Origin of the sequence: Thiocapsa bogorovii (assembly GCF_021228795.1) — a bacterium.
GTDB lineage: Bacteria > Pseudomonadota > Gammaproteobacteria > Chromatiales > Chromatiaceae > Thiocapsa > Thiocapsa bogorovii.
The window spans coordinates 3,467,672-3,522,991 of the sequence record NZ_CP089309.1; the positions used below are offsets into that span (position 1 = coordinate 3,467,672).

Genomic DNA, 55,320 nt, shown 5'->3' on the forward strand with positions numbered 1-55,320 from the left:
GATCGAGCTCGCTATCCAAGACAGTCCGAGTCTGCGCTCCTACCCGACCCTCGTGCTCGCCCAAAGCTATCAGCGCGCGAGACGCAGCGCGGCGATGCAGACCGGTCGGCCGCTCGCGACCTTCCCCGAGACCTGTCCCTACGGGCTGGATCAGGTGCTCGACGATGCTTTTCTGCCCGAGTCCTCGATGTCTTGAAGATGCAAGGCCGGTAGGGTGGACGAGCGAGAGCGAAGTCCACCGAACCGGGTGCCGGCGCTGGTAGACTGCGCTCGGCTTGTCCACCCGACGCCACTCATTTTCGGGTGAGTTCGAGGTTTGGTGTATCCACAGCCCTTAGCGGGGCGCGGTTCAAAATGATCTTTTTTCTCTTAAACCGCGCCGACGCCAACGCTCATCACGTCTGCCGACGCCGATCCCATCCAAAAACACCGCATGCTGCGCTGGGCGCGGTTTAATCCGAGACGACCCCGAAAAGATCCGGTATGGCCGCACGCTCGACGACGCTCCGCGGCGCTTTCAGCCCAAGATGAAGATAGGCTGCCTGCGTGGCGACCCGCCCCCGCGGGGTGCGCATCAGATAGCCTTGCTGAATCAGGAAGGGCTCGAGGACGTCCTCGATGGTGCCGCGCTCCTCGCCGATCGCCGCGGCGAGGCTTTCCACGCCCACCGGCCCGCCGTCGAACTTGTTGATGACGGCATCGAGCAGCCGGCGGTCCATGTGGTCGAAACCCAGCGCGTCGACCTTGAGCATCCCGAGCGCCTGGTCGGCGACCTCGGCGGTGATGCGCCCGTCGGCCCGCACCTGGGCGAAATCGCGCACCCGGCGCAGGAGCCGGTTGGCGATGCGCGGCGTGCCGCGCGAGCGTCGCGCGATCTCGGCGGCGCCCTCGGCCTCGGTCTCGATGGCGAGGATGCGCGCCGAGCGGCGAACGATCCAGGCCAGGTCTTCGGCGTTGTAAAACTCCAAACGCTGCACGATCCCGAAGCGGTCGCGCAGAGGCGAGGTCAGGAGCCCGGCCCGCGTGGTCGCGCCGACCAGGGTGAAGAACGGCAGATCCAGCTTGATCGAGCGCGCGGCCGGGCCGTCGCCGATCATGATGTCGAGCTGATAGTCCTCCATCGCCGGATAGAGCACCTCCTCGACCACCGGGCTGAGGCGATGGATCTCGTCGACGAAGAGCACATCCCCCGCATCGAGATTGGTCAGGATGGCCGCGAGATCGCCCGGCTTCTCGAGTACGGGCCCGGAGGTCTGACGCAGATTGACCTGCATCTCGTGCGCGATGATGTGCGCGAGTGTGGTCTTGCCGAGCCCCGGCGGGCCGAAGATGAGCACATGGTCCAGCGCCTCGCCGCGTCCGCGCGCGGCGCCGATGAAGATCTCCATCTGCTCGCGCACGACCGCTTGGCCGACATAGTCCTCGAGCTTGCGCGGGCGGATGGCCCGATCGAGCGCCAGCTCGTCGCTGGCCGGGTCGGCGTCGATCAGACGTTCGGGCTTCGCCATCAGTGCGGGTGCCGATGCGTGTGATCCGGAAGCTGCCGATACTCCGAGCAGCGTCTCGGCGTCGGTACACCCTTGCCAGGGTTCAGCAACCCAGTCGGATCGAACGCGGCCTTGACCGCGTGGAACTGTCGCAGCTCTTCGGGACTGAACTGGACGCACATCTGATTGATCTTCTCGATCCCCACCCCGTGCTCGCCGGTGATGGTCCCGCCGACCTCGACGCACAGTTCCAGGATCCGCCCGCCCAGCTCCTCGGTCCGCTCCAGCTCGCCCGGAGTGTTGGCATCGAAGAGGATCAGCGGGTGCATGTTGCCGTCCCCGGCATGAAAGACATTCGCGACCCGCAGCCCGTACTCGCGCGACATCTCGGCCGTACGTCGCAGCACCTCGGGCAGGGCGCGGCGCGGGATGGTGCCGTCCATGCAGTAATAGTCCGGCGAGATCCGACCCACCGCCGGGAAGGCGGCCTTGCGCCCTTTCCAGAACATCAGGCGCTCGGTGTCGTCGCGCGAGGTCCGGACCTCGGTCGCACCGCTGGTCAAGAGCAGATCGCGCACCCGCATGATCTCCTCGGAGACCTCCTGGCTCGTTCCGTCGATCTCGCAGATGAGGATCGCCGCCGCATCGGTCGGATAACCGGCATGCACGAAGTCCTCCGCCGCCTGGATCGCCGGCCCGTCCATCATCTCCAGCCCCGCCGGGATGATCCCGGCCGCGATGATGTCGCCGACAGCTTGGCCGGCCTTCTCCACGTCGTCGTAGGCCGCGAGGATGGCCTGGGCGCGTTCCGGCACGGGCAGCAGCTTGACCGTCACCTCGACCGTCACGCCGAGCATCCCTTCGGAGCCGATGAAGAGTGCCAAGAGGTCGTAGCCCGGCGCGTCGAGCCCGTTCGATCCCAGCTCGATCAACTCGCCCTCGATCGTCACCAGTTTGACCGCGAGGACGTTGTGCACCGTAAGCCCGTACTTCAGGCAATGCACCCCACCCGAATTCTCCGCGACATTGCCCCCGATGGTGCAGGCGATCTGGCTCGACGGATCCGGTGCATAGTAGAGCCCGTGAGGCGCCGCGGCCTCGCTGATCGCCAGGTTGCGCACCCCCGGCTCCACCCGCGCGGTGCGCGCGACCGGGTCCAAATCGAGGATCCGGGTGAAGCGCGCCAGACTCAGCAGCACACCGTCGCCGCGCGGCAAGGCGCCGCCCGAAAGCCCCGTGCCCGCCCCCCGCGCCACCACCGGCACGTCGCGCGCGTGACAGATTCGCAGGACCCGCTGCACCTCCTCGACGGTGCGCGGCAGCACCACCAGCAGTGGCAACTGCCGATAGGCCGACAGCCCGTCGCACTCGTAGGGTTGCACCTCCTCCTGCCGCTCGAGCACCGCATCCGGCGGCAGAAAGGCCCGCAACTCAGACACGAGTCCAGCACGTGTCCAGGCGAGTTGTGGATCATCGAAGTCGATCCGGGTCGGTTGAATCAGGCTCATGATGTCGGCGCCGGGAGTTTTGAGCATGCTTGGATCCACCGAGCGTAGGGCCTGACGGCTCCCGAGTAAACACCCGCCGGACAGGGCGGTTGAGTCTAACGACGTGCCCCGGTCAACCATCTTCAGGTCCCGCGCTCCCGCCGCCATGACCAACCGGAACGCGTGGTTGTCCGACCGACATTGAGCGGTTGTCTCGCTTGGCTGTAGAATGATCGTCTCTGGACGCATTTCGCGCCTCACTTCTTATATCCCTCTTTGCTGGCGTAGCTCAGTTGGTAGAGCAGCTGATTTGTAATCAGCAGGTCGTCGGTTCGAATCCGTCCGCCAGCTCCATGTTTCAGGTGTTCCGCGGCTTTCGCCTGATCGGCAAAGTCCACCGTGACGAAAACGTGACTCTCCTTGTCGGGCAAAGCGAAAGCCCGCCTTGCGTTGTCAGGCGATAGGTGGGCATGTTTTCAGTCATCGTGATCGTGCTGTGACCCAGAAGATCCCTCACCTCGGGAGTGCCACTCCGGCGCTCGCCACCTGGGCCGTCATCGTCCACGGCCGCGGAGCTGGATTCGCGTGTGTTGACGGTGACCAGCACCGGCCCTCTGCAGCGGTATGGGCGGCGATCAGCAGATCCTTGTTGCCGATGGGTGTGCGCGCCGGTTGCACATGGATGCGAATGCTTGCATTGGCACGGTCGTCCGCCGGGGTCGAAGGCAGTGCCCGGTACCCGCAGCCTGTGCCGAATTCCGCTTAAGCGTGGTAATTTGCACCCGGCGTCCCGGCAGTCGGCAAGGCAGTCGTCGCGGCCGATCGAAGGCGCCACATCCGCGAAGGCAAAAACAACACGGGGGCAAGCACACCATGTATCCGAACCGTTCATCCAGGCACATGTTGCTCGTCGCGTGCTCCTTGGCGCTGCTGTTCATGCCGATCGCGGGCTCGGTCGCGGCTTCGACGCAGGCGCAGGTATCGCAGAAGGTCGAGGCGGCAGCGGATGACGTTGCCCATGATCTCGAGAACGCGGTCGCGAAGATGCGTCCTGTGATCGAACGCTACGGTTATGCGGGCGTCGTCGGCGCGGTGTCGGCGGAAGGCTTCGGCATTCCGGCACCCGGACAAACCATGCTGATGGCCGGTGCGCTCGAGGCCGCCGGGGGGCATCCGCACATCGTCCTGTTGCTCTTTCTGGCTGTTGCCGCCGCGGTGGCTGGCAATAGCCTGGGTTATCTGATCGGGAGAAAAGGCGGCCGGCCCCTGTTGCGCAAGCTCAGGGTGAACGAAGAGCGGGAGCAGAAGCTGAGCGCGCTGTTCGAGCGTTTCGGCGGCGGATTCATCCTGCTTGCGCGCTTCGTCGACGGACCACGCCAACTCAATGGCATCCTTGCCGGCATGCTTGAGATGCGGTGGTGGGTGTTCACGCTCTTCAATGTCCTTGGCGCCCTACTCTGGGTCGGTATCTGGGGTCTTGGCACCTTCTATCTGAGCGAGCACGTCCACGCCATCGACGCATTCCTACGCCGGATCAATCCATGGGCTATCGGGATCGTCTTGACGGCTTTGCTCGCACTGGGCGTTTATCTCTTCCGCGGGCGCCGCGCGAATTGATTCCGGACGCGCGATCGTCCGACGTATGCAGCCCGATTCAAACTGCGACGAGTGATGTGTAATGCCCGTAATGCGCGGCCGAACAGTCTGACGACAACGTCGTCTGTGACCGATGCGGCATCGTCTTCGAGAAGTACTGGAAATATCAACTTCGGCTGGGCGAGTCCTCGAAGGATCGGCAGATCGCAAAACCGGCACGCATGCAGCTTTTGGCGGACTCAGGTCTGCGCCGCCTGGTTTTGCCGCCGCCGACAGACAGCGACCCGCTGACGCCTTGGCTCAAGGCTTCATTAATCGTCGTGCCGGCGATCTGGGGTCTGCGCTGTCGGGGAGCGGGGTGACCTTACGGTCACCCCGCCCCCTAAGAACCGTGTGTGCGACTTTCACCGCACACGGCTCAAGCCTTGAAAAGGCACCGTGAAGCACCCGGCGATCAACGGGGTTGTGGCTGAGACGCGTCACGTCACGAGCCATGCAGGAGCCGCTACGGGTCGCCGTCCCCGCTGACGCCCGCGACGCTCGACGAAATAGTCGACCTGTTGCGGGTCTTAGGGGTTGGCGTCGCCGCGGATCTTCACATGGCGTCGAATCGGGATACTCGCCATCCGAAAGAGCGTGACCGATCCGTCCGTGAACACTCAGTCGCCGCCGTCCCTGTGGGCATAATAGCGATCCTTGAGCCACTTACGGCCTTATTGGGGATGCGGTGACTTGTTCTCCGCGCCCCGAGCTGTGGATTCGGCGCGGGGCTGACGTTCCTTTCTAATCAGGTGGTGTTTTGCGCCGGTTGACGACGGTGGTTCGGGTCTACGAAACTCAACGGCGGAGTCTACGAAGCCACCATAAGCCATTTGCAGCAACGGAGCATCCATGCCGACAACCCAGGAGAATCTCGATCATTGGTCCAACTACGATTGGCAAAATATGGGTGAGGAGTGGTCGGCGCTTTGGGGTGGGTCCGACAACCTTTGGTTCGGCGCTGTTCTCCCTCGCGTTCGCGACCTCTTGCCGGTCGATGCCCTGGTCGAGATTGCTCCCGGCTATGGTCGGATCACGCAATACTTGAACCTAAAAAGAGCAGTTAGCGCCCGTCGCGGAGCGTTTTCGGCCCGCGGGCGAGTACACATACCGGCGGTTCGGCGGCTACGCCGGCGCCGGTAACACCGCCGGCGGCTGCAATTGGCGGCCGTTGAGATACTTCACCAGCGCCCGCGAGAGGAGCCGGTACCAGCGTTGCAGGGGACTCAACTGCTCCGCAGTTCGGCGCAGCGTGTTGAAGAAGGCCGTGATCTCGCGGCAGGTCGCCTCCACCCACCCGGCTTCGGCATGGGGATGGCTGATGGTCAGGCGCGTCTGCCCGCCGTGACGGGTCAGTCGTGCCGGTGCGCTGAGCAGCAGCGGGCGGCTGGTGATCGCCTCGGTGTGCCGAGTCGGGTCGGCCAGGCGCACGAACAGGCTCCACCAGTTGTAGGTCAAGGCGGTGATGCGCGCCATGAAGCGGCAGCGCTTGATGTCGCGGGTGGTGAAGCCGCCCCAGCCCCAATGGTTCTTGAGCTCGTCGAAGGGATTCTCCGCGTCGGCGCGATCGCGATAGAGTTGCGCCACGCTCAGGATCTCATGGGGCAGCGAGGTCACCAGCACGGCGTACTCGTAGACGATCGTCTCGTCGGTGAGCTCGGCGAAGCTCAGGCGCAGCTGCTCGGGATCACCCTGCTCGACGACGGCCAGGTCGGCCTTGATGCGCCGGCGCAGCACGACGGCGCGCCGGGCACGGCTCCAGCCCGACAGACGCAGGGTCGTCTCGGCCCCCTGCCAGCCTTGACCGGCATCGCACCACTCGGCATCGCGCATCAGGCGCTCGACGGTCTGCTTGACCTTGGAGGTCATGCGCAGCTTGAACAGATACGGGATCCCCTCCTGCTCGGCCCGTGCCATGTTGGCTTGGGTGCCCCAATCGCGGTCGCCGCGAATGCACAGCGGCCAGTGCGCCCGCGGCAGGCGCGCGAGCAACTCCCACAGGCCCGGCGCGCTGTACTTGGACGCGGTTTGGTTGCCGTCCAGCACCTCCACGTCCAGGATCAGACGCAGACCGGCGACGAAATAGGTATGGTAGGTGTGCGAGGGCCGACCCGGCTTGTGCGGATTGTAGCCTTTGACCGCACCCTCTTGATGCCCGTAGAGCGGCTTGACCGTCACGTCGGCATCGAGAATCCAGGGCACGCCCAGCACCGGCGCCACGCAGGCGTCCAGGTGGTTCTGCAACCAGGCCACCCCGTCGGCTTCATCGAGCTTGCCGAGGTTGCGGCGCACCGAGTCCTCGCTCACCACCGCCTCCATGCCCAGCAGGGCGGCGTTGATGGTGTCGCCGCGCAGGGCACTGATGTGGGCATAGCGCTGATGCCCGGACAGCACCGCCAGGATGGCGGTACCCAGAACGTCGCGCGTGCTCGGGGCGTTCGGGCTGGTCAGCTTCAGCGGGCAGCTCTCGACCCAGGCATCGAAGCGCCCGCCCAGGCGCAAAAACTCGGTGAAGAACGGCAGCTGCCCCAGCGGGGTGACCGCCGCCTGCGCATCCCACTCGACGTGGACGCGCCCGCCAAACGTGTCCACCGCAACCGGGCCGGCATGCGGTACCAATGCGGTGGTTTCGGGTTCACCCTGCGGGTGAGGGATCGGGTTGCTCATGGGGACCTCCTTGCGCCGATATTTCAGCGGCTTGGATCACTCGAGGCAAGGTTTAACTGCTCTTTTTAGGTTGAAAGATGAGTGCAGGTCAATGACCCTTGTTGACCTGACCGAGCGTTGTATCGACGCATGTCGTCAACGATTCGTAGGCGACCGGCACATCAGCTACTCCGTCAACGACGGTAAATCGTTGCCGACGGTCGCCGACAGCTCCGCCGACTTGGTGTTTTCTTTCGATTCATTGGTCCATGTCGAAATCGACGTAATGTCGGGGTACATCGAGGAGATCGCGCGCGTTCTCCGACCCGAGGGCGTTGCCTTTATTCACCATTCCAATATGGCCGCGTTCAAACGTCCGGATGGCGAAGGCTTCAGGATCGAGAACAAGCATTGGCGAGGCCGTTCGGTTTCTGCCGACATTATCGCCGCATTCTGCGCAGCATCCGGGTTGTGCTGCTACCGCCAAGAGCTCGTGAACTGGGGCTGCCCCGACTTGATTGACAGCTTCAGCTACATCGCCCGTCGCGGTTCGTCTCGGGATCGCCGTCGAGAGGTGATCGAGAATCCCCGCTTTATGCAGGAGAGGATTCGTCTCTCGAAAGAGGGTTGGAAAGCCCCGTTCGCTTGATCCTCGCCAAGCGTGGGCCGATATGCTCGTCGTCGCGATACACCGCGGCCGGCGAAAGGTGTCGCGATTCCTTCTCGTCCGCCGAGCGGGCGGTGCGGGCATCCAGTCTGGCGACGTCGATTGCGTCGACCGAGATTGTGCGACACGGTCGCCAATGATCCGGATGCCGACCGTTGACAGGTCAGCGGTATCGACTACAGTCTGAGTATGGCAGCATGAGCGTGAGGCGCGATGCCGCGAACGCGCTAAAGGGCTCGAAGTCCACTATCGGCGACTGCGCTTGGTTCGTGTCCGCCGGGGTTCGTGTTTGGCCAGTGATCGTGGTTATATGGAACATCAATCGGGGGCTGATATGCGCAAACATTGGTGGTTGTTGACGGCTTCTTGGCTTGCGGTGGCAGCCGGATCCGCAGTGCTTTGGCAGGGTACGCGTGAAGCCATGGCCGCCCCGGTCGGGGAAACACCGGCGGTTGCCTGTAGGGCTGCTTCCCTTGCGCTCGCGCAGAATCTGCGATGGGATCATGTCCGCGTTTGGAATCAAGCCGCGTTCCCTGTGTGGGTGGTCTGCCCCGTCACCAATAATACTGAGGTGTGGTACAACAGTGCTGACGATACGCTCGAATGGTATGGTCCGGGCAGCGCGTCATTGAGTGTCTGGTTCGATTCAACCGCGGCACCGGGGGCGAGTGTCCTCTGCACGTATTTGGACATCGAACCCGATATCGTCGACACGTCGGTCACTAATTTCGTGAGTCATACGATCAACGCGCCGGCCTCGCTTCCGGGGGTGACGTCGCAAACCTTCGATCTCAGCCTGTTCAACGGGTTTGACGCGAGCACGATCACCTGCAGGCTGGATCCCTCAACAGGCCTCAATACCTATCGCGTGTTTTACAGCAAGCCTGTCATCTGAAGGCAAGCAAAACATCTAATGGTGTCTTGAGTCTACGCTCCGCCCATCGGAGCGGGCTCAGGCATTCATCCCGACATCTCGGCATATCCATGAATCTCAAGCGTCAAGGTTTCTGGGATGGGCGTCGCTTTATCGCCCTGCTGGCGATGCTGCTGGCTGTGGCGGCGATCGTCTTCGTCGTGCGCGATCTCTTGGGCCCATCATCGATATCCGGCGGTAACCTCGCCGGAGCCGGAAGTGAAAGAGCGACCGGATCGCCGAGCGAGGCGACCTACAGCGCGCAGCTGCAGGCCATCGACGATCGCCTGAATAAATTAACGAGACAGCTGTCTCAGGCCCCACCTGCCGAGACCGACCAGCCAGCTTCCGAGAAAATCAAGTTCCTCGAAGACCAGATTGCCGAACTCATGGCCAGATCGGATCGAGAAGATGCCGAAAGGCAAGTGTCGCGGGCGAACGCCGCCGAACTTCAGGAAGCGGCCAACGATCCACACCTTCGCCAGCAGTTTGCGCGGGCGATCCAACAGCAAGAGGAGCGACAGGCGGAGATCGTCGAGGAGTCGTTCGGACAGGAATCAGTGGACACGGGCTGGGCGGTGGAGGCAGCGGAAAGAATCGAGGGAAGCCTCGCTGCGAGTGACGCATTCTATTTCGCAAAGGTTCTCGATCTGCAATGTCGGACGACGATGTGTCGGGTCGACTTGTCCGTTCCACAAAGCGGGGTTGTGCAGAGGCAAGGCGATGGTCAGACTGTTTCCGGGGCGGAAGCGCTCGAAGTTGATCTCGCCGTTTTGGCTGCTGTCTCGAGCGAAATGCCTATGGGCTCCATGCGCCGAGAGCCGGACGGTTCGGGTGGCTATACCTACCGCTTCTATCTGCATCGCGAGGGCTATCTTCCACCGAAGGCGCCAAACCCGATGAAATCGATGACCGTCGCGGAGATGCGCGCCTATCTTGAGAATCTCTAGCCGTCGACGGCGTTCAATGCCCCTCATATATCCTGCGGAAAAGGCCAGGCAGAACGCTCGATGGTCGCCATATGGCCGCGTTCTGGAGTGACTGGGAGTCGAAATACAGCAGTCACTTGGCTCATGCCAATCGGCGCCGCAGTATCAAGTGCGCTTCTTTATCGGCTTGCTTTTGTCCTCGATACGCCCTGTTGCCTCCTCTGGGTTGCCTTCGTTCCGCTCATCCTCGTTGCCGCGAATTATACGCCCACACCGGCCTTCCTATTTGGATGGCTCAGCAGTTTTATCTTGAACTTCGGTACGGCCGGTTGGGTTCTTGAGATTCCCGGCTTTAGTCTTTCTCATGGTCTGTTGCTCGGCGTTTATGCGGGCATCTTTCCGGCGCTCTGGTGTGCGATCATCGCGCTCGCCCGGAGAAGGCGTCTGACTTTGTTATTGCTCGCGCCGGCGGCGTGGGTCGTTCTCGACTACCTGCGTGCCCATGCGGGACCGCTCGCCCTATCGTGGGGAACGCCGGCATATTGGCAGCACGCCAATCTTCCCATTCTGCAACTTGCGTCTTATGCAGGCGAGTATGGAGTTACCTATCTTGTGTTATTCGTCAATTCCGCCATCGCCCTTGGGTTGATGGAACGGAAATGGCGATTTCTTGCCGTCGCTGGTATCCCGTTGGCGGTCGTCTTCTCGGCAGGAGCAATGGTTCTGCGGCATGACAGCTTGCCGACGGCATCTGTCCGGGTTGCCTTGGTTCAGCCTGCATTCTCGGTTGCCGATTTGAAGTCCTTCAGCGGTCCCGAGAAACTCGACGTGCTGGAGCGGTTGTCCGTGGAAGCCGGCAGATCGCGTCCGGATCTGATCGTTTGGCCGGAGGCGGTCGTGCACGACTGGAGGCGTTCCCCAGGTTTATTGCTTCGCATCGGAAGGATCGCGCAAGAAGTCAACGCCCCGATCGTTCTGGGGATGTCGGAGAGTGGGAAATCGTTTAACGCCCGAGGGTCAGTCGGGGCTTTGCCGCATGGGCCCGAGGCCCGCTCTCGTAACAGTGCGGTCTTGGTCAGCGCAAAGGGGGATTTCTCCGGCGTCTACAACAAGAATCGGTTGGTTCCCTTTTCGGAATTCATCCCTTTCGAGGGGTTCGTGAATTGGCCCGATTGGATACCCCCTCCGGGTCAGCCCATGGCGCCGGGAACGCATCAGGTTGAATTCGAGATTGCCGAGGGTGTGACGGCTGCTCCGATCATCTGTTGGGAGAATCTGTTCGCCGACTATGTGAGAGGGGCGGTTCGACAGGACACCGACATGGTGCTGCAGCTGGTCAATGATAACTGGGCTGGCCGAACATTGGCGCCCTATCAGCATGAGGCGGCATCCGTCGTCCGGGCGGTGGAGAATCGTGTGCCGGTCGTGATTGCATCGAATACCGGGCCGTCGCGGATCATCGATGCCTATGGTCGAATTCTCGCGGAATTGCCGGATCTGTTCACACCGGGCGTTGCCGTCGCGAATGTCCGATCCTCGGGCACCCGGTCGTTTTACTATCGGAACGGGGATTGGATGGTGCTGCTGTGCGGGCTTATCGTCACGGTAGTGATCATGTTGGATTTCGTGTTCGGGCGTCGATGAACCTATCTGTTCGATGGGTTCCCGCCGCTGGGGGAGACGGGAGCGCTCAAGCAGTGGCGCCCCGATACAGATGTTCAGGACTCCTCGTCCTCGACCTCCGCCCACGGCGGAATACGAGGAACTCTGCGGGCGCGGGCGACGACATCCTCGAGACCTGGACTGTCGATCGAAATCGGGACCGGAAACCCGCGTGCCTCCAGGGCTACTTCCCGTGCTTTTTCCCAATCGACGATGTCGGGGCCGTCGGCGGTCTTGGTCTCGACCGCCTTCTCCATCGGCTTCAGGCTGCCTTTCCAGCGCTTTTGGTCCTCGGCGAGGGGGGTGTGGGCCTCCAGGTAGACCTCGCCGGCGCGTGTCCCCACGAGATAAGGCTGATTGACGACCGTGACCTTGGTCCCGATCGGGACCTCCTCGAACAGACGAGCGATGTCTTCAGGGTACAGCTGGATGCATCCGTGGCTTACGCGCATCCCGATGCCGAACGGTTTGTTCGTGCCGTGGAGCAGGTATTGGGGCCGGCTCAGGCGCATCGCGTAGTCGCCGAGCGGATTGTCGGGGCCTGCCGCGACGACGGCCGGGAGCTGCTCGCCCCGCTTCGCGCGCTCCCGGCGGATGGATGCAGGTGGTGTCCAGGTGGGGTTCTCGGTCTTCTGGATGATCCGCATCTGCCCCAACGGCGTTCGCCAACCCTCGCGACCGATCCCGATGGGGTGGGTGACGACCACCTGTGGTTCGCCTTCCTCGCGCTTCGGGAAATAGAACAGGCGCAGCGTCGCGAGGTTGACGACCACGCCCTCGCGCGGGGCGTTCGGCAAGACGTATTGGGTCGGAAGGACCACGCGCGTTCCGTCTCCGGGGAGCCAGGGGTCGACGCCGGGGTTTGCCGCGACGATCTCGTCGTGTCCCAACCCATAGCGCCGCGCGAAATCCGGGAGCGTGTCTTCGTATCGTGCAACCACGACCCGGACGTCCCCGACGACTTCGGTTTCGTCGTCCGGCAGGACGAAACGATCGGCACGCTCCGGTTCCTCGACGATGTGATGCGAGTCATAGAGGGTCGCACAGCCGCTCAGTGCGAGGCCGGCAAGAAGTGCCGTGCAGCACCGTAGGGGAGCGAGGGCCCTCGCGGGAGGTGTCGTGCTCGCTCCGCCGGGGTCTGCGCTGTACGCCCAGTTTCCTTGGGCAAAATCCCGGTCCTGCGTGTATTTGGTTTGTGTAAACACCGAATGACCTCGCTCAGGCAGAGACAGACGATTAGGTTGGCTGCTCGCGCGCCTGGTGGCAAGCGATCTGCCTTTTCACGTACTACACTCAAACGAACGTAAATACCAGGCGGAACGCTAGGATGATTGGCCCCGTGCGATCCGAGATCGTTCGGGCAAACGCCTTGCCGCGATCGGCATGGATCCGGCCCGACGCGATTGGACGGCCGGGTCATCGGCCTGGAAAAAAAGCGACGACAAGGATGTGCAGACGACACACCACCACCGGAGGCGAGCGTCGACAGATGAACAGTGGCTATATCCTTTCCATCGATCAGGGCACCACGGGCACGACGGTGTTGATCTTCGATCACGCCGGCGCGGTCCATGCGCGTGCCTACTCCGAGTTCACCCAACATTATCCCAAGCCCGGCTGGGTTGAGCACGACGCCGAAGAGATCGTGCTGATCACGATGAAGGTCATCGCGGAGGCCTTGCGTGCCGGCAGCGTTTCGCCCGACGCGGTCCAAGCCATCGGCATCACCAACCAGCGCGAGACGACGGTCGTGTGGGAGCGCGCCTCGGGTCGTCCGATCGGGCGAGCCATCGTCTGGCAGGATCGGCGCACCGCACGCTACTGCGACGAGCTCAAGTCCCGCGGTCTCGAGGAGATGGTCCGTGCCAAGACCGGCTTGGTTATCGATCCGTATTTTTCCGGCACCAAGTTGAAGTGGATACTGGACAACCACTCCGGTCTGCGCGAGAGGGCGGAACGCGGCGAGATCTGTTTCGGCACCATCGACTCCTGGCTGGTGTTCCGGCTGACGGGCTGCCGGGTGCATATCACCGACTATTCCAACGCCTCCCGCACCATGCTCTACAACATCCGCGACCTGCAGTGGGATGCGGAGCTGTTGGACCTGCTCCAGATCCCGGCCGCCATGCTGCCCGAGGTGCGCCCCTCCTCGCAGATCTACGGCGAGACCGATCCGCAGATGTTCTTCGGTACCCGCGGCATCCCGGTCGCCGGTATCGCCGGGGATCAACAGGCGGCCTTGTTCGGTCAAGCCTGCCATAGCCCGGGGATGGCGAAGAACACCTACGGAACCGGATCGTTCGTGCTGATGCATACCGGAACCGAAGCGGTGACGAGCGATGAGCGTCTGCTCACGACCATCGCCTGGGGTGTAGGAGACGAGCCGGTGGAGTATGCGCTCGAGGGTGCGATCTTCGTGACCGGTTCCGCGGTGCAGTGGTTGCGCGACGGCCTCGGCATCATTCGTCATGCCTCCGAGACACGTGAGCTTGCGCGATCGGTACCGGAGAACGAGGGGGTCTATTTCGTGCCGGCCCTGGTGGGCCTCGGCGCCCCGCACTGGGATCCTTATGCCCGCGGCTTGTTGATCGGGATTACGCGGGGCACGACCCGCGGTCATGTCGTGCGCGCGGTGCTCGAGAGCATGGCGTATCAGACGCGCGACGTGATCGAGGCCATGGAGCGCGACTCCGGGATTGCGCTCAAGGAACTGCGCTGCGACGGCGGTGCATCGGTGAACAGTGTTCTGATGCAGTTTCAGGCCGACATTCTCGGCGTCAATGTCGAGGTTCCGAGCATCATCGAGACCACGGCGCTCGGCTCGGCCTATCTCGCCGGGCTCGCCGTCGGCTTTTGGGAAAGCCGCGACGAGATCGCCGAGAAGTGGGCGCTGGATGTGCGCTATCACCCGCGTTTCGACCCGGCCAAGCGCGAACGTCTGTTCAATCGCTGGCACAAGGCCGTCGAGCTCTCCAAGGGTTGGGCACTCGACGACGATTGACCCGGCCGCGGACGGCCACTGCGACCATCGGCGGCTGAGGGTGGCCACCCGGAGGCCTGCATTGGTCCTCGAGTGGACAGTCGCTGCCGGGGCCCACTCCCGGATCGCGGATGCGATCCGGCGCGATTTATCCAGAGGAGCAGCGCTATGACTCTGCGCGAAAGCAACATCGCCAAGCTGCGTGAAGGCGTCGTCTACGACGCGCTGATTATCGGCGGCGGTATCAACGGGGCCGTGTCTGCCGCGGCGCTCTCCGGCAAGGGCGCACACGTCGCCCTGATCGACAAGCGTGATTTCGCAGGCTTTACCAGTCAGCAATCGTCCAACCTGGCGTGGGGCGGCATCAAATATCTCGAAAGCGGCGATTACGTGCTCGTGCGCAAGCTGTGCCTGAGCCGCAACGAGCTGATCCGCAGCTATCCGAGCCGGGTCAAGGAGATCCGCTTCTTCGCGACGATCGACCGCGGGTTCCGATTCTCGCCCTTCTTTTTGTGGCTCGGGACTTGGGTCTACTGGCTCTTCGGCAACGGCTTCACTCGGATCCCGCGCTTCCTCACCAAGGATCGGATCCGACGCGAGGAGCCGGTGGTGAAGACCGACAAGGCGGCCGGCGGGTTCGAATACTCCGACGCCTATCTGCACGACAACGACTCGCGCTTCGTCTTCCAGTTCGTACGCTCCGCAATGGATCGCGGCTGCATCGCGGCCAACTATGTCGAGTCGCTCGGTGCACGGCGCGACGGTGATCTCTGGATCACGCGGGCGCGCGATACCGAAACCGGCGAGACCTTTGAGATCCGCTCCAAGATACTGATCAACGCCGCCGGTCCCTTCGTGGACGACCACAATCAGCTCACGGGGGAGCAGACCGAGCACCGGCATCTGTTCTCCAAAGGCATCCATCTGATCGTGCCGCAGATCACGCCCCATCAGCGGATCCTGACCTTCTTTGCGGACGACGGGCGGCTGTTCTTCGTCATCCCGATGGGCGTGCGCACCTGCATCGGCACCACCGACAATCGAGTCGACACACCCCAGACCGAGGTCACCGACGCGGATCGCGACTTCGTGCTGGAGAACATCAACAAGCGGCTCGCATTGGCCGCGCCCCTGACGCGCGAGGACATCATCGCCGAACGCTGTGGCGTGCGGCCGCTGGTCGTGAAGAGCCGAAGCGGCGACGGGAGCGGGCGTGATTGGATGCAGCTCTCGCGCAAGCACGAGATCGATGTCGATCGCGCGCGGGCGCATCTGTCCATCTTCGGCGGCAAGCTCACCGACTGCGTGAACGTCGGCAACGAGGTCTCGCGGATCGTCGCGGGGCTCGGCATCGATCTGCCGCATGCCGGGTATCGCTGGTACGGCGAGCCGCACCGCTCGGTCTACGAGGAGTACATGCACCAGGCACGCCTGATGAATCTGGACAGCTACACCTCGCCCGAGTCTATCGAGCCGCTCTCCAGCCGGCTGTGGCGGCGCTACGATCAGCAGGCCTTCGAGCTGCTCGCCCAGATCCGCGAGGATCCCCGCCGGGCCGATGTGCTGATCAAGGGAACGGATTATCTGCGCTGCGAGATTCAGCTCGCCAAGCGCCAGGAGATGATCGTTACGCTCGAGGATTTCCTGCGCCGTCGCTCCAAGATCGCCCTCGTGGTGCAGCGCCGAAAGATCCAGGAGGCCGAGGGCCTGATGGAGGCCTGCGAGATCCTCTTCGGCGAGGCCGCGACGGCGCGTTACGAGGAGTATTTCGGCGAGTCTCGATCCGTGACGCGCGCGCAATCCCGACACCTGCAGTCGAATGCCGCCTGACCTCGAGCCTGAAGGCGTGCCCCGACTCCGAGCCAGCGCTCCGAGCCGGATTCGCGACCACAACAACAACTGAGGAGAACGGCCATGACCCCATTCTTCGGCGAGCTGATCGGTACCGCCCTGCTTGTCCTGCTCGGCAACGGTGTCGTGGCCAATGTCCTGCTGAGCGAAACAAAGGGCGAAGGTGCCGGTTGGATCGTGATCACCTGGGGGTGGGGTATGGCGGTGTTCGTGGCGGTGTTCACGGTCGCTGCGTTCAGCGGCGCACACCTGAATCCGGCTGTATCGGTCGGCCTCGCGGTGGCCGGGAAGTTCGAATGGGGTCAGGTTCCCGCGTACGTGTTGGCGCAGTTCATCGGTGCCATGATCGGCGCGGTGCTGGTCTGGCTGACCTACTGGCCGCACTTTGCGCGCACCGAGGATCCCGACCTCAAGCTCGGCTGTTTCTGCACGGCGCCGGCCGTGCGCAATGCGCCTTCAAACCTCTTCTCCGAGGCCATCGGCTCCTTCGTGCTGGTGCTCGCGGTGCTCTTTCTCGCCGTGTCGGTCTTCGGCCTGGGTGCTCTGGATGCCTTGCCGGTCGGACTCCTCGTCCTGGCCATCGGTCTGAGTCTCGGCGGTACGACCGGCTATGCGATCAACCCTGCGCGCGATCTCGGGCCTCGGATCGTCCATGCCCTCCTGCCCATGCCGGGCGGGAAGCGCGACAGCGATTGGAGCTATGCCTGGATCCCGGTGGTCGGCCCGCTCGTCGGCGCCGGGCTGGCCGGTCTCTTGTATCTGGCGCTGCAGGACCCGACCAGCGTGCAGTTTCGGTGACGCCCGCGCCAGCCCGCACGAGCGAAGCACATGGGGGATATCCGATGAGTCGACGCACGCGAGATCAACCCATCCGAACGAGCCGGCGCGGATTCCTCGGGGTTGCCGCCGCGCTGCTCGGCAGCTCGGCACTGCCTGGGCTTTGCCGGGCCGAGACGTCGGCCGAAGAGGCGGCCCGAGGATCGGTCGGGCCGACGGTCGGCAGCGATCCGGCGCAATCGGCTGCGGCTCGCCGCTGGCTGAAGAGCGAATTCAGGCCCTCGACCCTGGATCCGGTTGCGCAGATGGCCGAGATGCAATTCTTCATCCGTGCGGCGGCACCGTTCCGGGGGCAGCGCATCCATGTCGTCTCCGAGACCATCCCGACCCATGTCTACGAGCAACGGTTCTTGGCCCGGGCCTTCTACGAGATCACGGGCATCCGCGTCCAGCACGACCTGATCCACGAGGGCGAGCTCGTCGAGCGCATCCAGCGTCAGACGCGGACCGGGCGCAACCTCTACGACGCCTATGTCAACGACTCGGATTTCATCGGCACGCATTTTCGCGGCGACGCCATCGTTCCGCTATCGGACTGGATGGCCGGCGACGGTGCCGATGTGACGCTGCCGACGCTGGATCTGGGTGACTTCATCGGTCTGTCCTTCACCACCGGTCCCGACGGCGTCCTGTACCAACTGCCCGACCAGCAGTTCGCGAACCTCTACTGGTTCCGCTACGACTGGTTCCGGCGCGATGACCTGAGGCGCGGTTTCGAGACCCGATACGGCTATCCGCTCGGCGTTCCGCTCAATTGGAAGGCCTACGAGGACATCGCGGACTACTTCACGAATCAGGTCCGCGAGATCGACGGGCGACGCGTCTACGGACACATGGACTACGGCAAGGCCGACCCGTCTCTCGGTTGGCGCTTCACGGACGCCTGGCTCGCGATGGCCGGGGTCGGCGATCCGGGCCTGCCCAACGGCACGCCGGTGGACGAGTGGGGCATCCGGGTCGAGGACTGCAAGCCGGTCGGGTCAACGGTCTCGCGTGGCGGTGCGACCAACAGCCCGGCCGCAGTCTACGCCCTGCGCAAGTATCTGGAGTGGTTGCGCGCCTTCGCGCCGCCCGAGGCCCTGGAGATGACCTTCACCGACGCCGGTCCGGTGCCCGCTCGCGGCGACATCGCCCAACAGGTCTTCTGGTACAGCGCCTTCACGCCCGATCTGGTCAAGCCCGGCTCGGCCGTGATGGACAGCGGCGGTCTGCCCAAATGGCGGGTCGCGCCCTCGCCACACGGGGCCTATTGGGAACCCGGCATGAAGCTCGGCTACCAGGATTGCGGCGCCTGGACCCTGCCCGCGACGACACCCCTCGAGCGCCGTCGGGCCGCTTGGCTGTACGCGCAATTCTGTGTCTGTAAAACGGTGTCGCTCAAGAAGACCTTGGTCGGGCTGACCCCGATCCGCCGCAGCGACCTCGCCTCCGAGGCCATGACCGCGGAGGCCCCGCGCCTCGGCGGTCTGGTCGAGTTTTATCGCAGTCCGGCGCATATGGCCTGGACCCCGACCGGGCTGAACGTCCCGGACTATCCGAAGTTGGCGCAGCTGTGGTGGACCCGCATCGCAGACGCGGTCGCGGGAAAGACCGACCCGCAACAGACCCTGGACAACCTGGCCGAGGCGCAGGATCAGACCTTGGCGCGCATCGCGGCCTTGGGCCTCTCCAAGCGCTGTGCACCGCAGTTGTCGGAACCGAAGGCCCCGGCGACCTGGCTTGCCGATCCGGGGGCACCGAAGCCGCGTCTGAGCGACGAGGAAGGGGTCGGCAAGACCGTCGACTACGAAACCCTCATGGAGGCTTGGCGGACGGGCAGGTTCGGCCTCTGATTCAGGGGGCTTTCGAGATATGGCGGGTAGGGTGGACGAGCGACAGCGAAGTCCACCGGAACCTGCACCGGCGATGGTGGACTGCGCTGCGCGTGTCCATCCCGACATGCGCGTCGTCTGGGCGGTCGGGTAGCGCAGCATCCCCCGACACGCTGTTTCCGACCTCTCGCACGGCCGTGGACTACCGGCGACCACGGACCCGGTCGCGCTCCAGGATGACCAAGGCGATCCCGCCCAGCACCGCTGCCGAGGCCAACACGAGACGCAGCGTGATGGGCTCGCCGAGCAGGGCGACGCCGCCGATCGCGACGATCACGGGCACGCTGAGCTGGACCGTGGCCGCGCTCGTTGACCGCAACAACGGCAGCACGCGGTACCAGAGGGCATAGCCGAGTGCCGAGGTCAGCGCACCCGAGGCGACGGCATACCCCGCGCCGAGCGCATCGACCGAGACGGCTGCGAGCGTCAGCAGGCTCAACAGCGCCGTGATGGGCACGGTCAGCAGAAAGTTGCCGGCCGTGACGCGAATCGGGTCGCCTGCGCCCTTGCCGCGAACCGAGTAGACTCCCCAGGCCATGCCGGCGCCGATCATCATGAGCGCGCCCCCCAGCGGCGGTGCGGACAGACCGGGCATCAGCAGGCCGACGAGTCCGCCGAAGGCCAAGGCGACGCCGATGATCTGAACACCGTCGAGCCGTTCGCCGCTGCGCAGGCCGAGTCCGATCATGGTCACCTGCACGGCACCGAACAAGAGCAGCGCGCCGGTCGCCGCGGTCAAGCTCAAATAGGCGAACGAGAAGAGTGCCGCGTAGCCGAACAGGGCGAAGGCCGAAGGCCAATTTCCCACACCCGCACGTGTCTTGCCGGTCAGCCAGACGAGCAGCCAGAGCATCAGCGCGCCCGAGATCAATCGGATCGAGGTGAAACTGGCTGCATCGATCGCCGTGTCGCGCAGTGCTGCCCGGCACAGCCACGAGTTCGCAGCGAGAGGGATCATCGCGAACGCGGTCAGCAGGATCAGGCGTGGGTTGGTCATGGCTGTGTGGGCACCTTGGTCTTAGGCAAATGTCGGGAAAGATGATGCCAAGCTGCGCGTGGCACATCCAGGCGTTGGCGCAGACTGTGCCGCCGATCGTCAGCTCAAACCACGGGTACTGACTCTATCGGAAATCGGCTTGTTCTTGATCCCCCGGATCGGGAGCCGATAAACTCGTCATCGATCTGGTCATTTGTCGCCGTAGGAGGCTCTCGACCCATGTCTGGCCTGTTCTGGACGCTAACGCCCGCTTCAGCGAGCTTCTGGATGCCCGTGTGACGGATGGCCCCCAACTGGTCACGCGACGGGGTACCGAAACCGCCGTGCTGGTTCCAATCGATGAATGGCGCCGCCTTCAAGCGGCGGCCCGACCATCGCAGAAGCAGCTCTTGCTGACCGATGCTGCACGGACCGACATGCTGGTGCCGGGACAAGGCAAGGCTCGCCGCCGCCAAGCCTCGGCGCTGCGGTGATCCGCAATGTACCTGCCGGACGCCAACGTTGTCTCGGGGCTCCGCGAACCCAAGCCGCACGCCGCCATTGTTTCCTGGCTCAATTCAGTCGAGAACGGAATCCTGCATCTCGCCACCGTCACGCGTGGTGAAATCCAGGCCAGCGTTGAATTGACCCGTGATCAGGATCCCGAGAAAGCCACGGAGATTGAGTCCTTGCTTGATCTCGTGATGGACGTTACAACCTATTGAGGATGTGCGGCCCGGCGTTCCGCTGCTGGGCCAAGCCCATGCATCGGACAGCGGATACCCGCTACGAAGACGCGATGATTGCAGCGATTGCCAAGGTAAGGGGGCTGACCGTCGTCACGCGCAACGTTACCGACGTCTCCTCCTTCGATATTGGACTTCCCAATCCATTCGAATTCGGCTCGAAGCCCGGTGATGCGGACTGAAAAGGGGCTGTGCACGCGGGTTCGACGGCCCAGGTCGGATGATTGTCGCGGGACGCCATCAGCCGCTGCGCACCTGGGTGCCGCGTTTGTATGTCGTGGTCTCGAACCTATCCGAAAGGTGTCGGTTCCGATCGACCTCGCGGAGCCGCGTCCTTGTCCAGCCGCCATCTGACCGTCCGCGCCCTTGTGACCGGCGTGCTGCTCGGGATCCTGCTGACGCCCTGCAACATCTACTCCGGGCTGAAGATCGGTTGGTCGTTCAACGTCTCGATCATCGCTCTCTTGATTGCTTCGGGATTCTGGGCCCTGCTGGCCCGACTCGGTCTCGCTCGGGCGTTGGGTGCCGGCGAGGGCAACATCGCCCAGACGACGACCTCCTCGTCGGCGAACATCATCTCCGGCGGACTGGTTGCACCGATCCCCGCGCTGGCGATGCTCTCCGGGTCGAACCTTCCCCCCGTGCAACTGGTCGCGTGGGTGTTTGCGGTCAGCTTTCTGGGGATCTGGGTCGCTTGGTATCTTCGCGCCTCCTTAATACTTCGCTCCGGCTTGGCCTTTCCGACCGGCCGGGCGACGGCGGAGACCCTGATGGAGATCTTCAATCAGGGGCGCGAGGCCGCGCTGAAACTGCGTCTTTTGCTCGCGACGACCTGCGTTGCGGGCACGGTGAAATGGCTCGACGGGGGCTGGTTCAGCCTGCCGCGCCCGAGCCTCGGGTTCACCTTGCCGGTGGGCGGCGCGCTTTCCGGCTATTCCGGGATCAGCGCGAAGAACCTCACCTTTACGCTCGATCCTTCGCTCATGCTGGCCGGGTTCGGGGCCATCATCGGATTCCGCGCCGGGGTCTCGTTGCTGATGGGTGCGCTCCTCTCCTGGGGCGTACTGGGACCCTTGGGCTTGCACGCGGGATTCGTGACACCGGGCGAGTTGGACCCGGACGCGAGTTGGTTCCCAACCATGGTCGAGTGGCTTCTGTGGCCGGGCGTCGCCCTGATGGTTGCCTCGGCGCTGACGCGGTTTCTCTTGGACGGCATCGCCTCGAGGCGCCGTGCGGCCGCCGTCGCCGCCACGGGCGAGGGCGATGGTTACCGCACGGCGCGCCTCATCGGTCTCGCGGTGGCGAGCGCGCTGGTGGTGATCGCGCAAACGACGCTCTTCGATATCCGCTTGGGCATCGCCGTGCTGGCTGTCCCGATCGCCTTCCTGCTGGCGATGGTCGCCTCGCGGGTCGTCGGAGAGACCGGGATTCCACCCATCGGCGCGATCGGCAAGGTCTCGCAACTGGGCACCGGGATGATCGCGCCGGGCGAGATGACGGCCAACCTGATCGGCGCCAACGTTGCGGGCGGCGCGGCCGGGCAGAGCGCCGATCTGCTCAATGACTTCAAGGCGGGACAGGCCATCGGCGCCCCGCCGCAGCTGCAGGTCGTGGCCCAGTTCTTCGGGATCCTGACCGGAAGCCTCGTCGGCAGTCTGGTCTACCTGCGGTTGGTCCCGGATCCGGCGGGAATGCTCATCACCGAAGAATGGCCGGCCCCGGCCGTCGCGACCTGGAAGGTCGTGGCCGAGACCCTGAGTCACGGGCTCGGCTCCGTCCCCGCGAGCGCGCTTTGGGCGGTCGCGGTCGCCGGGGCCGTCGGGGTCGCCGCGTCGGTGGTGGAGCATCGACGCGGCCCGGCGTTGCTGCCGAGCATGCCCGCGCTGGGGCTCGCGATGGTGATTCCTGCATCCTTGTCGATCACGATGTTCTTCGGCAGTCTGGTCGCCTTGGCCGTGCAGCGCTGGAATCCGTCCCTGGCGCAGCGCTTCGTGATCGCGGCCGCCTCCGGGCTGATCGCGGGCGAGAGCCTGGCCGGCGTCGGGCGGGCGTTGTTGGGAGTCTTGGGTTGAGGATCCGCGTGTCGCACGCGCCGCGTCGCGCACAGGAGGGTTTCGAACATGCTGCATGAGGTCGTTGCCGTTTGGGCTGGAATATTGCGGCGTCTGAGATCGGCTTGGCGGCCGATGCTGGCCGTGAATCTGGCCTATACCGCCCTCGGCGTCGTCCTGCTCGCGCCTTTGCCCGGGATCCTGGCGCAACTGCTGATTCGCCTGTCCGGGGCCGAGGTGCTCGCCGATCAGGACATCGCCTACTTTCTGGTCACACCGTTCGGATTGGTCTCTCTGCTCCTGGTGGCGTCTGTCCTGGTCGCGATCGGAGCGCTCGCGCAGGCCTCGCTAATGTTCGTCGTCGCCGGGGTTGAATCCGGTGTCCGGCGCGAAAAACCGGCATTCGACGCGCTCCGGTTTGCGGCGTGGCGCATGGTACGCATTCTGGATTTCGCGCTGCGATTGGTCGTGCGCGTGCTTGTGCTGATGGCGCCTTTTCTGGCCATCGCAGCGGCGACGGCCTGGCTGTTGATCACGGAGCACGACATCAATTACTACCTCTCGACGCGTCCCTCGGCGTTTTGGATCGCGAGCACGATCGTCGGGATCGTCCTGCTGCTGATGTCGGCGCTCATCGTGCGCCGTCTCTTGGCCTGGTCGCTCGCACTGCCGCTGGTGCTCTTCGCCGGCACGTCTCCGGCGCGCTCGTTCGCCGAGAGCGAGCGGTTGACGCGGAGCAGGCGGTCGTTGGTGCTCGGCGTGATGGCGGTCTGGGGGGTGATCGTCGTGTTGCTCGGCGCCGCCGTGGTCGCCGTGATCCAGTGGCTCGGTGTCTTGATCGTGCCCCGATTCTTCGACGCACTGACGCTTCTGGTCATCGTGCTCGGTGGTCTCGTCGCGCTCTGGGCGGTGCTGAGCCTGCTGGCCGGAGCATTCAACGGGGCGACGTTTGCGCTGGCACAGGTCGAGCTGGCCAAACATCTGGACGCGCCGATCCGCTTGAGCGCTGTTTCGGCGGACCTGCCGGTCAAGATGCATTCACGCCGGGCGCTGGGTGTCGGGCGGGTCACGGCCCTCTTGGTCACGGTGGTGCTCGCCGCCGTGCTGACCGGCGTCTGGCTGGTGCGCGGCATCGAGGTCCGCGACTCGGTGACCATCGCCGCACATCGCGGTGCCGCCGGGAAGGCGCCCGAGAACACGCTGGCCGCGATGCGTCAGGCGATCGAGGACGGTACGGACTGGATCGAGATCGACGTGCAGGAGAGCGCCGACGGCGAGGTCGTCGTCTTTCACGACAGCGACTTCATGAAGCTGGCCGGGGTCCCGCTCAAGGTCTGGGATGGGACGCTGGAGCAGATCCGCGCCATCGACATCGGCAGTTGGTTCGGCCCGCAGTTCGCCGGCGAGCGGGTCCCGACGCTGCGCGAGGTCCTGGAGCTGGCACGCGGCAAGGTGCGGGTGGTGATCGAGCTCAAATATTACGGGCACGACCAGCGGCTCGAGGAGCGTGTCGCGGAGATCGTCGAGTCCACGGGCATGGTCGCGGACGTCGCGATCATGTCGCTGAACTACGAGGCCGTCCAAAGGATGCGCGCCCTCCGGCCCGATTGGCCCATCGGCCTGCTGTCGGCGACGGCCATCGGCGACCTGACCCGGCTCGACGCCGACTTCCTCGCGGTGAACATGGAGATGGCGAGCGCGGCCTTTGTCCGGCGCGCCCGTGCCGCCGGGAAGCAGGTCTTCGTCTGGACACCCAACGAACCGGTTGCCATGTCGCGGATGGTGTCGGTCGGTGTCGACGGTCTCATCACCGACGAACCGGAAATGGCACGCAACGTTGTCGAGGAGCGGGCGCGCATGACTCCGGCCGAACGCTTGTTGGTGCACGCCGCGGAGTTGTTCGGCCAACCACTACCCGAGCGGATCTATCGCGATGACTCGCCCTGATCGACGTCGATCCACCAGCGCACGCGTGTGGCCTGTCCCTCTGGTGGTCCATTGGCTCGTCGCCGGCGCCTTGTTCGCGGAAGAGTCTGTGCCCTTGGATCCCGCCGGAGACGCCCCTGCCATCGAAGCGCTGGAGCGGCAATTGGAGCTTGGTCGCCACGCGCGACCGGTAAGTGTCAAGGTAGTTGTCGCATCAATCATGTCATGTTCGTGTCGGCCTTCTCCTGTTCACGAGGGGGTTTTCCCGGGTTGAGCAAGACCGAAGCGGGCGGCGTCCAATTGCGGGTGGGTCCGGACCAGCGCGTCGGGTTGTCGTCTCTGGCGGCTTGATAGAGCGCGTCGCGCCGTGCCAGCAGGTCGACATCCTCGCCGCGATGGCGCTGTGCCGGGGTGACGAACTTCAGCGCGCTGTGCAGGTGGATGGTGTTGTACCAGGCGGTGAATGTCGTCATCCAGCGGCGTGCCGCCTCGACGCCGTCGAAGGGATCGGAGGGGAAGTCCGGGCGACCCTTGACGGTGTTGAACAGCGACTCCGAGTAGGGGTTGTCGTTGCTCACGGCCGGGCGACTGAAGGACGGCACGACCCCGAGGCGCTGGAGCATCACCAGCATGGTGGCGCCTTTCATCGGCGAGCCGTTGTCCGAGTGCAGGACCAGTGTGCCCGGGTGCACGCCTTCGCGCAGGTAGGCCTTGTGCAGGACGCTGGCGGCGTGCGCGGCGGACTCCTGCGGGTAGACCTCCCAGCCGACGATCTTGCGGCTGTAGACATCCATGATCAGGTACAGATAGAAGAACATCCCCTGCACGGTACTGGCCAGGTAGGTGATGTCCCAGCTCCAAACCCGATTCGGCCCGGTCGCCTCCAGCGGCTGCGGGCGCACCCGTGTCGGCGCCTTGGCGCGACCGCGGCGGGCGAGCTGCCCGGCGTCGCGCAGCACGCGGTAGAAGGTCGACTCGGATCCCAGGTAGCAGCCCTCGTCGGCCAGCGCCGGGACGATCTGATGCGGACTCAAGCTCGCGAACCTGGGCGCGTTGGCGGCTGTGAGGACGGCTTGTCGCTCGTGGGGCGAGAGCCGATTGGCCGGGGTGCGTACCGCGCCTTCGGTCCGGTGCTCGCGCGTGCGCCCGTCGCCGCCGATCGCCCCGTCGCGACGCCAGCGCTGCAGGGTGCGCTCGGACAGCCCCACGGCGGCGCAGGCGCGACTCAGGCGGGCGCCCTCGGCACAGGCTTGGGCGATGTACTCGCTCACTTGTACGCGCCGCTCATAGGCGAGCGAGCGTCCTCTGGCTCCTCCCAGATCGCCCGGACTTTTTTTTGGAGCACCAGCAACGTGGCGGCTTCGGCCAAGGCCCGGTCCTTGCGCTGCAACTCCCGACCCAGGCGCACGATCTCCGCCTGCTCGGCGCGCCGCTCGGCCCGCTCGGTCGTGCTCGTCAGCGGCGCATTGGCCTGCTGGCAGGTCGTGCGCCACGCGCTGATCTGCTCGGCGAACAGGCCCTTGCGCCGACAGTACGCGCCCAGCTCCAACTCATTGAGGGTGGCGGTCTCCATCACCACGGCAAACTTCTCCTCGCTGCCGAGCGTCCCGGCAGGCACCGTCGATGCCCGTGGTCGACGCGCCCGACCCAACGCCTCGCGCCGCCAGCCGTAGAGGGTGTCGCGCGGGATGCCGGTTTGCGCGGCCAACTGCGGGACGCCGACGTTGTTGGGCGGCAGTAGCTTCGTCAGGATGCTGTCTTTCAGTTCGCTCGAATAGGTTGTCATGTCGCTCGCCTTCTCATGCCTCGGGGCGCTTGCGCCGCGCCCTCCGGGTCAGCCGTCAGTCGCCCTTCGGGCTCCTTCCCGGCTGACCCCGGAGGGCGCAAAGCCCCGGGTCGGTGATGCCCCATCCTCCCACACATTCTCCCAAAGGGAGGCGACATCTATCCTGACACCTGGGGCGACTGGCCCGGATCAAGTCCGCCCCGGACAGTCGTCTCGCAGAGTTCACCACCGACGGGTGCAGCGGCGGTCTCTCGGCGGGCTGGGAGTCGCTCGCGGCCTGGCTCGCCGAGTTCCGCGCGGTCCATGGCGACCGTCCGCCCTGGGAGTCCTGCTGCATCGCCCACGATCGGCTCTACCACGCGGGCGGGCCACGCGATGCGTCGCCCGAGGACAGCTTCGAGGCCCGCCGCTCCGCGGATCTGGCCCTGCGAGATTGCGTGATCGAGACCGGAGCCCGGAGGGCCCCGGCGCTGAGTGCCCAGTATCATCTCACCGAGGGTCAGATCGCGGGAATCTATGCCGCGGTGGCGGATCTGATGTACCGCTCGGTCCGGTTGGGCGGTATCCCCTGCAGCGACCTGCCGTGGCGTTGGGGATACGGCTGGCCGGCATGCGAGTGACGACTTTTCGATGCCGTCGGCGCAGGGGAATCGGAGGCCAAATCAATGCGTACCACGGAGACGTCGCCGATGCGGATACCTATACAGAGGCGCTCCTGCGAGCGCTTGGCGACCGCCGCCTGTCTCCTGCTCATGGCTGCGTCCGCGGAGGCCGATACGATCTTGATCAGTGACCAGGACGCCTTTGATCCTAAAAAACCCTCCTCGGGGCGCGCCCCGCTCCTGTAGGCGCACAAACTCCTTTCGACATAGACTTGGGGCGCCTTCGAGAGCCGAGGCCGTCTGCTTTTTGCTGGCGTTGACCCCGTAAAAAAACGTGGCCCGGGGACCGTTGCGAGTCTGCGTGTGGTGACTCCGTTCGGCGATCCCGAATAGGAAGGTGATTGATCTCGCTGTCCCTGCTCTCGATCCTGTTCGACTGTCGAGGGCCATGTCATGAAGCCGATCCCGTCCAAGAAGAGCCGTTGTGCCAAATCGCTGTCCACCGTCAATCCCCGTGCGGCGGGGATCGACGTCGGTGCGAGATGGAGTGGACGCTTTCGGCTCTTGACTAAGCGTCTTGGTCGCACACTTGATGTCCCCCGGGACGGTAGAGCTGAACGGTCTCCTGCTCGTTGGCGTTGTTGCGCGCGACGATGGCGAGCGCGGGCTCGGTGTCGCTCAGATTTCGGGGTTGGTGGGGGACACCGGCCGGGATGAAGATGAAATCACCTTCGTTGTTGATGACGGACTGGCGTAGGTTCTCGCCGTAACGCGTCTCGACGCGGCCCTTGAGGAGATAGATGGCGGTTTCAAAGCCCACGTGCAGATGGGGTTCGGCTTCCCCCACGGGCGGGATGACCACCAGGTTCATCGAGATCCCCGCAGCGCCGGCCGTGGCCTCGGAAATGCCTACGAAATTGGGCAGTCGCTGAAGCGTTTCGGTGGGAAGCTCGGGGCGGACCGTCACGATCTCTGTGCTCATGACTTGCGTTGCCTCTGGGTTGTCGCCGTTGCGCGGATCATGGGGGTTGCGTCGCGTCGTGAGAAGGCGGCGCGGGGCGCGTATGGATCATCCGTCGCTCGGTCCCTCCGCCCGCATAGGTTATCGTCCGCGGTCGCCTCGCATGCGGGTCCGCGAACATTCAAACGACAGGGTCCCGAGGCCTGCCTAATCAGCGGGCTCGCCGGGCGACGGGCAGGGATAGAGACGCGCCAGGATCTCCGGCACCGCCAGGTCGACGTCGACAGATCGGTCCGGGAGCGTGCGCAGCTCCGCAACCACACGGGTGGCGATCCGCTCCACCGGCTCGCCGTCCGGAGGGCACCAACTAGGCATCTAGGGCGGTCCGGCTTTGCAGCCGCAGGGGGCTCCGTACCATTCCCACATCGCCGCATCCACGCCTCGGTCGCCGCGTGCGGCGCCACGGTCGCAGGCATCCAGCACTTGCCCCACGGTCGGGCCGGCCGCCGCGGGCATGCTGCGCACGACCCCCAGGTGTCAGGATAGATGTCGCCTCCCTTTGGGAGAATGTGTGGGAGGATGGGGCATCACCGACCCGGGGCTTTGCGCCCTCCGGGGTCAGCCGGGAAGGAGCCCGAAGGGCGACTGACGGCTGACCCGGAGGGCGCGGCGCAAGCGCCCCGAGGCATGAGAAGGCGAGCGACATGACAACCTATTCGAGCGAACTGAAAGACAGCATCCTGACGAAGCTACTGCCGCCCAACAACGTCGGCGTCCCGCAGTTGGCCGCGCAAACCGGCATCCCGCGCGACACCCTCTACGGCTGGCGGCGCGAGGCGTTGGGTCGGGCGCGTCGACCACGGGCATCGACGGTGCCTGCCGGGACGCTCGGCAGCGAGGAGAAGTTTGCCGTGGTGATGGAGACCGCCACCCTCAATGAGTTGGAGCTGGGCGCGTACTGTCGGCGCAAGGGCCTGTTCGCCGAGCAGATCAGCGCGTGGCGCACGACCTGCCAGCAGGCCAATGCGCCGCTGACGAGCACGACCGAGCGGGCCGAGCGGCGCGCCGAGCAGGCGGAGATCGTGCGCCTGGGTCGGGAGTTGCAGCGCAAGGACCGGGCCTTGGCCGAAGCCGCCACGTTGCTGGTGCTCCAAAAAAGTCCGGGCGATCTGGGAGGAGCCAGAGGACGCTCGCTCGCCTATGAGCGGCGCGTACAAGTGAGCGAGTACATCGCCCAAGCCTGTGCCGAGGGCGCCCGCCTGAGTCGCGCCTGCGCCGCCGTGGGGCTGTCCGAGCGCACCCTGCAGCGCTGGCGTCGCGACGGGGCGATCGGCGGCGACGGGCGCACGCGCGAGCACCGGACCGAAGGCGCGGTACGCACCCCGGCCAATCGGCTCTCGCCCCACGAGCGACAAGCCGTCCTCACAGCCGCCAACGCGCCCAGGTTCGCGAGCTTGAGTCCGCATCAGATCGTCCCGGCGCTGGCCGACGAGGGCTGCTACCTGGGATCCGAGTCGACCTTCTACCGCGTGCTGCGCGACGCCGGGCAGCTCGCCCGCCGCGGTCGCGCCAAGGCGCCGACACGGGTGCGCCCGCAGCCGCTGGAGGCGACCGGGCCGAATCGGGTTTGGAGCTGGGACATCACCTACCTGGCCAGTACCGTGCAGGGGATGTTCTTCTATCTGTACCTGATCATGGATGTCTACAGCCGCAAGATCGTCGGCTGGGAGGTCTACCCGCAGGAGTCCGCCGCGCACGCCGCCAGCGTCCTGCACAAGGCCTACCTGCGCGAAGGCGTGCACCGGGCACACTGGTCCTGCACTCGGACAACGGCTCGCCGATGAAAGGCGCCACCATGCTGGTGATGCTCCAGCGCCTCGGGGTCGTGCCGTCCTTCAGTCGCCCGGCCGTGAGCAACGACAACCCCTACTCGGAGTCGCTGTTCAACACCGTCAAGGGTCGCCCGGACTTCCCCTCCGATCCCTTCGACGGCGTCGAGGCGGCACGCCGCTGGATGACGACATTCACCGCCTGGTACAACACCATCCACCTGCACAGCGCGCTGAAGTTCGTCACCCCGGCACAGCGCCATCGCGGCGAGGATGTCGACCTGCTGGCACGGCGCGACGCGCTCTATCAAGCCGCCAGAGACGACAACCCGACGCGCTGGTCCGGACCCACCCGCAATTGGACGCCGCCCGCTTCGGTCTTGCTCAACCCGGGAAAACCCCCTCGTGAACAGGAGAAGGCCGACACGAACATGACATGATTGATGCGACAACTACCTTGACACTTACCGCGACGCACACGAGCAACAATGGCCAGATGAGACCCGCGAGGCGAGCACGCGGTTCGAGGTGCGCTGGTTGGCGTGACGAGTCGGTCATTCGAGAGGGTTCCTCCGGGCTGTCGAGAGATGTGGTTGCACCGATTCGCCAGCCAAGGGGCCGTTCAACTACCGGGTCTAGGATGATCGGCCGAGCGAAGAACCGACTGAAGTCGGCGTACCCGGGCAGCGACTGAAGTCGGCAGACCGGCTTTCGGGTTTTCCGGTTTCAACCGGCACCGGGACAGCCCCACAACTCCAACGCCGGGCGGTCCGCCCGCGGCGGACCGACCCAGTGACCGATGGGGTGACAGACCCCGTCGACGCAGAGATCGTAGTCCCCCGCTTCCGGGGTGCGGGCCAGGCGCAGAGGGGAGAGCGGCTGCAGATCCACCCGGTAGTGCCACACGCCATCGCGCAGCTCGGCGCCCTCCGGCGGCTCCATGCCGGCGCCTGAGCCCTGGATGCGTGCCTCTCGCAGAACCAGCCCATCCGCTGTGACGCGGTAGTCCTCTTCCCAGCGCACGTGCTCGATACTGTGCGACCAGGTCAGGGTGAAATTACGCATGGGCAGCGTGGCCCACACGACCCCGGCCAGTCCGAGGCACAGGCCGGTCACGCCTGCGCCACGCTCCGTCGCCGGCCGCGCCAGAGGTGCTGCGCGACCAGCAGGGCACCAAGTCCGAGACCCAGCTCGTCGGTTGACGGTAAGGCCAGGATCAGCGCGACCCCGGCGGCCAAGGCGAGCAGGCGCTCCCACCAGGCCAAGCGGTACATGAACCAGCCGATGGAGGCCGCTCCCCAGAGCCCGATGGCGAAGGCGGCCTTGAGGACGATGTAGAGGACTGCGACCCAACCCCCGCCTTGCAGCATGAGTGCAGGATCGTAGACAGCCATGAAGGGCACCACGAAACCGGCCAGGGCGATGCGCACCGCCCAAAGGCTGATCTTGAGCCCGCGCTCGCCGGCGATGGGCGCGGCAGCGAAGCAGGCGAGGGCGACCGGCGGGGTCAGGTCGGCGAGGATGCCGAAATAGAAGACGAACATGTGGGAGACGATCAACGGCACGCCCAGGTCCAGCAGCGCCGGGGCGGCGATCGAGCTGGTGATGATGTAGTTGGGGATGGTCGGGATGCCCATACCCAGCACCAGACAGGTGATCATGGTCAGCACCAGCGACAGGAAGAGGTTGTCTCGCCCGATGGCCAGGATGAAGCCGGCGAAGGTCGACGCGACCCCGGTCAGGGACACCACGCCGATGATGACCCCGACCAGAACGCAGGCGATGCCGACGGGCACCGCGTGGCGTGGCCCCTCGGCCAGGGCATCGCGACAGATGCGAAGCGTCTCCCGCCCACCTTTCACGAACCAACATCCCGCCACGAGGGCCCCGATGACGCCGAAGATCACCCCGATACCGAGTTGGAAGAACCCGGCGCAGAGGATCCCCAGTGAGATCCAGAAGGCGATCCGCAGGCCCAGCGAGGACACGCGCAGTATGAGTGCGGAGCCGAGGATGACGATGGCCGTCAGGGCCAGTCCGACGGTGCCCGCGAACAGCGGCGTGCGACCGGAGAAGAGCAGCCAGATCAGGACGCCCAAGGGGATGAGCAAAAACCAGCGTGCGCGTACCGCCGCCCAGGGGTCGGGACACTCGTCCTTGGGTAGTCCCGCCAGGCCGGCGCGCTTGGCCTCCAGGTGGACCATCCAGAACACCGAGCCGAAGTAGAGCAATGCCGGTACCAGGGCGGCCTTCGCGATCTCGTGGAAGGGCACGTCGATGGTCTCGGCCATGATGAAGGCCACCGCGCCCATGACAGGCGGCATCAACTGACTGCCCATGCTCGAGGTCGCCTCCACCCCGCCGGCGAAGGCTGGGCGGTAGCCGAAGCGTTTCATCAGCGGGATGGTGAACTGGCCGGTGGTGACCACGTTGGCGACCCCGGAGCCGGTGATGGTTCCCATCAGCGCGGAAGAGACCACCGAGACCTTGGCCGGCCCGCCAGTCTTATGGCCGAAGTAGCCCATCGCGAAGTCGGTGAAGAGGCGAATCATCCCCGCCTGTTCCAGAAAGGCCCCGAACAGGATGAACAGAAAGATGTAGGTGGCCGAGACGTAGGTCGGGATCCCGTACAGGCCCTCGGTGCCGAAGGAGAGCTGGTTGATTACCTGATCCAGGCCATAGCCGCGGTGCGCGAAATCCCCCGGCAGGTTCTGGCCGAACAGGGCGTAGGCCAGGAAGAGACCGCAGATCAGCGGCAAGGCGATGCCCATGACCCGCCGCGCGGCCTCGAAGACCAGCGCCAGGACCAGAATCCCCATGACCATGTCGGCGTCGGTCAGCTCCCCGGAACGCTGAATCAGGTCCGCCTCGAAGAACCACTGATAGGCCGCGGTAGCCATACCGGCCAGCCCCAACAGCCAGGCCAAGGGTTGCCAGGGCCGACCGCGTCCGCGGGTCGGATAGGCCAGGAACACCATGAGCAGCAGGAAGCCCACGTGCACGGCCCGCAGCACTTGAGTGGAGACCGGATGGAAGGCCGCGGTGACGATTTGAAAGACCGAGAAGAGGATGGCGACCGCGAAGATCGCGCGAGGCCATTCGGCGGGGCTTGCGGCCAGGGCGGGTTGATGTTCACTCATGAGCGGCCTCCTCGAATCTTGGGCCCGGTCCGATCCCGTCGCGGTGTGGATCAGTACCGATTCAGAACCAAGGCGAGCACCTTGATTGACGGGTCGGCTTGGGTGAGCGGAGCGAACCCCGGCATCCCCGGCGGCGGCGTCTCACCGGGGTTCGCAAGCTCACCCCGGGCTACAGAGCTCCGACCTCCTTGTAATAGCGCTCCGCCCCGGGGTGCAGCGGGATCGGCAGATTCTTCGCGGCCGTCTCCAGTTTGATCCCCTTGGCCGCCGCGTGAGCCGAGATCAGGCGGTCGAGGTTGGTGAACATGAGCTTGGTCATCTCGTAGGCCAGTTCGTCCGAGACCCCGCTCTGGGTGACGAAGATATTCGCGATTGCGGCGGTGGGAACGGCCTCGGTCTGGCCATCGTAGGTGTTCGCGGGGATCACCCCCGGCTGGTAGGCGGCACTGCCGATCTTCTCGACCACCTCGGCGGGCACCGGGATGAAACGCACCGACATTGTGGCGGCCAAGTCTCGAAAGGCGGCCATGCCCAGGCCGGAGGATTGCAGCGTGGCATCGAGCTGGCGGTTCTTGATCAGCTCCACGGAGTCCCCGTAAGGTAGAAACTCGACCTTCCCCATGTCGTCGTAGGTCAACCCCGCGGCCTTGAAGATGGCACGTGCGTTCAGCTCGGTGCCGGACTTGGGTGCGCCCACGGAGATGCTTTTGCCCTTGAGATCAGCCAGGGTCTCGATGCCGGAATCCGCGTTGGCCACGATTTGGATGTAGTTCGAGTACCCCGCGCCGATGGCCCGCAGGTTATCCAGGGGCGCCTTGAACCCCGCCTCCGCCTCGCCCGCCCAAGCGTCCGCCACCGCGTCGCCTAGGGCCAGGGCCAGCTCGCCGCGACCGGCCTGGAGCAGGTTGAGGTTCTCCACAGAAGCCTTGGTGGCCTGCACCGAGGGCTTTGAGCCCTCGATCCCCTCGCCGTAGATCTGGGACAGCGCGACGCCGATCGGGTAATAGATCCCGCTGGTCCCGCCGGTGAGGATGTTGATGAAGGTCGGCGCGCCTAAGGCCGCGGTACTTGCCGCCAGCGCGGCCGCTGCCGCGATCAGGCCCAGACGGTTGAGTGTGGTCATCGGGATCTCCTGTGGTGGTCGGGAAAAGGCGTCAATCCTCGCGGCCGAAGAAACAGCCGAGGTCGATCTCGGCGGCGTCGAAGGGCGGTCTGCGGGCGTTGTCCGATGTCGTGCCGTGGGGGTACTTCGGTCGAGAAGACGACGTGGTCGCTCCCGCTGTCGAGCCTATAGGCGAGCAGGCTCCGGTCTTCGGGCGAGAGGATCCAAGAATGGGGAACGCCGGCGCGCTGGAGCAGCATCAGGTGGTGCATGAGGTCCTTGCTTCCATCATGAAACGCCCGGTGTCCGGATTGCAGCTCGCCGACTAAACCGCGTCTTGGAGTGGCCCGTGTTGTTTTGAATTGGATCAGCTTCGGCTGAATCCATGAACCTCGGAGCTGATGCGGCTTAGCCCTGCCACGCCGGTCCCGGCAGCGGATGCCTGTTTGACGCAGGATCAACCCGACGCAGGCGCGATGGGGCTGCAACGGACGCTATCACCGCGAAAGGGTCCAAGCAAGTTCGTTTGCGGAGGTCAGAAATGCGGCGGCGCGGCGGGTTCCGCTGACCGTCGAGCCCGCGTCGGCTTCGGTTAGGCGCCTCGGCCATGCCGGGAAACCCCGGATGCTTCCTGTCCGAGGCGCCGACGCACGTCGTTCAACGCGGTCATCACCGCTGAGGGATCTTCCGCGCAGATCGCGGAAGGGGCGCCGGGACGCTTGTGCAAGCGTTTGCGTTGCGAACGATCAGAGTCTCGGGGGAGAGCGGAGGCTGGGAGAGGTTTGGGGACGGATTCCGCCCCGATATTGCGTTCTCGGTGCAAGAGGGTTCGAACCCGGCCGGGCATCACGCATGCCCCGCCGGGCGCGGGTCAGCCGAGTCCGCGCAGGACGTCGGCCTCGATCTGTCGCGCATAGGGGCCGAACCGTTTTTGCTGCTCGGTCGCCCATTGCAGCTCTGCCCAAGTCTGCATCCGTAGCTCGGGGTGGTCGTCCGGGCGGAGTGTCTCCGCCGAGCGGGGTCGGGCATCACGATAGTCTCGATCGAGATCGATGTCGTACATGGCTGGATCCTCGGTGCTTCTGGCTGAAAAGGTCGAAGACGCGGATCCTGAGGCAAAGACTGCACCAAAATCCTACAACGCCTGTCACCATTTCGAAACTTTGAGTCCGTTCATCGGGAAACTCAATCCCGAGCGGCGGTGTCGCCGTCGGAGTCGTCCCCTAGAGATCAATCGGATCTTGCGAGGTCGGGAGTCGATGAAGGGCGGTTGGCAAGCAGGGCATGCGCGCCCGCGAGACTCGTCGCGGTGCGGACGGTTCGGTCACTCAGGCAGGGGATCGGGGCCCGACGCGGCCCCGAAGTGGTGCAACCCTCGACCCGAAAGTGGGCGAGGGCCTTGTCGACGTCAGAGCGCGCGACAGTCCGCGAGGACGACTTCGGTCTTGGTTCCGCCGGAGCGCGAGCCTTGAGCTTCCATCGCTTCGACGACATCCATTCCCTCGACGACCTTGCCGAACACAACGTGCTTGCCGTCCAGCCAAGGTGTGGCGTCGACCGTGATGAAGAACTGCGACCCGTTGGTGTTGGGGCCGGCGTTCGCCATCGAGAGGATGCCGGCCTCGGTGTGCTTCAGCTCGAAGTTCTCGTCGGCGAACTTTTCTCCATAGATGGATTCGCCGCCCGTGCCGTTGCCGCGGGTGAAGTCCCCGCCCTGGATCATGAAGCCCGGGATGATGCGGTGAAACGGACTGCCGGCATAGGACAGCGGCTTTCCGCTCTTGCCCATGCCCTTCTCGCCGGTGCAGAGGGCGCGGAAGTTTTCGGCTGTCTTCGGGACCACGTCGGCGAACAGCTCGATCGTAATGGTGCCGGCAGGTTCGCCGCCGATCGTGACATCCATCGCGACCTTCGGGTTATCAGCAAGAGCGGGTGTTGTCATAGCAGTCAAGAGTACCGTGGTGAGATAAAGGGAGGGTTTTGACATGGTCGATTCCTGTCGTGGTGGAACGTTGCGCGTGATCGTCGGAAAAAAAGGCCGAGGATGGCCGGGCATCATGCGACCGGCGGTTCGGTTTCGCTCCCGACGAGCCCGTCCGGCGGAGGAAAACGTACGACCAACGCATCGGGCAGCTCGCCGCGGCCGGCTTGGTACAGCGCGCCGGACTCCAGCATGATGGTGACCATTACCGCAAGCAACAGGGGCACGACGCCAATGCGAGCCCAGATGGCGCTGGCCATGTCCTGCGACTCGATCTTGTGCCGCTCCATCTCCTGCATCGCTGGCGGCAGGGTCCTTAGCTGTACCGCGATCTCGGTTTCGTCCTGCTTGCCGAACAGGGCGATGCTCAAGATCGCGGCGCACACCAGGTAGGCGACCAGGATGAGCCGATAGCGGCTTGCGGCCAACCGCCAGTGGGTCGCGGCGAACCAGCTCGTCTCCTTGCCGGGATGCCGGGACCTGATCCAGGTCACGCCGATCAGCACCAACGAGATGGCAAGCGGGATCGAGACCGCAAGCCACTTGTAGCGGCCGATCATCGAATCCGGCTCCGCCATCGAGCCCGCGAGCAGTGCAACCCCGATCAGGAGGTTGAAGACGATCAGGTTGACCATCGCCAGCTCGTGCGGCGTCTTGGACTTGCGGCGGGTTGTGTCGTCGACGGGGAAGAACATGGCTGTCGCGTCCGTGGAGGTCGATCGGAACGTCCGATCCGGGTCGCGGTAAACCCGCATCCGGAGCCCGCATCATTTTGATGCCTCGGCTCCCGAGAACGCAAACCCGAGGGGCAGGATGACTCCGATGGGCCGGACCCGGGCGCGGCGGTGCGCACGGGTTTGTGCGATCATCGCTCGATCGTCACGAAAACGAAATCACCGAGGAGCCAGGACGAGGATGCCCGAGATTACCCCTTACGCGGACAACAGCGCCGAGGCCATGCTGCGCGTCATCTCACTCTTCATCATCAGCGATGGGGAGGTGCAGGACGAGGAGATGGAGATGCTCGAGCAGCTCGGCGTCTTCGAGCGCTTCGGCGTCGACCGCGATGAGTTTGCCAGGATCTTCGATGGTTACTGCGACGACCTCATTGCCCATGCAGGGACGGCTCGCTTTGTCGGGCTTGCCGATCCGGATTGGGTCGACACCATTTTGGAGCCGGTCACGGATCGCATCGCACGCCGGACCTTGGCCCGGATGCTCCTGCTGCTGGCGCGCTCGGACGGCTTCTTCGCCGATGCCGAGCTCGCAATCTATCGTCAAATGCTCGACCGTTGGGAGATCGACATCGACTCACTCGCCGAGCCGGACTGAGCGGCGGCCGACACGGGCCGCCGGGCGCGCGCCTTGCACGGCTCGGCTCGGCAGCGAGGACAAGGCTCCACCGGTCGTCTGTCTTGAATTCGGCCAGTCTCGGCGCGGCGCTTTACCATCCCGCGAACGATGATGACGACGTTGGTGACTCCTCGGTCGAGGATCGCTTTCTGCGTTTGATCGCTGCGATTTCCGGCCCGACACTTGACGCCCCGATCGGTCGGCGCGGCACCTCTGCTGCGCGTCGCCGGCCACGGTATTTCGGATCATCCACATTCGCGATACATGGAGTGCCTGATATGACCCAGTCCATCCTCGTCGGAAAAGGGCCGGAGCCGGTCTCGATCCTCTCGCGCATGGCCAACCGTCACGGTCTGGTCGCGGGTGCAACGGGTACGGGCAAGACGGTGACCCTGCAGCGGCTCGCCGAACAATTCAGCCGCATCGGCGTGCCCGTGTTCCTCGCCGACGTCAAGGGCGATCTCGCGGGTATCAGCCAGCCGGGCGGGGGCAACCGGCGTGTCGCCGAGCGGGTCGCCGAGATGGGCCTCGAGCAAGACGAAGGCTTCGTCTACGCCGGCAATCCGGTGATGTTCTGGGACATCGAGGGCCAACAGGGCCATCCGGTCCGCACGACCTTGACCGAGATGGGGCCGCTGCTCCTGTCGCGCCTTCTGAATCTCAACGAGGTACAGGAAGGCGTGATCAACATCGTCTTCCATGTCGCCGACGAGAACGGCTGGTTGCTTCTGGATCTGAAGGATCTGAGGGCGCTGTTGGCGCATGTGGCCGAGAATGCCGCGGAGCTCCGGACCCGCTACGGCAATGTCTCGTCGGCGAGTGTGGGAGCGATCCAGCGGCGCCTGCTGGTCATCGAGAAGCAGGGCGGGGACCTCCTCTTCGGCGAGCCCGCGCTCGCGTTGCAGGACATGATGCAGACCGACGAGCAGGGCCATGGTTATATCAACATCTTGGCCGCGGACAGGCTGATCCATACCCCGGAGATCTATTCGACCTTCCTGCTCTGGCTCCTCTCCGAGCTGTTCGAAGAGCTGCCCGAGGCGGGCGATCCGGACAAGCCTAAGCTGGTCTTCTTCTTCGACGAGGCGCATCTGCTGTTCAAGGACGCGCCCAAGGTCCTCTTGGACAAGATCGAGCAGGTCGTGCGGCTGATCCGCTCCAAGGGTGTCGGGGTCTATTTCGTGACGCAAAACCCGATGGATGTGCCGGACACCGTGCTCGGGCAGCTCGGCAACCGGATTCAGCACGCCTTGCGCGCCTTCACGCCGCGCGATCAACGCGCGGTGCGGGTCGCCGCCGAGACCTTCCGACAGAATCCGGCGCTCGACACCGAGGCCACTATTACCGCACTCGGGGTCGGCGAGGCGCTCGTCTCGACCCTCGACGAGCAGGGGATCCCGAGCATCGTCCAGCGGGTCAATGTCGCGCCGCCCGGAAGCCACCTCGGCCCCATCGAGCCCGAGGTGCGCAAGGCCGTCATGGATCAGTCGTTGGTGAAGGGAATCTACGACGTCACGATCGACCGGGTCTCGGCCTACGAGATCCTGGAGCAACGCGCCGAGCAGGCCGCCGCAGCCTCGGCCGCGCCCGAGATCCCCGATCTGTCGGAGTACTTCGGCCGAGGCGGCAAGACCGCCCCGACGTCGTCGACCGGGAAGGCCCCCGCCCGACGCCCCAGCACGCGTCAGACCCCCGTGGAAGCCTTTGCGACCAGCGCTATGCGCTCGCTCGGCAGCCAGATCGGTCGTCAGCTGGTTCGCGGGATCATGGGCTCGCTGACCGGCGGGGGTACGCGCGGGCGCAGCTAACCCCAGTACAGTTGACCGCTTCCCGCCCCATGCGAGGGTTTGACGCGATTGGTGATCTCGTCTATTAAATTCCTCATACGTCGGGTGGTGGCCGTTGAACGGCCGGATCCGGCGTATCGGACACACGGGACGCTCCCGAACGAGGTTCGGATGGGAAGCACAGCGCAGCGCAGGCCGCCCGAGAGTCGGGCTTGGGTTGCAGGAGCGCGCTGTTGTCCGTGGTTTGCGCTCCTGCTGCTGGCGCTGCTCCTTACGGGGGCGGGAGGAGCGCAGACGCTGGATCGGTCAAGCGCTGCGGTGGACGAAGCGACGCCTCGAATCCAGGTCATCCTGGGACGTACCTCCGCCAGCGGTCTGCAGCTGTACCGCGTGACCGGACTGAAACAAGGCGACATGCTGTATGTCCACGCCGAGTCGACCTCCGGTAACTTAGACCCCTTGGTCGCCCTTCTCAAGCCGGGGATCAACCTCGCGGAGCTCGCCAGGGAGCCGCTGGAGGCGTTGATCGCGACCCTGTCTCTCCGTCACGACTCGATCGAAATCACCCGGCTGCTGTTTGATCGGTACGCGCTTGCAGGAAACGACGACTACGAAGGACATTATTCCGCCGCTCTCGGCGTCGAGATCCCCTCGGACGGAGACTACTGGCTGGTTGTCGGCAGCTCCCTGGTCCGCAGCTCCTCCGGCAGCTACCGGCTCATGGTCGGCATCGATGAGCCGGACGTCCTCTCGGGTCGCCCGGAAAGCAGCGGTCCGGCGTTCGTCTTCGCCGAGCGGGATGCGGGTGCGCTGGAGCCGGGCGTCGTTTCGGTCACCGGCGAGCTGACGTCGGACCAGGTGGTCCGGTTCTATCACTTGGCGGATCTGGCCAAGGAGCAGACATTCTACGCTTTCGCGGAGGCGACGACGGGCAACCTCAAGCCGGTGCTGACACTCTACGATTACAGCGACAAGGCGGTGGCCCGCGCCAACTTTGCGGGGACCGAATCCCGAGCGGCGCTCGTCTATACGTTGCCGCGTCAAGCCGAAGGCTACCGACTCGGAATCTCCAATCAGGATCTCGCAGGCAATGCAACCGAGGGCGGCTTCCGGCTGCTGATGGGGCTGAACGCCCCCGAGGTGTTGCGCGGCAAAGGGGAGCCGACCGGCGCGGCGCTCTTACGAGAGCCGATTCCCGTGCGCATCGGCGTGAAGCTGCAGCAGATTACGGCGGTGGATCAGAAGGCGGAGAACTACGGGGTCGTCGCCACGCTCGTGATGCACTGGACCGACCCCGCGCTGGCCTTCAACCCCGAGACGATCAATGATCGGTTCAAGATCTTAACGGGCGATGCGTTCAGCGCCGAGATGAGTCGGCTGGGGCTGCTCTGGCCGCAGTACACCGTGTTCAATCAGCAGGGGAACCGATGGGTGCAGAATCGGGTGGTCGTGGTGCGTCCCGATGGCGAAACGGTTTACTTGGAACGGTTTTCGACCACGCTGCAGGCACCGGATTTCGACTTCCGCAACTTTCCCTTCGATGTCCAGAAGTTCTTTATCCGTATCGATTTGCTGACCCCGGAGTGGTTGTTTCAGCTGCGTGAGATCGAGGGCTACAGCGAGGTCGGCGACACACTCGGCGAGGAGGAATGGGTCGTAACCGATTTCGTCACGCGCTTCTCGCGGGGGGAGATACTGCAACGGCCCGTGTCGCGATTCGACTTCGAGTTTTGGGCGAAACGACACGTCGAATACTATTTCTTCCGAATTCTGCTCCCGCTCATTGTCATCATCGCCGTCTCCTGGATTCTCTTCTTTCTCAAGGACTACGCCAAACGGGTGGATGCCGCGGGCGCGAATCTGCTCTTATTCATCGCATTTAACTTCGCCATCTCCAGCGACCTGCCTCGGCTGGGCTATCTGACCTTTCTCGATACACTGTTGATCAGCGCCTTTCTCGTCACCGCGATCGTTCTGATCTTGTCGGTCTATCTGCGGCGCCAGGATATGAAGGGTCGGTCCGCTTTTGTGGCCAAGGTCGATCGCTACGTCATCACCTTTTACCCGTTGGCCTATATCGCAACCATCGTTGCGGTCACGCTGCTGTTCCGCTAGATGGACGAAGGATTGGATAGCGGCTGTTTCGCGTGTCGATGTGCGCGATGCAGTCATCCGGCTGTCGCGATGATGGCGTGCGAATCACAGCTGTCCCTCAATCGGCAGCAGCGCGATCAGGGCGATGAAGAATCGGGTCAGGGCGCCGGTTTCCGGATCCTTCAGATAGACGACCTCTCGGCCGTCGGCGTCGTCGATCCACCGAAGCTGCTCTCGACATGGATCCTCGCCTTTACAATCAGTTCGATCCAGAGCGACGCGGTAGGCGATACGCGTCTTATTGGTGTCGAACCAGTCCGTTAGGCCTTGTGCAAGGGGCTCGCTCTGGAACAGGATCCCGAGCTCCGTGTTTAGCTTGCCGGAGCGCGGATCCAGATTCGGGGAGCCGACAAAGAGGGCCTCTTGATCGAAAACCGAGGTCTTGGCATGCAGGCTGGCCCCCGATGAGCCGGTGAGCTTGGCGAACTTGCCCGGTTCCGTCGTATCGGCATCGGGCTTGAACCCATAGATCTCCACGCCGCCCCGCAACAGCGGCATGCGGTATTTGGCGTAGCCGGCATGCACGGCGCCGACGTCGGTCGACGCCAGGGAGTTGGTCAACAGGCGCACCCGTACGCCGCGCTTCTCGAGATCCGTCAGCACCATGACGCCTTCATCCCCCGGCACGAAATAGGGACTGAAGAGCAACAGATCCCGCTTCACCGCTCCGATCGTGTAGGGTCGCACCTTCGGACCCAAGTGGGTCGATCGGTCCTCCGGATCGGTGACCAGCTTTTCCGGCAGATCGTAGAAGACGAGCGCGTGTCCCCATTGGAAATCAAGCGTTCCGTCGATGAAGTCCCGCACCAGGTCCGAGTTGCGCGCGCGCCGAGCGTAGGGTGAATCGATCTGCGCGTCGTTGAACTGTTTGAGCTCGCGCCGCAGTGCGTCCGGCGTTTCCGTGCGCTCGACCAGCGAGCCCACCGGATAGGCCAGGTCGCTGTTCCAGTAGAGATCGAACTGATGCCCGACCTCCTCAGCAGCCGGCCCCAGGGCCAGGACGTCCATGTCGCCGAAGTTCACGTTCTCGTGGGTGCCGAAGTACTCGTCACCGATATTGCGTCCTCCGACGATGGTCATGAGGTTGTCGACCGTGAATGACTTGTTGTGCATGCGCCGGGTGACGGTGTCGAACCGGGCCAAGGCTTCCAGGCCGCGCGCGTTTCGATTCGCGAAGGGGTTCACGATACGGACCTCGATGTTCGGATGGGCGTCGAGTGTCGCGAGTGCCGTATCGTTCCCTTTCGTCGCCATGTCGTCGAGCAGCAGGCGCACGCGCACGCCGCGATCCGCGGCGCGCAGCAATCGGTAGGTCAATATCCTGCCGGTGAGATCGTCGTGATAGAGGTAGTACTGAACGTCGATGGTGCGCTCTGCAGACTCCGCGAGCAGGATACGCGCGGCATAGGCATCGAGCCCATCCCCGAGTAACCAGAAGCCGGACTCTCCCGGGTGCCGCCGCAGGTAAGGTGAGGCGAAGTCAGAGATGCGTGACGGCTCGCTGTCTCGATCCGTATGGCCCGACAGCGGTCGCACCACATCGGTCGGTAGCGACGCGCAGCCAGACAGGCCGAGCAGCAAAGGGAACAGGGTCGGCAGGCAGGAAGCAATGCGCATAGCGGCTCTCGGGCGACTGATCGAGGCATCAGACGGTTTATTTGCTTTGCGGACTCGATCCTAGGCGCTTTTCAGAGGCCGGTTCCACAGTTGAGTACCCGGATATTGACGAGGGTTCGCACAAAAGTCACTTTCGCTGGGTTTGGCGCGAAATGACAGGAAGACCCGAGGCCGATCCGGGTTCGTGTGAACTAGAACGAGAACGCAAGCGATAGGATGCCTGCATCTGCCGGGGAGCGAAGGCGAGGACGTTTTCGCCGATATCGGCGTCCTTCGGGATCGCGACCACGCCGAACCGATGCCCGCGCACCGAAGTGGGCCCGCGTCAGCAGTCCGCCCATGGTGGCGTCGACCGGGAAATATTGTGCCGAATCGCAGGCAGGCGCTCCGACGGGATGCTCAACATGGCACGCCCGCGTAGTGCTGCGGCATCGTGCCCGTCGGCGCACCGCGTTTCCTACACACCCAACAGCGTCTTCAACCGGCCGTCGGCCTCTAGCTTCATCAATTCTTTTTCTCCTCCGATATGTTCATCGTTAATGAAGATCTGGGGGTAGTACTTGAGCCCACAGCGCCGGAGCATCTCGTTCTTCTCAAGCGGCATCAAATCGATCAGATGGTCAACATACTCGATGCCATATCGATCGAACAACGCCCGAACGTCAACGCATTTCCTGCAATTGCTGGTGCCGTAGATCTCTACTTTTGCCGTCATTCTGATCTCGAAATAACCAAACTATCCTGTCGCGAAAGAAGATGTCGATTCCGCTACTTCTCGTTGTCTGCCCGGTCACTCTCTGCGTCGCTCCCTGAGAACAGGAAATTGATGTAAGGCGCGTAGACCAGCACTTGGCCTTGCGCAAATCCAAGCTCATTGAATGCCTCGGCGACGCGCTTCAGGTATTGCGGATTATCAGGGTTCAGCCTGAGTTCCCTCAACGCTGCAAGCAAGCCCTCGATCTCCTGCGGGTCAACATACTTCAGCAGCATATCAATCGACTCAGTGATTCCGTCGACATTGACATCGACGCCTTTTCCCCGGACGCGAAGCCGGCTGAAATCCTCCTCGATAATCCGTTGCTGCATCGTACTGATGAACTGGTGAAAGGTCTCCCTATCCGGCTTGTCGAGAAACAACTCGACCAGCGGTTCTCTATTGACCCGGCTGACGAACGAAACCGTTGATCCTGAGATCACAGGCTCAGGGTCCAAGACGTCCAAGACAACGCTCAACGACTCCGTTCTGAGCGGCGACTTGATAACGTACCGAACCTCGTCATCGACAAGTTCAAATTCGCGGGAACCTTTGATCGCATGCGTCTGCGTGAGCCGAGTAGTCATGAGGTAGAGTGGTGTCCGGTTTACCAGTTCGGTATGGAGCTAGGTTGAGGGGAAAGGCTAAATGGACCTTGACTTTGGTTGAGGTTGGTTCCTGCCTGCAGGAGTTCGCCATCAGGCCTCCTTGATTTGCTCACCCCACCTAAAGCTTGGCGCCGAACCGCACGCTATGCGCTCGGATTGTAGACCATTCGAGGGGGGAGGGCGGGTCGCTACCGGGCAACGCCGACACTTCAAGAAATCACCCACGTCTGCCGGATGCTTCTGTTTACGATCGAACTCTTGCGCCCCGGGCCGATGACGCGATGGCTGCTGAAGAATTCGATCGAAACGGGTTCATCGACCGCGCTGGTCAACCTCTTGCCGAGAACGTCCGAAACAAATCCGGCCCGTGTAAACCGGTTGTTTAGCGGGCTCACCTCTTGTGCGGCTGCCGGCGAGTTGCCCGGCACCGACGTCTGCACACGAAGCAACCCGTCGCGCTCGGTGGTCGGATCGGCTTGCAATGACAGCGCAACCGTTGGGGCGAATCGTGCCGCGACGAGGATCGGCGTCTTCTTGGCGGAAGGGCGGTTTTGGTTCAATCGCTGCATGTGGCTTCTCCGAACGAGATTAAGGAAGCGGGAACCGGATGACGCGACGCGTTCGATTGTTGAGTACTCTTACTCGAAGCACGGACATGCCCTTCGAAACAGACAGAGGCAACGGGTAGACTTGGCTCGATGCGGTTCAACATCCGCTCGGTTTTTGCGGGAGGGTCGATGGCCGGCAAGGCCGTCCGGCACAGATCGCCACCGCGCAGTTGGCGCGCGCCCTTGCGGCTCGCTCCCGTCACCAGCGGGGTTATCGGGGCGCCGGAAGCGTGCTCCAAGGACCGTCTTTCGGCGCATCAGCCAACAGGCCAGCCCAAGCGACAAGACCACCGCCGCCGTGGCCAGGAAGTCCAATGGCTGATCCAGGGTTCCACGCAGCAACAGGGCCATGACCACCTGCAGGCCGACGACCCGCAGGCCGAGACGATCTTCGAGCGGTCGTGGGTCCGATGCCGCAATCACGCAGCGGCGGATCGACCGGGCGGTCGGAGCATCAGCACCGGCGTGCGCGCCTTGTAGTCCTGATAGGCGGGATCGTCGCCCCACCGCTCGTCCGCACGCGCCTCTAGGATCGGGGTGCCGCTGACGCGCGTCAGCAGAAGATAAACGAACAATGGGGAGATCAGCGTCACGGCCTGCCAGCCGGACAAGGCCGGCCACGCGATCACCGCGACGCCTGCCCAGAGGGTGATCTCGCCGAAATAGTTCGGGTGCCGGGACCAGGCCCAGAGACCGGAGTGGATGAAACGGCCCTTGTTCGACGGATCGTCACGAAACGCCTGTTTCTGCGCATCGGCGATCGCCTCGATGGCGAAGCCAGCGACCCAGATGCCCAGCCCGGCCAAACCGATCAGTCCGATCGGCGGCGCGGCTGCGGTTGTCATCGCCGCCAGGGCTGCACCAAGTGTCAGGAACACCCACAGACCCTGCAACGTCCAGGCCATCAGGAAGCGCGTGAACGACGGCTTGATGTCGTCGAAGCGCGTGTCCGCCCCGGCCTTTTGGATCCGTCGCACCAGATGGCGGCCAAGTCGGATCGCCCAGATGGAAACGAGCACGACCAGCAGGAGGGACCGGGCATCGAAGCGACCGGCCAGCAGCAGCGTGCCGACGATGACCGTCAGATACGTCAGGCTGCCGGTCAGGTCGTACCAATGTTCGGTCTGTGCCCGATAGGAGGGCACGAAGACCGCCCACTGGATCACGAAGGCAACCAGCCCGGCGAGCGCGAACAAGGGGATGCCCCCGAGGGCGAGGCCCCCTTGGCTGCCAGCCCAGGCGACGCCGGCGGCAACCAGCAGCGCGACGGCGATTGCGAGCAGGGACTCGATGGTGTTGTTCATGGCTTACGGATCCTGGCTGATGACGACACAGTGCCGGTGCGCCGCGATCGCGTCACGGCGGCGCGCAGTGTGGCACGCGCGTCTCGGGGAAGGCTTGTTGAAGATACGATAATGCCTGCTCCATCCCCTCGTTCAACTCCTCCATTCGGTTGTCTTGGGACGTCCGGGTGACCGTCAACGGTGAAACCCTCGAGGCGATGACCGCGTACAGCGACTTCGGCCAGTCCGCACGTCCGCCGGGGTTCGTCGTGGCCCTGTTGGCTGAGGACCGGTCCGAGTTTCTGGTCTTCTGAAATGGCGCGGAGGACTGGCTGGAGTACGGCGATTACAGGTATCGCAAGTGCAACTGAACGAACGCACTTCCGTCGGACCCTCGCGGGGCAACGTTGTCGACGCGCGCCCGGCCATCGTCGAGCGGACCGTGGCTCAGGTCATCGGGGACTCCGAACACGGTTCCCGGCATGCCGTGGGACTACTGACAGGCAGCGCGCAAGCAGCCCACGGCGCTGTCGCCGAGGGCGATGTGAAGCGGACCAAGCATGGTTCTGTCGAGCAATTCACGACCTCTCGGGGACCCGGAATAGTCCGAATAAGTGGCCGCGGCAGGCAGACACTCGCCCCGGTCGCCGATCGGCGCCACCAACGTCCGATCCCTGGTCGCCACTGGCATCCCACAAGGGAGCAGCCCCCGGAACAGCTCCAGGGCGCAGCGTCGGCCGTGAGCGGAAGCATCGTGATGCGGCTGTCAATGCGAGCTTGACCGGCGTTTCGTCCCGTTTCCAGCATGCACGGCCGTTCGACTGGCAGAGAGCCTGGCCAATGACGCGTTCAGCATGGCGGGCAACTCAGGGGTCGATCTTTGGCGCCTACCGGGTCCACGTCGCGGAGGGGGGACCCGGCGGAAGCGTTACCAGACCATCGCTGTTTGGATCGACCACGAATTGGCGTCCCGTGCCGGAGGCCGTTGGATCGGGGATGACGTAGGCGGTGCCGATCCAGCCCGGCTCGTGGACCCCATCGCCTGAGTCAGCGCTTCGCACCGTGACGACCTCGCCCGGCTGCACGCCGGAAGGCGAGCTCATGATCGAGAGGGCCTCCATGCGATAAAGGACGCCGGCCGGGCTGTCCTGTCCGTTGGCCGCCGCCTCGAGCACCTTCACTTCGAACACCTCGGCCGCGTCAGTCGGCGGGGCCGCACCGGCCTGTCCAAACAGGGCAACCACCGCCACAGCGGCAGCAATGATGGCGTAACGAATCGGGTCAGTCACAGACATGGCGTTTTCTCCAATGGTTGACGGTCTTGACCTCGGTGACGGTGCCGGGTCTATGCCCACTCGCCGAGGCCCCCGGCGGGAGGGTCACAGGATGCCGGCGCGGACTCAAGTGTTCTGGCCTGTCGGGATTCCGCGCGAACAGCTCCTCCTGTTGTGACGAAGGCGCCTCCGGTCAACTCCTTCTGGTCGATCACTGTCCATGACTCCACCACCGGTCGCCTGCACCCCAACGATGACAACCGCTACCACATCAATAACACGACCGCCGTCAAGAATGAGGACGGCACCTTCACCTTCCGTGTCAAGGTGAAGTGCGAAGACGGCGACCAGAATTGCCTCGAGGTTCCCGCCGGGCCGTTCGACGTGGCCGCACGCTACTACCTTCCGGAGCCGGAGATCATGACTGGCGAGTGGACGATTCCGAGGCCCGTGCTGAAGAAATCCAGCTAGAGAAGAACCGTACAACGCGGCTGCGCAGGCCGCGCAGCACGCCGGCGCACGGGCTTGTTCGACGTCGACCGGCAACCGCTGCAGGCGGCCATGCCCCGGCGCACCCTTGCGCCGAGCGGGGCACTTGCGCTCGCCGCCGTCGCCGTCCGCACGCTGACGCCGCTGTTTCGGCGCAGTCTCCGGGCTCGATTCGCCACCGGTTTCTTCGTCGTTTGCGCCGTCCTGCGTCTCCGTCCCTGCCTCGTCCATTGCCGGCGCCGGGGCGTCTTCGTCACTGGCGGCATCCTCGCCAGTCGATGACTCCCAGGGTGCGCGCGAACTCGGCGGCCGCGAGCCGTCGCAGATCGTGATCGCCGAGATGCAAGCCGTCTACTGGGCCGGGCCAAATCAAGTTCGCGTTTCATCTGCGACCTATCTTGCCGCGTCAAATCAGCCTTATCTCGCAAGCGTTTGATGTCATGACCTCGACCGGATCAGCAGGGGAGCAAACGATTACTTCTGGCTCTCCAGGATAAAAACACTACTCAACCACGAACCACGCGACTATTTTTTCATTCGTGCAATTCGTGTCATTCGTGGTTTCTTCTTCTCGCTCAGCCTTCTTGCCAGTCCACCCAGCGCAGATTGGTGACGCGGGTAAACTCCCGGCCGTTGTGGGTCACGAGCACGGCGTCATTGGCGCGGGCGGTGGCGGCGATCAACAGGTCATTCGGGCCGATGGGCTTGCCCTGGGCGGCGAGGTCGGCGCGGATCTGGCCGGCTTCTTCGGCACATTGGTCCGTGAAGGGCAGGCTTGGCAGCGGTGCGAAGAAGGTCTTCAGCAGTTGAAGGTTGTCTTCCACGCGCTTGCTGTGGCGGGCGCCGTAGAGCAGCTCGGCCTTGACGATGCTGCACAGGGCGATGTCATCGGGGGAAAGCTCCCGAAAGCGGTGCTGGAGGTGCTCGGAGCGACGGTTGAGTATCTGGATGCAGACGTTGGTATCGAGCAGAAACATTCGGGCAGACACTCAGGCGAGTTCATCGCGTTCTTCGTAGTCGCCCTGATCCGGGCGCTGGAGCTCATCGCCCTGCCAGCCACCGAAGCAGCTGAAGTAGTCCTCCGGCCATTGGCTGTCCACGTTTCGCTTGATCAGCAGGGCCAGGTACTTCGATACGGGCATGCGCGCGGCCTCGGCACGGCGCTTGAGCTTTTCGGCGATCTCGTCGGTGACGTAACAATGGAGCTGGGACATGGAATGTCTCCACATGTATTCGGGCTATGTGGGAAGTATCCTCCTTCAGGCTGGTTGCCGCCAGAGGTGGTCGGCAATCCCGTCCGGCACCTCATCGAGCTGGTTGCCGAGCACCTTGTCCAGTTGTTTCGCGCCGCCCTTGTCGGCGAAACGCCCGTTGACGAACTGACGGTCATGCGGCTGACGCCGAAGTAATCGGCGATGGCAGGCATGCTGTAGGCGCCCGAGCGGTACGCCTCGGCCGTTGCGCGGTCGCTGTCGGCGTCGCGCGCGGCATCGTCGGCCAGGGGCCTGGCCAGGGCCAGGCGCTGGCGTTTCGGGATCTCTCGCAAGGGGCGTCCTGGGTCGACCCGCGCCTGCATGCGTTCGACGAATCGCTCGGAGCCCAGGTGGATCTGATCATTACTACAATTCGTGCGCTTCATTGCCCGCCCGATCCGGACCAACGGCCACGCCCGGCAGATCGCGCCAGGACACCACCTGCGCCTGGGTGCGACGCTGCGACGCATCGCCGCCATAAACCACCAGGGCACGCATGCTGCGCTTGGGCGTCAGCGACGCCAGTCGCTCGGCAAAGCGTGGCAGATGCTTAAAGAAGTCTGCGACCACAGTTGCCCCCGACTTGATCTCTAAGGCATCGAGCGCTAGCCCGTATTCGACGAGTAGGTCGATCTCAATGCCGCGGCTCTCGCGATAATGGAACAGCGCAGGCTGCCGGCCCTGATTGGTCTGTGCCTTATAGACCTCCGCCACCGCCCAACTCTCGAACACCGCGCCACGCAGCGGATGCAGGCGCAGTTGTGCCGGCTCCTGGATACCGAGCAGGTAGCACAAGAGCCCGCTGTCGAACAGATGCAGCTTCGGCGCCTTCACCATTTGCTTGCGCAGATTGGCATGCCAGGCCGGCAACCGGTGGAGAACGAAACTCGTCTCCAGCACCGACAGCCAGGCGCGGGCGGTATTGTGGGAGACACCGGCATCGGCCCCCAATGCGCTCAGATTGACTTCTTGGGCGCTGTGGCCCGCGCATAGGCGCAGAAAGCCGCTAAAAGTCTGCAAGTCGGCGACATTGACGATCTGGCGCACATCGCGTTGGACATAGGTCGCGAGGTAGCCCGCCAGCCATTGGTGCGCCGGGATGCCGCGGTCGTAGATGCGTGGATAGGCGCCTTGCCACAAGAGCGTGTAAAGGTCGTCCGGGGCATTCTGGAACCGGGTCAACTCGTCCAGGCTCGGCGGCAGCAGCGTCAGCAGGCCGCAACGCCCGGCCAGGGATTGCGCGATAGCTTCACTCAGCCCCAGGTGCTGCGAGCCGGTCAGGATAAAACGGCCCGGCTCGGGGCGCTCGTCGACCTCGGTTTGCAGATAGCTCAGTAACCCAGGTACCCGCTGAATCTCGTCGAGCACGGCGCCGTCCTGGTATTCGGCCAGGAAACCGCGCGGGTCTTCCTGCGCGAAGGCGCGCAGGTCCAACGCCTCCAACGACACATAGGGTCGATCCGGAAAAACGGCCCGGCACAGCGTGGTCTTGCCGGACTGGCGCGGTCCGGTCACGGCCACCAGCGGGTAGTAACCAGCCAAGGCGCGGAGTTGGGGGGTGATGTTGCGATCGATCATGGCGCATCAGTCTAGCGGCTCATGCATGATCTGTCAGTGGAACTTACAATTTATGAAATTATTGGCTAGGCAATAGGCCGTTCGGACCAGTCCATCCACCGTCTCGCGTTAGTCAGACCTCGTCGTCACTGCTCTAGGCGTTCCAACAGCGCCTTCACCTCGGCCTGCTGCTCGAAGCGTCGGTCTGCGAGACCGAGCAGCAGGCGCCGTGACCAGCGCTTCAGCAAGAACTGCCGGTCCTCGCCGGCAAAGAACACCGCGGACCGGTCGATCCCGCGGAGAATGACATGCATCGGATAGCCGGCGGCGACGATGCGGGCACGTCGGGGCATCAGGGCCTAGACCAAAGGGCGTAGCGAGATTACCAGAGCTTAGCAGGAAAACATGGTCTGTCCCTGAGGTATCCCCACAAAATCGGCCCGCTCCGGTCACCCGGCGAGCACGGCATCATGGTCATTCGCGACCCATTGATTGGGCGGCCCGATGGCCTCGACCAGTTCGGCGATGGTCGTAAGGCAGTCCTCCAGTGACGATAGACCTTGACCAGGCGCGTTGCCGGCCAGTCGGCGAAGCACGACGAGGCGACCAACAGCCACGGCTCGCGGGCATTGCGGGCGGCTTGCAAGCTCTTCTTCGAGCGCGCACGCTTGCCGGAGGCCGTCTTGGCCCGGCGTCCCTGCTTGGGCTTGCGCACCAGCACGAAGGCCGCACGCAGTGGATTGCTGCGCGCCCACTCGCCGATACCGAGCGCGCTCGGCGTCTCGCTCGCCTCGGCGAACACCCGCTTGCAACTGCGCCAGCGGTTCTTGAGCCTGATGTCGTCACGCCCGCGCACCCGCCCGACCCAGCGCCAGCCCACGCGCTCGACCTCGCGGTAGAACGGTACCTTGAAGCCGGAGTCGGCGACAATGATCGGTTCCGCCGTCGTTGGCAGCAGTGCCTTGAGCCGCTGCAGGAAGCGATGCTGCACCTGGCGATTGCCCAGCTTGCGCTGGGTGTGGACCTCCTCGTATAGCGTCAGACTACGACCGCCCACCGGCAGCGAGGCGCGCAGCAGGTGCAGCGATTGGTCCTCCTTCAGATCACTCCAGTCGATCACGATCAGCGGTTCGGCGATGCCGTTGAGCAGCATCCGTGCGAGTGCGCCGTAGATCGTGCGGCTGTCGCTCTGCAGGTGACGGTTGTCCAACAGGCGGTCGGCCCGCTTGATGCGATGGCGCAGCTCCGACCCGCCACCGAAGCGGCGGCCGATCTCGGTCAGCGTCAGCCGCGGGCCGCTGACCGAAGCCGCGACCGCTTCGAGCAGCGCGGCCAGGCGCCGCCGGTGGATGCCGGCCAGCAGCGGCGCAACACAGCGGTGTAGAATCCTGAGGGCATGCATGGGGGGCCTCCGCAGGTTTGGTCGCCCGTTGTGGACCATCAAACCCCATGCATGTTCATTTTGCATTAGAATTAAATTTTAAATATCTGTTTATAATCGACTTATAATGGGGATACCTCAGGGTCTGTCCTGTTTTACCCCGGCTCATGACGGTGCCGACGACGCGCGCCGCCGGGGTCCAGCGGGTGGTGCAGCACTGGAGCAGCAGCGGGTCGTAGCGATCGGTCGGCACGCCCAGGATGCGTCCCTGCTCCCAGCGGCGCAGGAGGCCGGTTTCGCGGCGCAGGCGCAGGAAATCCTCGGCAAAATCCGAGCTCTCGGCGTCCGACAGTTCCTGGGCCGACGAGAACAGCTCGGCCAGTGATCGGGGACTCCGAACACGGTTCCCGGCATGCCGTGGGAATGATAGGCAGCGCGCAAGGTCGGGATAGGCACCTATCGCCAACGGCTTTGAGAAATCAGGCTGAGTTGATGGCATGTTTGGCTTGGGGAGGGCAGAGAACGCGATCAGCAAAACCTTGGGATTCCAGTGGCTGATGGTCGCCTTGATGGCGGTCGGTAGCCAGAACGCGGGCTGCACCGCGAGTACGCCTGGAAAGCAGAGCGCCGGCACCGGCACAGCTCTGCGGGCGATCGCGATCAACGACAAGATCCAGGATGGCACCATCAAGGTTGAAGCGGACACGGACAATGCGCCTCCCCCCTGACCTCGGTTAGCCCGTCCGACATGAGGAGTTCCTGCCAATGACCAACCGAATTCTCGAAACGCTGTCCGTTTGCTCCTTCGCAGCACTGCTGGCGGCTGCGAACGCGGTCCATGGTGCGGGCTTCTACAGCCCGTCGATCGGCACCCCCGGAAGCCTCGGCACGGCCGGTGTCGCCAACCCAACGAACACCCGGAGCGCGGACGCCGCTTGGACCAACCCGTCGGGATGACCGGCATCGACCAACAGCATGTGATCGCTGGCCTCCAGGTCATCCTGCCTAGTGTCAAGTTCAAGGCGAAGAGTGTAGAGAATCTCTCCATACTGCCCAGACTCCGGGGACCGGTTCGCGGCGGCAACGGCGGCAACGCGGCCGAAATTGCCCCCATCCCGAGCTTCTTCTACGTCCGGCCCCTTTCTGATCGCGTCCGCTTCGGCTTCTCCTCGACCGCGCCGCTGGGCGGCGGTGTCGATTACGGATCGGATTTCGTCGGCCGCTACGCACTCCGTGACGCGACACTCGCCGGGCTTGCCGCGACATCACTGCGGCTCGTGGCGATTGACGAATGCCCTGGCGAGGCCTTGAGCTTCATTGGACGGACTCGGTGGCTTACGGGGCCGTGGCGGGGGCGGATTGCGTAATCCCGAGATGCCTGAGCTCGTCGATGGCTGCCCGTCCCCGTCGCTCTGCCTCGGGGGTCTCGCCGAAATCCCGTACCAGGAAGGCGAGTCGTTCGATCTGTTTCTCGATCCGCATGTTCGCTCGGTCGTCCAGCTCAGGCACAAGCGGCCGCTCATACCCGATTTGCCAGAGCGACAAGACGGCATGCTCGCTCTTCCAACGCGCATCCGTCAGGGTGCGTTCGCGCAGCGTCACGGCGGTCGCCGAATCCATACCAGCGTGACTCCAGGTGATCGGATCGACGACTTCGAGCCGATGACGCTCCGCATCTTTCCAGACCGGCATGGTCTCGTCGACGAGGACGAAGGCGTGTACGCCGAAACGCCCAGAGAGCCGCTCGACGATGAATTGATGTGTGTGCTCGTATTCCTCGGGGGTTTCTCCCGGAAATCCAACGATGAAGGAGGTGCGAAGCGCGATGCGGCTCGGGGCGAGCAATTCGAACGCCCGTTCGTTCTGGGATGCGGAAACCCGCTTGTCCATATCCCGAAGGGTCTTGTCGCTCATGGATTCAAACCCGATGAGAAGCCATTCGCAGTGAGCGGCCTCGAGCTTCTCCACAACTTCGGCGGCCCCGATGACATTGGCCCTCGTATAAGCCTCCCACGGGATCCCGACCGCCGGAAGCCTGTCCAACAACTGCCGAAAGCGCGTCCGCGGAATCGTGAAGGTCTAATCCATTGCCCGAATACTCCGAGCCCCGTTGTGCTCGGCATAATGCATCCAGTCGCTGCAGATCCTGTCGGCCGAGCGGAAACGCCAGCGGGGCGACGCGGATGGGTGGGAGCAATATTTGCCGAAGAACGGACATCCCCGCATGGACTCGTAGGGCACGAGCCGATGAGTGCCCTGGAACTCGGGCGCAGGCACCGCATCGAGGTCTAGTGACGCAGGCGGGTTGGTCCGAACCCCGCCGCCGGGGTCACGCCAGACCAGATTGGGCACCTGGTCGAGGGTTCCGGAGCCGTCGAGCGCCTGCAGGAGCGCGGGCAACGCAATTTCGGCGTCGCCGCGGATGATGTAGGTGACGGCCGGGTGCCTTTTCAGGATACCGGCGAACTTTAGGTTGCTGAACTGTCCACCCAAGACCAGCGGCACGCCCAGGAACCGCGACGTTAGCCAGTCGATCGTCCGACCGAGCGTGTAGCTGTCGCAGATGAACGATGTAGAGAGGCCCAAGACATCGACATCCGGGTCGCGGCAGCCGGCGGTGCCGCGCCACAGATCCTCGAGATCGAACAACACGCATTCAACGCCCGCTGCCTCGACGATCGAACGCACCGTCTCGGTAGGCAGATGGGGCATGCAGCCGTCCGTGGTAGGGGCGCAGCAGCGGTCGCCGCGACGACGCCGTACGGAGCGAGGACAGGTCCAGCGGCGCGCCGAGAAGACGCTCGTAAGTCGCAGTAAGCTCGGACTCCACCGTCGCCCCGAGGAGTGTGCCCTCAAGCGATTTACCGCTCATCGAGTAGGGGCCGAGCCCGGATGCCAATAGGAATCTCATAGGACTTAATCTCTCCTGATCAGGTCGCTCGATGATGCGAAGTCGGAAAAATGCCGTCTTGTCTCGATCCGAGGGCCGAGAGTACGTGTGGCGAGCTCGGCGGACAAGGCCGATCAGGTGTCCGCAATGACTCGGACCCCCGAGGGTAAAGTCCGCAAACGGGTTCTCGGGCCTTCCCCTCGTACGCCGTGTCACGCTGGAAGCCAGTTCCACACTCGGCTAAAGT

The 55,320-nt window shown here is 64.3% G+C and carries 56 protein-coding genes and 1 tRNA gene (1 of these 57 running past the window's edge); 28 read left to right on the top strand and 29 right to left on the bottom strand.

Annotation, left to right across the window (positions count from 1 at the left end):
* Window positions 1-196, top strand: the 3' end of a protein-coding gene (locus LT988_RS15565; RefSeq protein WP_232410599.1) for a DUF29 domain-containing protein. It extends 242 nt beyond the left edge of the window; only the last 196 of its 438 coding nucleotides appear in the window; its start codon lies off the left edge, out of view; the stop codon is at window positions 194-196.
* A gap of 256 nt (window positions 197-452) precedes the next feature.
* On the opposite strand, the gene ruvB is transcribed toward LT988_RS15565, so the two are convergent.
* Together ruvB and LT988_RS15575 are read right to left on the bottom strand one after the other, a co-directional pair.
* Entirely contained in the window at window positions 453-1,508 is a 1,056-nt protein-coding gene (gene ruvB, locus LT988_RS15570; RefSeq protein ID WP_232406456.1) for a Holliday junction branch migration DNA helicase RuvB, read from the bottom strand.
* On the bottom strand, window positions 1,508-2,995 hold the full coding sequence (locus tag LT988_RS15575) for an FAD-linked oxidase C-terminal domain-containing protein (RefSeq protein ID WP_232410600.1): 1,488 nt from the start codon (window positions 2,993-2,995) through the stop codon (window positions 1,508-1,510). The genes ruvB and LT988_RS15575 overlap by 1 nt, the downstream gene beginning before the upstream one ends.
* A gap of 257 nt (window positions 2,996-3,252) precedes the next feature.
* Between LT988_RS15575 and LT988_RS15580 the strand changes: the two genes are divergently transcribed.
* Both LT988_RS15580 and LT988_RS15585 read left to right on the top strand, forming a co-directional pair.
* Window positions 3,253-3,328, top strand: a tRNA-Thr gene (locus LT988_RS15580).
* Window positions 3,329-3,874: 546 nt separating this feature from the next.
* On the top strand, window positions 3,875-4,591 hold the full coding sequence (locus LT988_RS15585) for a DedA family protein (protein WP_232406457.1): 717 nt from the start codon (window positions 3,875-3,877) through the stop codon (window positions 4,589-4,591).
* Between the two features lie 1,143 nt (window positions 4,592-5,734).
* On the opposite strand, the gene LT988_RS15590 is transcribed toward LT988_RS15585, so the two are convergent.
* On the bottom strand, window positions 5,735-7,276 hold the full coding sequence (locus LT988_RS15590; protein ID WP_232405990.1) for a transposase: 1,542 nt from the start codon (window positions 7,274-7,276) through the stop codon (window positions 5,735-5,737).
* On the opposite strand from LT988_RS15590, the gene LT988_RS15595 reads away from it, so the two are divergent.
* The 4 genes from LT988_RS15595 to lnt all read left to right on the top strand — a co-directional run bounded on the left by LT988_RS15595 (window position 7,275) and on the right by lnt (window position 11,408).
* Window positions 7,275-7,904, top strand: a complete 630-nt coding sequence (locus tag LT988_RS15595; RefSeq protein ID WP_232406458.1) for a class I SAM-dependent methyltransferase — start codon at window positions 7,275-7,277, stop codon at window positions 7,902-7,904. The genes LT988_RS15590 and LT988_RS15595 overlap by 2 nt on opposite strands.
* 352 nt (window positions 7,905-8,256) lie before the next feature.
* The gene (locus LT988_RS15600; protein WP_232406459.1) at window positions 8,257-8,817 is read left to right on the top strand and encodes a hypothetical protein; all 561 of its coding nucleotides are present in this window, start codon (window positions 8,257-8,259) and stop codon (window positions 8,815-8,817) included.
* Window positions 8,818-8,906: 89 nt separating this feature from the next.
* Complete coding sequence (locus LT988_RS15605) at window positions 8,907-9,785, top strand: hypothetical protein (protein ID WP_232406460.1); 879 nt, start codon at window positions 8,907-8,909, stop codon at window positions 9,783-9,785.
* Window positions 9,786-9,908: 123 nt separating this feature from the next.
* On the top strand, window positions 9,909-11,408 hold the full coding sequence (gene lnt / locus LT988_RS15610; protein WP_232406461.1) for an apolipoprotein N-acyltransferase: 1,500 nt from the start codon (window positions 9,909-9,911) through the stop codon (window positions 11,406-11,408).
* Window positions 11,409-11,482: 74 nt separating this feature from the next.
* Here the strand turns inward: lnt and LT988_RS15615 are convergent, their stop codons facing one another.
* Window positions 11,483-12,631 carry a L,D-transpeptidase family protein gene (locus LT988_RS15615; protein WP_232406462.1) on the bottom strand — a complete coding sequence of 383 codons (1,149 nt, stop codon included), beginning with the start codon at window positions 12,629-12,631 and terminating at the stop codon, window positions 11,483-11,485.
* 284 nt (window positions 12,632-12,915) lie between these two features.
* On the opposite strand from LT988_RS15615, the gene glpK reads away from it, so the two are divergent.
* From glpK to LT988_RS15635, 4 genes are all read left to right on the top strand, one after another.
* On the top strand, window positions 12,916-14,427 hold the full coding sequence (gene glpK / locus LT988_RS15620) for a glycerol kinase GlpK (protein WP_232410601.1): 1,512 nt from the start codon (window positions 12,916-12,918) through the stop codon (window positions 14,425-14,427).
* Between the two features lie 147 nt (window positions 14,428-14,574).
* Entirely contained in the window at window positions 14,575-16,236 is a 1,662-nt protein-coding gene (locus tag LT988_RS15625) for a glycerol-3-phosphate dehydrogenase/oxidase (protein WP_232406463.1), read from the top strand.
* A gap of 84 nt (window positions 16,237-16,320) precedes the next feature.
* Complete coding sequence (locus LT988_RS15630; protein ID WP_232406464.1) at window positions 16,321-17,055, top strand: MIP/aquaporin family protein; 735 nt, start codon at window positions 16,321-16,323, stop codon at window positions 17,053-17,055.
* A 44-nt stretch (window positions 17,056-17,099) separates the two neighbouring features.
* Complete coding sequence (locus LT988_RS15635) at window positions 17,100-18,926, top strand: ABC transporter substrate-binding protein (RefSeq protein WP_232406465.1); 1,827 nt, start codon at window positions 17,100-17,102, stop codon at window positions 18,924-18,926.
* A gap of 181 nt (window positions 18,927-19,107) precedes the next feature.
* On the opposite strand, the gene LT988_RS15640 is transcribed toward LT988_RS15635, so the two are convergent.
* Entirely contained in the window at window positions 19,108-19,962 is an 855-nt protein-coding gene (locus LT988_RS15640; protein WP_232406466.1) for a DMT family transporter, read from the bottom strand.
* 191 nt (window positions 19,963-20,153) lie between these two features.
* On the opposite strand from LT988_RS15640, the gene LT988_RS15645 reads away from it, so the two are divergent.
* The 5 genes from LT988_RS15645 to LT988_RS15660 all read left to right on the top strand — a co-directional run bounded on the left by LT988_RS15645 (window position 20,154) and on the right by LT988_RS15660 (window position 24,685).
* Window positions 20,154-20,435, top strand: coding sequence for a type II toxin-antitoxin system Phd/YefM family antitoxin (locus LT988_RS15645; protein WP_269752146.1), 282 nt, complete (start codon window positions 20,154-20,156; stop codon window positions 20,433-20,435).
* Window positions 20,436-20,441: 6 nt separating this feature from the next.
* Complete coding sequence (locus LT988_RS15650) at window positions 20,442-20,666, top strand: PIN domain-containing protein (RefSeq protein WP_232406468.1); 225 nt, start codon at window positions 20,442-20,444, stop codon at window positions 20,664-20,666.
* A gap of 74 nt (window positions 20,667-20,740) precedes the next feature.
* A complete protein-coding gene (locus tag LT988_RS25285; protein ID WP_269752052.1) occupies window positions 20,741-20,869 on the top strand; it encodes a PIN domain-containing protein in 129 nt (42 codons plus the stop codon).
* A 153-nt stretch (window positions 20,870-21,022) separates the two neighbouring features.
* Window positions 21,023-22,759 carry an OPT/YSL family transporter gene (locus LT988_RS15655; RefSeq protein ID WP_232406469.1) on the top strand — a complete coding sequence of 579 codons (1,737 nt, stop codon included), beginning with the start codon at window positions 21,023-21,025 and terminating at the stop codon, window positions 22,757-22,759.
* 48 nt (window positions 22,760-22,807) lie between these two features.
* Window positions 22,808-24,685: a glycerophosphodiester phosphodiesterase gene (locus LT988_RS15660; RefSeq protein ID WP_232406470.1), complete on the top strand. Its 1,878-nt coding sequence runs from the start codon at window positions 22,808-22,810 to the stop codon at window positions 24,683-24,685.
* A gap of 197 nt (window positions 24,686-24,882) precedes the next feature.
* Here LT988_RS15660 and LT988_RS15665 read toward each other — a convergent pair.
* Window positions 24,883-26,450 (bottom strand): IS3 family transposase gene (locus LT988_RS15665; RefSeq protein WP_232406471.1). Its coding sequence is split into 2 segments (ribosomal slippage): window positions 24,883-25,994 and window positions 25,994-26,450, totalling 1,569 coding nucleotides; the frame shifts between segments, so codons are not numbered across the junction.
* A 437-nt stretch (window positions 26,451-26,887) separates the two neighbouring features.
* Here LT988_RS15665 and LT988_RS15670 point away from each other — a divergent pair.
* Window positions 26,888-27,070: a hypothetical protein gene (locus LT988_RS15670; protein ID WP_232406472.1), complete on the top strand. Its 183-nt coding sequence runs from the start codon at window positions 26,888-26,890 to the stop codon at window positions 27,068-27,070.
* 69 nt (window positions 27,071-27,139) lie between these two features.
* Window positions 27,140-27,298 (top strand): hypothetical protein, encoded by a 159-nt coding sequence (locus LT988_RS15675; RefSeq protein WP_232406473.1) that lies wholly within the window; start codon window positions 27,140-27,142, stop codon window positions 27,296-27,298.
* 322 nt (window positions 27,299-27,620) lie between these two features.
* On the opposite strand, the gene LT988_RS15680 is transcribed toward LT988_RS15675, so the two are convergent.
* Both LT988_RS15680 and LT988_RS15685 read right to left on the bottom strand, forming a co-directional pair.
* Window positions 27,621-28,034, bottom strand: coding sequence for a cupin domain-containing protein (locus LT988_RS15680; protein WP_232406474.1), 414 nt, complete (start codon window positions 28,032-28,034; stop codon window positions 27,621-27,623).
* 186 nt (window positions 28,035-28,220) lie between these two features.
* On the bottom strand, window positions 28,221-28,388 hold the full coding sequence (locus LT988_RS15685; protein ID WP_232406475.1) for a hypothetical protein: 168 nt from the start codon (window positions 28,386-28,388) through the stop codon (window positions 28,221-28,223).
* A 329-nt stretch (window positions 28,389-28,717) separates the two neighbouring features.
* Between LT988_RS15685 and LT988_RS15690 the strand changes: the two genes are divergently transcribed.
* Window positions 28,718-30,282 (top strand): IS3 family transposase gene (locus LT988_RS15690; protein WP_232406476.1). Its coding sequence is split into 2 segments (ribosomal slippage): window positions 28,718-29,819 and window positions 29,819-30,282, totalling 1,566 coding nucleotides; the frame shifts between segments, so codons are not numbered across the junction.
* A gap of 286 nt (window positions 30,283-30,568) precedes the next feature.
* Here the strand turns inward: LT988_RS15690 and LT988_RS15695 are convergent.
* The 6 genes from LT988_RS15695 to LT988_RS15720 form a co-directional block, all read right to left on the bottom strand.
* A complete protein-coding gene (locus LT988_RS15695; RefSeq protein WP_232406477.1) occupies window positions 30,569-30,958 on the bottom strand; it encodes a DUF1850 domain-containing protein in 390 nt (129 codons plus the stop codon).
* The gene (locus tag LT988_RS15700; RefSeq protein WP_232406478.1) at window positions 30,955-32,982 is read right to left on the bottom strand and encodes a TRAP transporter permease; all 2,028 of its coding nucleotides are present in this window, start codon (window positions 32,980-32,982) and stop codon (window positions 30,955-30,957) included. Before LT988_RS15700 ends, LT988_RS15695 begins: the two co-directional genes overlap by 4 nt.
* Window positions 32,983-33,151: 169 nt before the next feature.
* Window positions 33,152-34,105: a TAXI family TRAP transporter solute-binding subunit gene (locus LT988_RS15705; RefSeq protein WP_232406479.1), complete on the bottom strand. Its 954-nt coding sequence runs from the start codon at window positions 34,103-34,105 to the stop codon at window positions 33,152-33,154.
* 850 nt (window positions 34,106-34,955) lie between these two features.
* Entirely contained in the window at window positions 34,956-35,147 is a 192-nt protein-coding gene (locus LT988_RS15710; RefSeq protein ID WP_232406480.1) for a hypothetical protein, read from the bottom strand.
* A 345-nt stretch (window positions 35,148-35,492) separates the two neighbouring features.
* A complete protein-coding gene (locus LT988_RS15715; RefSeq protein WP_232406481.1) occupies window positions 35,493-36,071 on the bottom strand; it encodes a peptidylprolyl isomerase in 579 nt (192 codons plus the stop codon).
* 68 nt (window positions 36,072-36,139) lie between these two features.
* Window positions 36,140-36,760, bottom strand: a complete 621-nt coding sequence (locus LT988_RS15720; RefSeq protein ID WP_232406482.1) for a hypothetical protein — start codon at window positions 36,758-36,760, stop codon at window positions 36,140-36,142.
* A 220-nt stretch (window positions 36,761-36,980) separates the two neighbouring features.
* On the opposite strand from LT988_RS15720, the gene LT988_RS15725 reads away from it, so the two are divergent.
* The 3 genes from LT988_RS15725 (at window position 36,981) to LT988_RS15735 (ending at window position 41,320) form a co-directional block, all read left to right on the top strand.
* A complete protein-coding gene (locus LT988_RS15725) occupies window positions 36,981-37,397 on the top strand; it encodes a TerB family tellurite resistance protein (RefSeq protein WP_232406483.1) in 417 nt (138 codons plus the stop codon).
* Between the two features lie 299 nt (window positions 37,398-37,696).
* Entirely contained in the window at window positions 37,697-39,226 is a 1,530-nt protein-coding gene (locus tag LT988_RS15730) for a helicase HerA-like domain-containing protein (RefSeq protein ID WP_232406484.1), read from the top strand.
* 150 nt (window positions 39,227-39,376) lie between these two features.
* Window positions 39,377-41,320: a ligand-gated ion channel gene (locus LT988_RS15735; RefSeq protein ID WP_232406485.1), complete on the top strand. Its 1,944-nt coding sequence runs from the start codon at window positions 39,377-39,379 to the stop codon at window positions 41,318-41,320.
* An 84-nt stretch (window positions 41,321-41,404) separates the two neighbouring features.
* On the opposite strand, the gene LT988_RS15740 is transcribed toward LT988_RS15735, so the two are convergent.
* From LT988_RS15740 to LT988_RS15760, 5 genes are all read right to left on the bottom strand, one after another.
* Window positions 41,405-42,976, bottom strand: coding sequence for a phospholipase D family protein (locus tag LT988_RS15740; RefSeq protein WP_232406486.1), 1,572 nt, complete (start codon window positions 42,974-42,976; stop codon window positions 41,405-41,407).
* Between the two features lie 457 nt (window positions 42,977-43,433).
* Window positions 43,434-43,691, bottom strand: a complete 258-nt coding sequence (locus LT988_RS15745; RefSeq protein ID WP_232406487.1) for a glutaredoxin domain-containing protein — start codon at window positions 43,689-43,691, stop codon at window positions 43,434-43,436.
* 53 nt (window positions 43,692-43,744) lie between these two features.
* Entirely contained in the window at window positions 43,745-44,317 is a 573-nt protein-coding gene (locus LT988_RS15750) for a hypothetical protein (RefSeq protein ID WP_232406488.1), read from the bottom strand.
* Window positions 44,318-44,547: 230 nt separating this feature from the next.
* Window positions 44,548-44,907, bottom strand: coding sequence for a hypothetical protein (locus LT988_RS15755; RefSeq protein WP_232406489.1), 360 nt, complete (start codon window positions 44,905-44,907; stop codon window positions 44,548-44,550).
* Between the two features lie 458 nt (window positions 44,908-45,365).
* Entirely contained in the window at window positions 45,366-46,250 is an 885-nt protein-coding gene (locus tag LT988_RS15760) for a DUF1295 domain-containing protein (RefSeq protein WP_232406490.1), read from the bottom strand.
* A gap of 167 nt (window positions 46,251-46,417) precedes the next feature.
* On the opposite strand from LT988_RS15760, the gene LT988_RS25290 reads away from it, so the two are divergent.
* Window positions 46,418-46,543, top strand: a complete 126-nt coding sequence (locus LT988_RS25290; RefSeq protein WP_269752053.1) for a hypothetical protein — start codon at window positions 46,418-46,420, stop codon at window positions 46,541-46,543.
* A 573-nt stretch (window positions 46,544-47,116) separates the two neighbouring features.
* Here the strand turns inward: LT988_RS25290 and LT988_RS15765 are convergent.
* Window positions 47,117-47,524, bottom strand: coding sequence for a hypothetical protein (locus LT988_RS15765; protein WP_232406491.1), 408 nt, complete (start codon window positions 47,522-47,524; stop codon window positions 47,117-47,119).
* A 153-nt stretch (window positions 47,525-47,677) separates the two neighbouring features.
* Between LT988_RS15765 and LT988_RS15770 the strand changes: the two genes are divergently transcribed.
* Window positions 47,678-47,974 carry a DUF1214 domain-containing protein gene (locus tag LT988_RS15770; RefSeq protein ID WP_232406492.1) on the top strand — a complete coding sequence of 99 codons (297 nt, stop codon included), beginning with the start codon at window positions 47,678-47,680 and terminating at the stop codon, window positions 47,972-47,974.
* A 54-nt stretch (window positions 47,975-48,028) separates the two neighbouring features.
* Window positions 48,029-48,274: a hypothetical protein gene (locus tag LT988_RS15775; RefSeq protein ID WP_232406493.1), complete on the top strand. Its 246-nt coding sequence runs from the start codon at window positions 48,029-48,031 to the stop codon at window positions 48,272-48,274.
* 293 nt (window positions 48,275-48,567) lie between these two features.
* Here LT988_RS15775 and vapC read toward each other — a convergent pair whose 3' ends face one another.
* Window positions 48,568-48,969, bottom strand: coding sequence for a type II toxin-antitoxin system tRNA(fMet)-specific endonuclease VapC (gene vapC, locus LT988_RS15780; protein ID WP_232406494.1), 402 nt, complete (start codon window positions 48,967-48,969; stop codon window positions 48,568-48,570).
* A 12-nt stretch (window positions 48,970-48,981) separates the two neighbouring features.
* Window positions 48,982-49,206, bottom strand: coding sequence for a CopG family transcriptional regulator (locus tag LT988_RS15785; RefSeq protein WP_232406495.1), 225 nt, complete (start codon window positions 49,204-49,206; stop codon window positions 48,982-48,984).
* A gap of 66 nt (window positions 49,207-49,272) precedes the next feature.
* On the opposite strand from LT988_RS15785, the gene LT988_RS25295 reads away from it, so the two are divergent.
* Window positions 49,273-49,401, top strand: coding sequence for a hypothetical protein (locus tag LT988_RS25295; protein WP_269752054.1), 129 nt, complete (start codon window positions 49,273-49,275; stop codon window positions 49,399-49,401).
* A 210-nt stretch (window positions 49,402-49,611) separates the two neighbouring features.
* Here LT988_RS25295 and LT988_RS15790 read toward each other — a convergent pair whose 3' ends face one another.
* The 4 genes from LT988_RS15790 to LT988_RS15805 form a co-directional block, all read right to left on the bottom strand.
* Window positions 49,612-50,823 carry an ATP-binding protein gene (locus LT988_RS15790; protein ID WP_232406496.1) on the bottom strand — a complete coding sequence of 404 codons (1,212 nt, stop codon included), beginning with the start codon at window positions 50,821-50,823 and terminating at the stop codon, window positions 49,612-49,614.
* A 125-nt stretch (window positions 50,824-50,948) separates the two neighbouring features.
* A complete protein-coding gene (locus LT988_RS15795; RefSeq protein WP_232406497.1) occupies window positions 50,949-51,155 on the bottom strand; it encodes a hypothetical protein in 207 nt (68 codons plus the stop codon).
* Window positions 51,156-51,184: 29 nt separating this feature from the next.
* Window positions 51,185-52,204: an IS4 family transposase gene (locus LT988_RS15800; RefSeq protein ID WP_232406498.1), complete on the bottom strand. Its 1,020-nt coding sequence runs from the start codon at window positions 52,202-52,204 to the stop codon at window positions 51,185-51,187.
* A gap of 55 nt (window positions 52,205-52,259) precedes the next feature.
* Entirely contained in the window at window positions 52,260-52,847 is a 588-nt protein-coding gene (locus LT988_RS15805) for a DUF3658 domain-containing protein (protein ID WP_232406499.1), read from the bottom strand.
* Window positions 52,848-52,948: 101 nt separating this feature from the next.
* Here LT988_RS15805 and LT988_RS15810 point away from each other — a divergent pair, with 101 nt between their 5' ends.
* Together LT988_RS15810 and LT988_RS15815 are read left to right on the top strand one after the other, a co-directional pair.
* Entirely contained in the window at window positions 52,949-53,140 is a 192-nt protein-coding gene (locus tag LT988_RS15810) for a hypothetical protein (protein WP_232406500.1), read from the top strand.
* Window positions 53,137-53,550, top strand: a complete 414-nt coding sequence (locus LT988_RS15815) for a porin family protein (RefSeq protein ID WP_232406501.1) — start codon at window positions 53,137-53,139, stop codon at window positions 53,548-53,550. Before LT988_RS15810 ends, LT988_RS15815 begins: the two co-directional genes overlap by 4 nt.
* On the opposite strand, the gene LT988_RS15820 is transcribed toward LT988_RS15815, so the two are convergent.
* Genes LT988_RS15820 through LT988_RS15830 form a run of 3 tightly spaced genes read right to left on the bottom strand, consistent with a single transcriptional unit; the run spans window position 53,519 to window position 55,094 of the window.
* Window positions 53,519-54,229, bottom strand: a complete 711-nt coding sequence (locus LT988_RS15820) for a radical SAM protein (protein WP_332460487.1) — start codon at window positions 54,227-54,229, stop codon at window positions 53,519-53,521. The genes LT988_RS15815 and LT988_RS15820 overlap by 32 nt on opposite strands.
* A 33-nt stretch (window positions 54,230-54,262) precedes the next feature.
* Window positions 54,263-54,895, bottom strand: a complete 633-nt coding sequence (locus tag LT988_RS15825; protein WP_232406502.1) for a B12-binding domain-containing radical SAM protein — start codon at window positions 54,893-54,895, stop codon at window positions 54,263-54,265.
* Entirely contained in the window at window positions 54,840-55,094 is a 255-nt protein-coding gene (locus LT988_RS15830; RefSeq protein ID WP_232406503.1) for a hypothetical protein, read from the bottom strand. Before LT988_RS15830 ends, LT988_RS15825 begins: the two co-directional genes overlap by 56 nt.
* Window positions 55,095-55,320 lie beyond the last annotated feature (226 nt).

What these genes read in the sequence shown, in the direction of transcription:
- LT988_RS15790 (WP_232406496.1), bottom strand. Translation starts at nt 50,823, where the DNA reads ATGATCGATCGCAACATCACCCCCCAACTCCGCGCCTTGGCTGGTTAC.
- LT988_RS15605 (WP_232406460.1), top strand. Translation starts at nt 8,907, where the DNA reads ATGAATCTCAAGCGTCAAGGTTTCTGGGATGGGCGTCGCTTTATCGCC.
- LT988_RS15680 (WP_232406474.1), bottom strand. Translation starts at nt 28,034, where the DNA reads ATGAGCACAGAGATCGTGACGGTCCGCCCCGAGCTTCCCACCGAAACG.
- LT988_RS15785 (WP_232406495.1), bottom strand. Translation starts at nt 49,206, where the DNA reads ATGTCCCAGCTCCATTGTTACGTCACCGACGAGATCGCCGAAAAGCTC.
- LT988_RS15745 (WP_232406487.1), bottom strand. Translation starts at nt 43,691, where the DNA reads ATGACGGCAAAAGTAGAGATCTACGGCACCAGCAATTGCAGGAAATGC.
- lnt (WP_232406461.1), top strand. Translation starts at nt 9,909, where the DNA reads ATGCCAATCGGCGCCGCAGTATCAAGTGCGCTTCTTTATCGGCTTGCT.
- LT988_RS15595 (WP_232406458.1), top strand. Translation starts at nt 7,275, where the DNA reads ATGGGGACCTCCTTGCGCCGATATTTCAGCGGCTTGGATCACTCGAGG.
- LT988_RS15810 (WP_232406500.1), top strand. Translation starts at nt 52,949, where the DNA reads ATGACCAACCGAATTCTCGAAACGCTGTCCGTTTGCTCCTTCGCAGCA.
- LT988_RS15625 (WP_232406463.1), top strand. Translation starts at nt 14,575, where the DNA reads ATGACTCTGCGCGAAAGCAACATCGCCAAGCTGCGTGAAGGCGTCGTC.
- LT988_RS15630 (WP_232406464.1), top strand. Translation starts at nt 16,321, where the DNA reads ATGACCCCATTCTTCGGCGAGCTGATCGGTACCGCCCTGCTTGTCCTG.
- LT988_RS15755 (WP_232406489.1), bottom strand. Translation starts at nt 44,907, where the DNA reads ATGCAGCGATTGAACCAAAACCGCCCTTCCGCCAAGAAGACGCCGATC.
- LT988_RS15650 (WP_232406468.1), top strand. Translation starts at nt 20,442, where the DNA reads ATGTACCTGCCGGACGCCAACGTTGTCTCGGGGCTCCGCGAACCCAAG.
- LT988_RS15740 (WP_232406486.1), bottom strand. Translation starts at nt 42,976, where the DNA reads ATGCGCATTGCTTCCTGCCTGCCGACCCTGTTCCCTTTGCTGCTCGGC.
- LT988_RS15765 (WP_232406491.1), bottom strand. Translation starts at nt 47,524, where the DNA reads ATGTCTGTGACTGACCCGATTCGTTACGCCATCATTGCTGCCGCTGTG.
- LT988_RS15800 (WP_232406498.1), bottom strand. Translation starts at nt 52,204, where the DNA reads ATGCATGCCCTCAGGATTCTACACCGCTGTGTTGCGCCGCTGCTGGCC.
- LT988_RS15600 (WP_232406459.1), top strand. Translation starts at nt 8,257, where the DNA reads ATGCGCAAACATTGGTGGTTGTTGACGGCTTCTTGGCTTGCGGTGGCA.
- LT988_RS15585 (WP_232406457.1), top strand. Translation starts at nt 3,875, where the DNA reads ATGTTGCTCGTCGCGTGCTCCTTGGCGCTGCTGTTCATGCCGATCGCG.
- LT988_RS15635 (WP_232406465.1), top strand. Translation starts at nt 17,100, where the DNA reads ATGAGTCGACGCACGCGAGATCAACCCATCCGAACGAGCCGGCGCGGA.
- LT988_RS15830 (WP_232406503.1), bottom strand. Translation starts at nt 55,094, where the DNA reads ATGAGATTCCTATTGGCATCCGGGCTCGGCCCCTACTCGATGAGCGGT.
- LT988_RS15795 (WP_232406497.1), bottom strand. Translation starts at nt 51,155, where the DNA reads ATGCCCCGACGTGCCCGCATCGTCGCCGCCGGCTATCCGATGCATGTC.
- LT988_RS15590 (WP_232405990.1), bottom strand. Translation starts at nt 7,276, where the DNA reads ATGAGCAACCCGATCCCTCACCCGCAGGGTGAACCCGAAACCACCGCA.
- vapC (WP_232406494.1), bottom strand. Translation starts at nt 48,969, where the DNA reads ATGTTTCTGCTCGATACCAACGTCTGCATCCAGATACTCAACCGTCGC.
- LT988_RS15705 (WP_232406479.1), bottom strand. Translation starts at nt 34,105, where the DNA reads ATGACCACACTCAACCGTCTGGGCCTGATCGCGGCAGCGGCCGCGCTG.
- LT988_RS25285 (WP_269752052.1), top strand. Translation starts at nt 20,741, where the DNA reads ATGATTGCAGCGATTGCCAAGGTAAGGGGGCTGACCGTCGTCACGCGC.
- LT988_RS15575 (WP_232410600.1), bottom strand. Translation starts at nt 2,995, where the DNA reads ATGAGCCTGATTCAACCGACCCGGATCGACTTCGATGATCCACAACTC.
- LT988_RS15735 (WP_232406485.1), top strand. Translation starts at nt 39,377, where the DNA reads ATGGGAAGCACAGCGCAGCGCAGGCCGCCCGAGAGTCGGGCTTGGGTT.
- LT988_RS15725 (WP_232406483.1), top strand. Translation starts at nt 36,981, where the DNA reads ATGCCCGAGATTACCCCTTACGCGGACAACAGCGCCGAGGCCATGCTG.
- LT988_RS15715 (WP_232406481.1), bottom strand. Translation starts at nt 36,071, where the DNA reads ATGTCAAAACCCTCCCTTTATCTCACCACGGTACTCTTGACTGCTATG.
- LT988_RS15675 (WP_232406473.1), top strand. Translation starts at nt 27,140, where the DNA reads ATGCGGATACCTATACAGAGGCGCTCCTGCGAGCGCTTGGCGACCGCC.
- LT988_RS15640 (WP_232406466.1), bottom strand. Translation starts at nt 19,962, where the DNA reads ATGACCAACCCACGCCTGATCCTGCTGACCGCGTTCGCGATGATCCCT.
- LT988_RS15815 (WP_232406501.1), top strand. Translation starts at nt 53,137, where the DNA reads ATGACCGGCATCGACCAACAGCATGTGATCGCTGGCCTCCAGGTCATC.
- LT988_RS15685 (WP_232406475.1), bottom strand. Translation starts at nt 28,388, where the DNA reads ATGCCTAGTTGGTGCCCTCCGGACGGCGAGCCGGTGGAGCGGATCGCC.
- LT988_RS15760 (WP_232406490.1), bottom strand. Translation starts at nt 46,250, where the DNA reads ATGAACAACACCATCGAGTCCCTGCTCGCAATCGCCGTCGCGCTGCTG.
- LT988_RS15825 (WP_232406502.1), bottom strand. Translation starts at nt 54,895, where the DNA reads ATGCCCCATCTGCCTACCGAGACGGTGCGTTCGATCGTCGAGGCAGCG.
- LT988_RS15660 (WP_232406470.1), top strand. Translation starts at nt 22,808, where the DNA reads ATGCTGCATGAGGTCGTTGCCGTTTGGGCTGGAATATTGCGGCGTCTG.
- LT988_RS15720 (WP_232406482.1), bottom strand. Translation starts at nt 36,760, where the DNA reads ATGTTCTTCCCCGTCGACGACACAACCCGCCGCAAGTCCAAGACGCCG.
- LT988_RS15700 (WP_232406478.1), bottom strand. Translation starts at nt 32,982, where the DNA reads ATGAGTGAACATCAACCCGCCCTGGCCGCAAGCCCCGCCGAATGGCCT.
- LT988_RS15730 (WP_232406484.1), top strand. Translation starts at nt 37,697, where the DNA reads ATGACCCAGTCCATCCTCGTCGGAAAAGGGCCGGAGCCGGTCTCGATC.
- LT988_RS15710 (WP_232406480.1), bottom strand. Translation starts at nt 35,147, where the DNA reads ATGTACGACATCGATCTCGATCGAGACTATCGTGATGCCCGACCCCGC.
- ruvB (WP_232406456.1), bottom strand. Translation starts at nt 1,508, where the DNA reads ATGGCGAAGCCCGAACGTCTGATCGACGCCGACCCGGCCAGCGACGAG.
- LT988_RS15750 (WP_232406488.1), bottom strand. Translation starts at nt 44,317, where the DNA reads ATGACTACTCGGCTCACGCAGACGCATGCGATCAAAGGTTCCCGCGAA.
- glpK (WP_232410601.1), top strand. Translation starts at nt 12,916, where the DNA reads ATGAACAGTGGCTATATCCTTTCCATCGATCAGGGCACCACGGGCACG.